This is a genomic window from Paraburkholderia fungorum (assembly GCF_902833645.1).
In the GTDB taxonomy this organism is placed as follows: domain Bacteria; phylum Pseudomonadota; class Gammaproteobacteria; order Burkholderiales; family Burkholderiaceae; genus Paraburkholderia; species Paraburkholderia fungorum.
In genome coordinates this window covers 230,024-287,694 of the sequence record NZ_CADFGE010000010.1, presented here as the reverse complement: position 1 = coordinate 287,694, position 57,671 = coordinate 230,024, and the positions used below count along the sequence as shown (strand labels likewise).

The window sequence follows — 57,671 nt, the reverse complement described above, 5'->3', positions numbered from 1 at the left end:
CGAAAGCCTGACCGAGGACTACGACGTCGGCGCGCGCCTGGGCAAGATGGGGATGCAGTCGATTTTCGCGCGCTTTCCGGTGCAGTTCGCCACGCGCCGCAAGGCATGGTTCGGCCTCGGCAAGGAGCGCGACATCACCGTGACGATGCCGCTGTGCGTGCGCGAATTCTTCCCCGATACCTTCCGCACCGCCTACCGGCAGCGTGCGCGCTGGACGCTCGGTATCGGCTTGCAAGGCTGGAAGCAGACCGGCTGGACCGGCTCGCTCGCCAATCGCTATCTGCTGTTTCGCGACCGCAAGGGGATCGTGACCGCGTTCGTCGGCATCATCGCGTATGGGCTGGTGATCCAGTTTCTGCTCTTCGCCGGCGCCGAACTGCTCGGCTGGATGCCGGACCTGATCGCTTCGCCGTTCTCCGATTCGCTGTGGCTGCAAGCGCTGCTATGGGCCAACGGCTGCGCGTTGCTGTTGCGCGTCGCGCAGCGGATCTATTTCGTGACGCGCCTGTATGGCTGGGAGCACGGCGTGCTGTCCGTGCCGCGCATGGTGGTCGGTAACTTCATCAACTTCATGGCTGTTTCGCGTGCGTGGAAAATGTTCCTCACGCACCTCGTGACGGGCAAGCGTCTGGCATGGGACAAGACCATGCACGACTTTCCTTCCGCCGACGGCTTCAACAACCGCCGCCAGCGTCTGGGCGAATTGCTGCTGTCGTGGCAGGCCATTGATCCGGACAAGCTCGAACAGGCGCTCGGCGAAAGCCATGCGCGTGAGGCGCCGCTGGGCCGCGTGCTGATGGCCAAGGGCTGGCTCGACGAGGAGACTCTCGCGGAAGCGATTGCCTTCCAGGCGGATTTGCCGCGTGGACGTGTGATGCTTGAACGCATCAAGGAAGACGCGGAGCGCCTGCCGCTCGACGCGATCGTGCGCCATCGCGTATTGCCGCAGATCGACGCCGCGAATGGCCGCACGATCTTGCTGACCGCGAGCCCGCTTGCCGATACGGCGGTGGCGGAACTGAACGGGCTGATCGAAGGACCCGTTGCCCAGCAGATCGTCCGTGAGGGCGAAATCGCGGCGGGCCTGCGCGTGCTGCGCGGGGTCGAAACCATGGTGTCGGTGGGTGAGGTCGAGTCAGGGGGCACGGTTGGGAGCGCGCCGGCAGGTGTATTGCCGGACGACGCGAGCGGGTCTGTGCCGGCACGCAGCGTGCCGTTGATCGGCGATCTGCTGATCGAGCATGGCCACGTGCGCCGTGAAGCCTTCGAGGCAGCCATGCAGGACTACCGCCCGGATCGACACGGCCGGATCGGCGACTACATGGTGGCGCGCGGCGTGATCTCGCGTTCCGCACTCGAGAACGTAATTCAGCAACAGCGCCGCCTGCAGGGCGCTCTGGCGGCATCCGAATGAGCGATTCATTTTTCTTCAGCTTGCGTGCCGTTGCCGCTGCAACGGTGACGGGCGCACTGTGCCTGAGCGGCGCGACGGCCTATGGGCAGAGCACGGCGGCCGCACCTCAGCCGGCCGCATCCGGACAGAACACGCTGCCGTTGAGCGGCGCCGCCTACCGCGTGGCGCAGACCGCGTACGCCGCCTACGAGCGCGGCGACTACGCCGGTGCGGTCGAGCGGGCACGCGAGGCAATCCGCCAGCGCCCCGACGTCGTGTCGCTGCGGGTACTGCTAGCCAACTCGCTCGCCGCGCTGCGCCGCTATAGCGAAGCAAGCCGCTCGCTCGGCGACGCGATTGCGCAGATCGGCCGCGATCCGGCGCTGGTCTCGCGTCGCAAGCAGATCGACGCGCTGAACGTGGCGACCCGCGCAGTGGCACGCGCGGGCCGCCAGCAGCCGGCCGATCCGGACGTGCTGACAGGCGCCGCGTTGACGGCCGCGCAGCAGGCCTACAAAGCGTACGCGGCGAAGGATTTTGCGGGCACCGTCAAGTACGCGAACGAGGCGATCTCGCTGCGTCCCGACCTGCTGCGCCTGCGGCTGTTGCTGATCGACGCGGCGAGCGCGGCCGGTCAGGATACCGAAGCATGGAACGCCGATCTCGACGCAAGCGGGCGCTTCGGCGACACCGAGGAACTGCGCTTGAGGCGCAGCTTCATTGGCAACCGGCTGGCGCCGAAGTCGTCCGCTGCGTCGTATGAGGCTTTCAGGAAGGGCGACTACGCGCAGGCTGCCACGCTCGCGCGTGAGACGGTCGCCTATGCGCCGGATCAGGTCGGCTACCGCATCCAGTTGATGGACGTGCTGTTCGCCGCGAACGATCTGCCTGGCGTGCAAGCCGCGGCGAGCGATGCGATTGCCGCCGACGATACGGAAATCATGCCGCTCACGCTGCGTGGCTACGTGCTGGCCGCGCAGGGCAAGACGGCGGACGCTGAGGCGGATTTCGCCAGAGCGTTGCAGGCCAACGACGCGACGCAGCGCAACAAGCGCGTGGCGCGCGTGATCATCGCCGACGTATGGATCGCCGAAGGACAGCCGCAGCGTGCGCTCGATCTGCTCGCGCCGCTCAAGATGAATGGCGACGACACCGATCCGCCGATCGCGCTGCGACGTGCGCAGGCGCGGCGGTTGCTCGCGCATGCGCCGGCCGTCGCGGCGAACGCGTCGAGCACCGCAACCGCTTCAACCGCTTCAACCGCGTCGACCGATTCGCTTGCTCCAGCCACGCAAATCGACCCGGCGCACCGTCCCGTGATCGACTGCGTGGTCGATCAGTTTGGCGCAAGCTGCGACGTGTACGCCGCCGATCGCGGTTTCGCCGCGGCACGCGCCGCGGCCACCGCAGCCGCTGCAAACGACAAGGCCGGCGCGGTCGGCTACGCACGCGAAGCGGTCAAAGCCGCGCCGGACGATCCGCAGCACCGGGTCGATCTGATCAACGCGCTCAGCACGGCCGGCAACGACTCCGCCGCGTCGCGCGAAGCGCAAAAGATGATCGACGCCGGCATGCTCGACGCGATGCCGGACCTGAGCGCCGCGTACATCGCACAACGGGCCGGCGACAACAAGGTCGCGTTCCAGCGTTTCAGCATGGCCGACAAGGCCGGCACGATGCCGGCCAGCGCCTACGCCGACGCCGGCTATGCGGCCGTGAACGCGTACCGCAACCGCGAAGCCGCGCAGTTCTTCGAACGCGCGATCGACGCGAGCGCCAAACCGGGCGACGACACGCCGCCCGCCACTCCCGCGCAACTGAACGAGATGCGCAGCGCGCACGCCGAAGCCACCCGCAACTGGGGCTTCGACGCGTCGCTGAATTATCGCGGCGCGGGCATGCAGCCGGGCTATGCGTCGTCGCCGACACCGGGCACGTCGAACAACTGGCAGGCGGGCGTGGAAGCCTACTGGCGTCCGTTCGGCAGTCTCGGCGACCGGATGTTCGAACTCTACGCACGCGGCTACGAGAGTTTCGGCGTGAAGAACGGCGGCGCGAGCGGCGTGGATACCTTGCAGGCCACGATTGGCGCGCGCGCCAAGCCGTTCTCGCAGATCGACGCGATCGTCGCCTTCGAACGGATCATTCCGATCGGCTCGCAGGTCAATCCCGATTGGCTCGCACGGCTCGCGTATTCGGGCGGTTACGGCATCGAGCGGCGGGTCGACGTGCCTTCATGGTGGACCGCGCAGATCTATGCCGAGACCGGCACCTATCTGAACGCGGGGTCGGTCTATGCGACCACCAATCTCGAAGTGGGGCGCACCTATCGCATGGATCGCTACAGCCCGAAGTGGACCGTTTTCCCGTACGCGGTGATCGGCGCGGACTACGACTCGAGCGTCGACCACAGCATTCCGCTCGGCGCGGGGGTAGGGATTTCGACGCGTTACTGGTTCCGCGACAGCAAATACGACGCGCCGCGCTCGTATGTCGATCTGTCGGTGCAGTACCGCTGGAAGATCAGCGGCGACGATCGCGCGCGCGGGGTGTTCTTCGGCGCGATTTACTCGTATTGAATCCGGACGGATCGAATGAAAAAAAATAGCTTGGGGTATTCGAGGACGGCAGTTTTTCTGACGGCGCTGCTGTCGGCCGGCGTGGCGCACGCGGCGGCGGACGACGTCGCGAGCCTGTATGGACCGCAACCGCCCGCCAACGCGTCGTATCTGCGCGTGTTGAACGCCTCGTCGCAGGCGGTGCGCGTCGCGCTCGCCGGCAGCGAAGCGCCGCAGACGCTGGCACCGGGCGCGGTCACGCGCTTCAGCGTGCTGACGCCGGGCACGCCGGCGCGTGTGACGGCCGACGGCAAGGCCCTCGCCGAGGCCACGGCTAATGCAGCAGCCGCCGCTGGCGACGCCGTCACCGTCGCGCTGCGTCATGACGCGAAGGGCTGGCATGCGACGCGGATCGTCGGCCGCTATGAGCGCGTCGACGGTTTGAAGGCAACCTTGCGGGCGTTTAATTTCACGTCCGGTTGCAGCGCGAAGATCGGTGTGGACGGCAACGGCCCGACGGTGTTCGCGCAGGTGGCCGCGGGCGCGCAGGACGCGCGCGCCATCAATCCGGTCAGCGCGAAACTGGTGGGGCAATGCGGCGCGGCGGCCAGCGCGGCGCTGCCGCTGCCGGCGCTCGCAGCCGGCGACAGCTATAGCCTGTTCGTCACCGGCGATGCGGCCAAACCGGTCTTGAGCGGCGCGCGCGATGCGCTGGCGTGGCCGCCCGCCGCGAATTGATCGTCGCAAGATCGCCGCGAGATCGCGGGAGGTTCGTGGCGCGCTGTTTGCCTCCCGCTTTGCTTGGCGTTGCACCTGCATCACACGCTCCACATAAATCACGGGGACCCAACACAATGACCGACTCCAGCCGTTCGTTCATCCAGGCATCTGCCCAACCGGAACCGCTCAACGGCACGCGCCGCCGTTTGCTGCTCGCACTGGCCGCGGCGCCGCTTGGCGGCGCGCTGTCGCTGCTGCCGCGCCGTGCATCCGCCGCGGCATCGACCAGTGTGATCGAAGGCCGCAATCTGTGGCTCTATCCCGGTTGGGAGAGTCTCACCGACGACGCGACGCCCGCCTGTCTGAAAGCCGTCGATCTGATTCGTCAGGCGACGGACAAACTCTCGGCGCGCGGCATTCGCACCGTGATCGTGATCGCACCGCTGAAGGCCCGTTCGTGCCCGGAGAATCTGCCGGACGGCGCCGCATTGTCCGCGGGTGTCGCGGGACGCTACGCCGCGATTCGCACGCATGCCCAATCGCTCGGCCTGCAGATCGTCGATGGTGACGCAGCCATTGCCGCGGTCGACCCGGCACAGGAAAAGTACATTCGCGCCGACTACCACTGGAGCGGCCATTCCGCCGAAGCGGTCGCGGCGCGTGTCGCCGAACGCCTGGTCTCGGCCGGTCCGCTGAAGGGCGCGGCGGGTGCAGGGAGCAGGCTCGGCGCGTGGAACGAGGAAGTCCGCTATGGCGATCTTGCGGCCTTGTTGCCGCCGGAGCGCAAGAAGGCGGTCGGCAAGGATCACTTCATCGTGCGCACGGTGGTGGCGTCTGCGGGTCTTGTCGACAGCGGGCCGCCGGTCGTGCAGGTGGTCGGCAACAGCATGGTGCAGCCGTACCTCGGTTTTCCGCAGAAGCTCTCGAACGCGATCGATCGCCAGGTCGGCTTGACGTGGACCTTCGGCGACACCGGCCCGTGGAAGACGTTGCTCAACTATCTGGAGTCGCCCGGGTTCAAGGCCAATCCGCCGCAAGCGATCGTCTGGCAATTCAACGAAGGGCAGATGATGAATCTGCCGAGCGCAGCGGGCCAATGGGACGCGGCGTCGGTGATGGCCGACGATGCGTTTCTCGCGCGCCTGAGCAAGGCTGTGGCCTGATGAGCGAGTCAGTCGGACGCCCGGCGGAACGCACGTCAAATCGCCCGGTGGCAGGCACGCCGGCGAGAGAGGGCGCCACCGCGCACGCTCAGGCGGGGACGGCGGCTCAACTCGCGCCGTCGCTCGCGCGCGCGCATCGGCGCATCGCGTGGCTGCTCGCGCTGCTGCTCGGTCTCGGTTGTGCTGGGGCAGTGACTTCGCTGGTCGTGCAGTCGCGCAACGGCGCGGCATTCGATCTGCATGGCTGGCGCGACGGCAGCCTCGGCCACAAACTCGATCGCGCAATCGACGTGCCGTACGCGCGCTCGCTGCACCGCTGGCAGGCGGCGGTGCGCTACCGCCTGTTCGGCGACCTCGGGCGGCAGGTGCGCGAGGGTTGCCCTGGCTGGCTGTTCTATGCGGACGGTTTGCGCGCGCCGGTGCAGGCGGGCCATGATCCCGTCGAACGCGCCGACGGTGGCGATGCATTGACCGATGCGCGCATTGCCACGCTGCATCGTCACGCGGATGCACTGCGCGGCGCTGGAATTCAACTGGTGGTCGTAACGGTGCCCGACAAGGCGCGCGCGGAAAGCGAGGCGCTGTGCGGGCTGCGTCAGGACGCGCGGATGACGCAGCGTCTGAACGTCTGGAACCGCGCGCTGACTGCGAGCCACGTCGCACACGTCGAATTGCTGCCGGCTTTGCAAGCCGCGCGTCCGGCGTTTTTCCGCACCGACGTGCACTGGAATGCGCAAGGCGCGCAAGCCGCCGCCCAGGTGGTCGGCGCGGCGGTGTTGCCCTTGCTCGGCACACCCGGAGAGACAAAATTCACGCATGCGACGGCGCAACCGGCGCCGCGGGTCGGCGATCTGCTGACGCTCGCCAACCTGAACGACGTGCCGGACGCCTGGCGGCCGGCGCCTGACGTCGTCGCGGAAGAGACCTTGCAGGCGCAACGCAGCGGCGGTCTGCTCGACGACGGTCCGGCAGCCGACGTGCTGCTTGCGGGCAGTTCGTTCTCGCGGCGCAGCGCGTTTGCCGAGCGCCTGGGCGAGCAACTTGGCCGCGAAGTCTGGAACGTGAGTCTCGACGACGGCCAGTTCGACCGTGCGTTGCAGGCGATCTGGCGCGAGCGCGCCGACTGGCCGAAGAGTGTGCGCGTGGTGATCTGGGAAATGTCGGAAGACGCGCTGTCGATGCCGCTCGAGGGCGTAGCGCCGACGCCTGCCGCAGCGTTGGCTGCCACAGCAACGCCTGCCGCAGCAACGGCCGCCAACGCCGCGATGCCGGTCAACCCCGTTGCCGCACCGGCGAAGCAGGACTGAGCGCGATGCTATTCAATTCCTTTATCTTCCTCACATTGTTCTTGCCGCCCGCACTGGCCGGCTACTACCTGCTTGGCCAACGCATGCCACGTGCCGCGGCGGCGTGGCTGTGCGGTGCGTCGATCGTGTTCTACGGGTGGTGGAATCCGGCGTTCGTCGGCTTGCTGGTGGCGTCGATCGTGTTCAACTATGCGATGAGTTGTGCGATCGTCGCGGCGCCCGCGCAGTCGGCACGGCGCCGCTGGCTGTTGGGTCTTGCGATTGCCGCCGATCTCGCACTGCTGGTGCGCTACAAATATCTGGCGACGCTGCTTACCGCGCTCGTGCACGCAAGCGGCGTGGCGCCCGCCGATTGGCTCGCGCACGGCATGCAGGACGTGATTCTGCCGCTCGGCGTGTCGTTCTTTACCTTCACTCAGATCGGCTATCTGCTCGACTGCAATGCGGGGATCGTCAAGGAGCGCGACCCGCTTGGCTACGTGCAATTCGTCACGTTCTTTCCGCATCTGATCGCGGGGCCGATCCTGCATCACAAGGAAATGATGACGCAGTTCGCGCAGCCGGCCACGTACAAGCTGCGCGCGGAGAATCTCTCGATTGGTGCGTTCGTGTTCACCATCGGTCTCGCGAAGAAGGTGCTGTTCGCCGACACCATCGCGCCGTTCGCCGACGCCGGATTTGCCGCGCCGCACGAATTGCAGTGGCTGGCGGCGTGGGGTACCTGCCTCGCCTATGCGCTGCAGCTTTACTTCGATTTCTCGGGCTACTCGGACATGGCCGTGGGCCTCGCGAAAATGTTCGGTGTGCGCTTTCCGTTGAACTTCAATTCGCCGTTCAAGGCGGCCAGCATCATCGATTTCTGGCAGCGCTGGCACATGACGCTCACGCGTTACCTCACGGCCTACCTGTATTACCCGATGGCGATGCGGATCAATCGCAGCCGTGCGCTGCGGGGCCTGCCGATCGGCCGTCTCGCGCAACGTTCGACGCGCGGCTTTCTGTCGACGGTCGCCGTGCCGACGTTCTACACGATGGCGCTGGCGGGCATCTGGCACGGCGCGGGCCTGCAGTATCTGATCTACGGCCTGCTGCATGCGTCGTATCTCACCGTGAATCACGCTTATCGCGCGTGGCGGGCAGCGGCTGCGCCGGCGGTCGGAGGCGCGGCAGCGGGGACGGCGGCGGGATCGGCACAGAAGACAGGATCGCCGGGAATCGCGGTGGCATTCGCAATGCGGTTCAAGACGCGCGTTCGCCATGCCGGCAACGTGTTGCTGACCTTCGTGGCCGCGCTGGTCGCGTTTGCGTTTTTCCGCGCTCATGGCGTTGGCGATGCGCTCGCCTTACTGCAAGGCATGGCGGGGCTGCACGGCATCGAAGCGCTCGACTGGCCCGCATGGGGCACCGCAAACATCGGCGTTGGCGAGTGGCTGCACCTGGTCGCGGGCCGCTCGACGCTTGCCTTGCAGATCGCCGCGTTACTGGCGATTGTCTGGTGCACGCCGAATTCACATCAATTGATGGGCCGTTTCTCGCCGGCGCTCGAACGCGCGGCCGAGGGGCTGCCCGCTGCGCTGACCTGGCGGCCGTCGCTGCGCTGGACGGTCGCGATGCTTGGGGTGCTCGTATTCTGCGTCGCGCAGTTGCATGGCGAAGTGCGTTTTCTCTATTTCCAGTTCTGATTGCCGTAACGACCTTTGCACAAGGACACCACCATGACTCAAAACGAAACACTGCACGCCGACGTAGCGGCGCTGGTCGAATCCGTCGTACTGCGCCTCGTGCGCGATGATGAGTTGCTGCTCGAAACGGGGCTGGTCGATTCGGTGCTGGCCGTCGAAATCGTGATGGGCGTCGAGATGCAATTCGGCGTGCGCATTCCGCCCACCGAGATCGCCGAGCATCTGGCATCCGTGAACGCGCTGAGCGCGTTCATTGCCGCCAATCGCTAGGCGCATCATGCGATTCGATCTGGGCACAAGCCGCTTTGTCGATACCGATGTGCCCGCCGACGCGTGGGCGGTGATCGGCGCCGATCGCGCGCTGCGCTGGCACGAGTTGGCGGAGCAGGCGCACGCATGGGCCGCGCAGGCACGCGCGCACGGTTTCGCCGCGGATGTGCCGGTGCTCGTGCGCGGCCACAAGGAAGCGGGATTCTTTGTGGCGATGACGGGGGCGTTGCTGCTCGGCGCGCCGTTCGTGCCGGTCGACACGATCTACCCGGATGAACGGATGCGGCGCATCGCGAGCACGCTCGGCGCGCGGACTTACTTCGACGCGCAGGCTGGCCGCTTCGTGAGTTTGAATGGGCAGGGCGCGGAACCGGTTGCTTCGGCATCGGCGGCACCATCGGCACTCGTCTTGCAGGAGAAAAATCTCGCCTACGTGCTGTTCACCTCCGGCACGACCGGCGAGCCGAAGGGCGTCCAGATCGGCCGCGAAAGCGTGGCCGCGCTGGCGGACTGGATGGCGGCCGACTTCGAGCTCGGCGTTGCGCCGGTGTTTCTGAACCAGGCGCCGTTCAGCTTCGATCTGTCGATGTACGAAGTGTTCGGCACGCTCGCGCTCGGCGGCACCGTGGTTCTCGCTTCGCGCGCACTGACCGCGCAGGGCGCGGCCTTGCTTGCCAGCCTCGCACGGCACGGCGTGACGACCTGGGTGTCGACACCGTCGTTCGCGCAGCAGCAGTTGCTCAATCCGCAGTTCTCTCAGGAGGGCTTGCCGGCACTCGCCACCTTCCTGTTCTGCGGCGAAGTGCTGCCGGTCGCGCTCGCGCGGCAGCTTCGCCAGCGGTTTCCGGCCGCACGGATCATCAATACCTACGGACCGACCGAAGCGACCGTGGCGACCACCTGGATCGTCGTCGACGATGCGGTGCTGGCCCATCACGCGCGCCTGCCGATTGGCCGCGCCAAGCGCGACGCCGAGGTGTTCGTCGATGACGGCGAGTTGTGCATTGCCGGCGCGCACGTGATGCGCGGCTATCTGAATCGCGCGGACCTGAACGCGGCGTGCATGTTCACCCGTCACGGCGAACGGGCGTTTCGCACCGGCGATCTCGGCGCGGTCGATGCGGACGGCCTGCTGTTTTGCCACGGGCGTATCGACGATCAGATCAAGATGGGCGGTTACCGGATCGAGTTGATGGAGATCGATGCGGGCCTGCGGGCGCTGCCTGGCGCCGCGAGTGCCGCCGCTGTGCCGCTGCGGCGCCCGGATGGCTCGGTCGCGCGGATCGTCGCGTTCGTGGCGACCGGCAGCGACGACGGCCGCCTGCCCGATGCGCTGCACGACTGGAAGGCGCTGCTGGCCGCGCGCCTGCCGTCGTATATGATCCCGTCAGAATTGCTCGCGTGCCGGAGCTTGCCGTTATCGGTCAACTTCAAGATCGACCGCGCGCAACTCGCTCAGGATTATCGTGACATTCATCTCAAGGCACAGCGGCAGCACAATGGGTAATTTGCATGACATTCCGAGTCAGGCCGGCGAGCCGGTCTCGCCGCGCCGCCGTGCACTGCTCGCCGTGGGCGCCAACGTGGCGCTCTCGGCGCTGCTGTACGGCTGCTCGGCGCCGGGTTCGGCCGACGCCGCCGCGTTGGCGCAAGGCGTGGTCTGGCAACTCGACGAAGATCATGTCAATCCGCATGGCGACTGGAATCGTCTCGGCGTGACGGATCTGCTGGTGCAATGGACCGCGGTGGACGATATCTCGTTTCTGCCCGGCACCACGATGCAAACGGCCCAGCGTCTGCCGGACTGGACGCGGATCGGCGGTGAGCCGTGGGCGCGCAATGTGATCGTCGGTCTTGCCGGACGCTTCGACGAAACCACGGCCCGCGCGCAAGCGGCGCAACTGGTCGAGCAATCGAAGCAGTTGGCCGCAGTGCGGCCGGCAGTCCACATCGACGGTTACTATTTTCCGGTTGAAGTCGATCCGACCTGGAAGGACGCCGTTACGCTCGCGCCTTTACTCGACAAGCTGCCGCGGCCGCTGTGGATCAGTGTCTACGACAATTCGAATATCGGCGGTCAGGCACTGGCGGCGTGGCTGGATGGCTGGTTGCCGAAGGATGTCGGCGTGTTTCTGCAGGACGGCTGCGGTGTTTATGCACGCGGCCCGGCGGCTGCGCGTGAGTATGCGGACGCGCTGGCCGCGCGGCTCGGCAAGGACCGTGTGCGGATCATCGCCGAGGCATTTCGTCCGGCACAAAACGGTGCGTTCCGCGCCGCGACGGCCGCGGAACTGTCGCCGCAATTGCTTGCGTATCGCGGTTACCGGACCTATCTGTTCGACGGGCCGCATTATGTGTCGGACCAGCTCGTGCAGGATCTGCTGGGCATGCAGCAGGCGCAGAAGTAGGGCGCTGGGCCGGCGCGCAGGAAGTCAAGCGCCTGCCCATCCGCTGTTAGCGCAACTGCGTCACCGCCAGCAGCAGCACCATGCTGCCGATCGCGCCATCCAGCACGCGCCACGCCGTAGCCCGCCGAAACAGCGGCGCGAGCGCACGCGCACCGTAACCCAGACCGATAAACCAGACCCCGCTCACCGCCATCGCGCCGAGAGCGAACGCGACCCGTGCGCCGTCCGGTTCGCGCGCGCCCGCCGTGCCGATCAGCAGGAAGGTGTCGAGATATACGTGCGGATTGAGCCACGTGAAGGCCAGCGTCATCAGAATGATCGGCATTGCGCGCCGGGTTGGCGCCGTTCCCGTCGTGCTGCCCGCGTTGGCGTCCAGCACCGCGTGGCCGGGCCGCACCGCGCGGCGCAGCGCGTTGATGCCGAACCATGCCAGATAGGCGAGCCCGACATACAGCATGGTGTGGACGAAGACCGGATAGCGTTCCACCAGCACCGATGCGCCGCCGACTCCGGCGCCGATCAGAATGAAGTCCGACAGCGCGCAAAGCGCGACGATCTTGCCGACATGCGAGCGCATGATGCCCTGACGCAGCACAAAGGCGTTCTGTGCGCCAATCGTCACGATCAGTGACGCGCATAGCGCGGCGCCGTGGGAAAAAGACAGCCAGTTCATAGTCAATCCAGTAGACGGGGGAAGCGAACGAAGCTAGTCTGCGGGTTTGCTGCTCGTAAGAGAAGCTAATTTAGTTAATGCCGATTAAGGAACGCTAATGCTCGACTATGCGTTGCTCGATGCGCTGGCCGCCGTGGTGCGGCACGGTTCGTTCGACCGCGCCGCCAGCGAACTGAATGTCACGCCTTCAGCAGTCTCGCAACGGGTCAAACTGCTGGAGGAGCGGGTGGGGAGCGTGCTGGTGAAGCGCGGCCAGCCGTGCGTTGCCACCACCTCGGGGGCACTGCTGTGTCGCCATACCGAACGCGTGCTGTTGCTGGAAGCGGAACTCGCCGGCCGGCTGCCGGCGCTGCCCGGCGCGTTGGTCGAACCGTGGCCGGCATTAAGGGTGGCAGTCAACGACGACAGTGTGGGCACCTGGTTTATCGACGCGGTGGCGCAATTTTGCGTCGAACGGGAGATGCTGCTCGATCTGGTGGTCGACGACCAGGACCACACCGCGCAGCGAATCCGCGATGGCAGTGTGCAAGGCGCGGTCACCACGCAGGCCGAACCGGTGCAGGGCTGCCGCTCGACCCGTCTCGGACGGATGCGCTATCTGGCGGTCTGCTCACCGGCGTTTCGCGCGCGCCATTTTGCCGATGGCGTCACGCGCGAGTCGCTGCGGCGCGCGCCGTGTGTCGATTTCAATCCGAAGGATCAGTTGCAGAAGCGCTTCATGCGCCGCATCACGCGGGCGGACCTGGACCCGCCCTTGCACTGGATTCCGCACGTGGCCGGTTTTCTGCGAGCTTGCGTGACGGGGCTCGGCTGGGGCATGTGCCCGGAACGGATGATCGCGCCGCATCTGGCGAGCGGCGAGCTGGTGGACATAGCGCCCGGCAAGCATATCGACGTCGATCTCTACTGGCAGAGCTGGCGCCTGTCGATCGGCTGGCTCGACGATTTCAGCGCGGTGCTGCGCAAGCGGGCGGCCGAGTTTCTCGATTGAGTTTGAGCGGCACGCGGGCGGCGTTTTCCGAAAGACGCCGCCCGCGCTGGCCGGGATGCGCCGGCCTTCAATGCAAGCGGATCACCGGATGCACGCGGCGGCGCAACCAGTGGCTTGCCGAATCGAGCGCCATGCGTGCGAAACCGGTCAAGGTCATCACGTGGCGGCGATAGATCAGCTTGTAGACGACCGTCGCCAGCCAACCGTCGACGAACACCGGTTGCGTCAGCAAGCTGTTGCTCAGGCTGCCGATCGTGCCTTCGCGGCCGAAACCGACCAGGGTGCCGGCGTCGCGATAGACGAACTCCGGCAAGGGCTCACCCGCGATCCTGCACTTCAGCGTGCGTGCCAGAAACAGCGCCTGCTGGTGCGCGACCTGAGCGCGCGGCGCCAGGAACGCATCCGCATTGCCTGAAGAAGGGCAGGCCGCACAGTCGCCGAGTCCGAAGATGTTGGCGTCGTTCGTGCATTGCAGCGTACGGTTCACCTGCACCTGGGCGTTCCGATTCACCGCGATGCCGTCCAGCGTGCGCAATACAGGCGGCCCTGCAATGCCGGCGGTCCAGATCGCGATGTCGCTGGCGAGCGGTGCGCCTTGATCCGTCAGCACGGCGTCGGCGCGCACTTCGGTGACGCGCGTTGAGCTCAACACGTCCACTCCAAGTGTGCCGAGCATTTTTTGCGCACGCGTTGAAATCGTTTCAGACAGCGCGGGTAACACGCGCTCGCTGCTTTCGATTAGACGAATACGGAAATCGCGCACCGGGTCGAGTGAAAACGGGCTATAGCGGTTCAACAGACGCACCGTATCGCGTACCGCGGCGGCGAGTTCAACGCCGGTTGCGCCGGCGCCGATGATGTTGATCGACACCGGCGTGTCCGCCTGAGCGGTCCGCGCGCGGCGCGCGTGGTTCGCCCGCAGGCAGGCGTCGAGCAGCTTGCGGCGAAACGCTTCCGCATGAGCGACCGATTCGAGCGGCAACGCGTGTTCAGCCGCGCCGGGCACGCCGAAATATTGCGTGACGCTGCCCATCGCCAGCACCAGCGTATCGAATGCCAACTGCCGTGACGGCAGGATTTCGCGGCCGTCGGCGTCGTGCAGCGCATTGAGCGTGATGTGCCGGTTGGCCCGATCGAGCGCGGCGAGTTCGCCCTGTTCGAATTCGAAGCCGTGCCGCTGCGCCTGCACAGCATATTGCAGTTGATGCGTAGCCGGATCGAGCTGGCCCGATGCGGCTTCATGCAGCAAGGGCTTCCAGAAATGCGTTGGCCAGCGATCCACCAGCACGACCTGAGTGAGACCGGCGCGCCCCAGGGTCTCCGACAACCGCGTGGCAAGCCCAAGACCGCCGACTCCGCCGCCGACGATCACGACGCGATGCGCCGCTGCCGGCGTTGCGTGCGGCGCTTCCTGCGCGTGCTGAATCGGTTGCTGAATGGGTTGCGTAATAGGTTGTCTAGTGGGCTGTGTACATTGCGCGTCAGAGGTTGTTCGCTGATCGATTCCGGCCATGATCCTGATCCTCCTGAAGTTGTCTATGCACAGCCGATGAGAGTGTTAGCGGGCTATACCCGGAATTCATCGGCCTGATCTGTCGGGGTCAGTATAGAATCGGCGGAAACCGCAGCACAATTTAATGTTTATAGAGAACATATAGGTTTTCAATTATGTTAAAAGCCGCCACGTTCCGTCAATTGAAAGCGTTGCATACGGTCGCGAAACTCGGCAGTGTGTCGCGTGCGGCCGAGGAACTGAAGCTCACGCAACCGGCGGTGTCGCTGCAGGTGCGTCTGCTCGAAGAGGCGGCCGGGGCGCCGCTATTGCAGCGGGTGGGCCGTGGCGTGCAGTTGACCGCGGCGGGCGAAATCCTCGCGCGCTATGCGCTGGAAATTCTCGACCTGTGGAACGGCGCGGCGGACGATCTTGCCGCATTGCACGGCGAGCAGGGCGGCACGCTGCGCATCGGCGCGATCACCACCGCCGAATATCTGATCCCGCCGTTTCTGGTGCGCTTCACTGAATTGCGCCCGCAAGTGAAGGTGCAGTTCAAGGTGGGCAATCGCGCCGATATCATCCGCATGCTCGCCACCCACGAGATCGATCTTGCGGTGATGGGCAGCGCGCCGCGCGAATTGCGCACGGTGGCGACGGCTTTCGCGAAGCATCCCATGGCGTTTGTCGCCTCGCCCGGCCATGCGCTGATGAAGAAAAAACGCCTGTCGCTGGACGATCTGCAAACCGCGAATCTGTTTGTGCGCGAACGCGGTTCGGGCACGCGCTCGACCGTCGAGAATCTGTTTCGGCTCGCCGGGCACAAGCTGCATATCGGCTCCGAGCTCTCGAGCAACGAGGCGATCAAGCAACTGGTCGAAGCGGGTCTCGGCATTGCGTTTCTGTCGCTGCACGCGTGTTCGCTGGAATTTCAGGCCGGTTTGCTGGCCTTGCTGCCTTTGCCTGCCAATCCGATCGAACGTGACTGGTATGTGATGCATGTGTCGGATAAACGCCTGCCGCACGTCGCCGGACTGTTCCGCGATTTTCTGCTCGAGCACGGCATGTCCGGCGCGGTACCGGTGCCGCTGCCCACCGTCGCCGCAGCGAAGCGGCGCCGTCAGGGTCGGGAAGCGGGGCGCGCGGCAGATCCGGTTTGAGGCGCGGATTCTCACGATTCGCTTCGACGTTTGCGCGCTATCAGGCCCGAAGCACGTCCTCACGCGGCCCTTCGTTAGCGCGCAGCGCCTTATTTGACAGGGATTTGGGGTTACATCGCCCGGGATCGAAGTAAAGGTTGGGCGGCCGATATTTTTGCCCACGCCGATTGTCTTTACAGTGACGTCCAGACATCTGAAAAAAGTGGACGCCACCTCCCCGTGGCGAGCCATCGTGATTGAGACCTGGCCGTTACAGGAGTTGGAGACAATGAGCAGCAACAGCATTACCCAAGTCGAAACATTCGGTTTTGAGCGCATTCCCGACCGCTCGCGCTATGCGCGGCCGATCGATCTGTTCCGCTTGCTGTTCGGCGGGTGCAATACTTTTTCCACGTCGGTGCTCGGCAGCTTTCCGGTGCTGCTTGGTTTGTCGTTCAAGGCGGGCGTTTATTCGATCGTGCTCGGCGTGCTGATCGGTTCATGCATACTCGCGCCGATGGGTCTGTTCGGTCCGCGCAACGGCACGAGCGATCCGGTTTCTTCCGGCGCGCATTTCGGTATTCATGGCCGGATCGTCGGCTCCTTTCTGGCGGTGCTGACCGCGGTCGCTTTCTTCTCGCTGGCCGTATGGAGTTCGGGCGACGCGCTGGTGGGCGGCGCGAATCATCTGCTCGGCCTGCCGGTCAACTGGATGACGCTGAGCTTCGCGTACGGTCTGTTCGCGGTGCTGGTGCTGACCGTCTGCGTGTACGGCTTCCGCTTCATGCTGTGGGTCAACAAGATCGCCGTATGGGCGGCGAGCCTGCTGTTCGTGGTCGGCATCGTGGCATTTGCCGGGCCGTTCGATAGCGCGTACGCCGGCAAGGTCGCGCTCGGTTCGGTGGGTTTCTGGCCGGCCTTCGTGAGCGCCGTGCTGGTGGCGATGAGCAATCCGGTCTCGTTCGCCTGCACGCTCGGCGACTGGGCTCGCTATATTCCTGAAAACACGCCGAAGAAGCGCACGCTTCTCGCGGTGTTGCTCGCGCAACTGGCCACCTTCGTCCCGTTCTTTTTCGGGCTCGCCACGGCGACGATCATCGCCGGCAATGCGCCGGAATTCATCGCATCGAATAATTATGTGGGCGGCTTGCTGGCCATCTCGCCCAACTGGTTCTTTCTGCCGGTGTGCCTGATTGCGATCATTGGCGGGATGTCGACGGGCACTACGGCGCTGTATGGCACCGGGCTCGATATGTCGAGCATGTTCCCGAAGTTTCTGAACCGCGTGCGCGCCACGCTGCTGATCGGCAGCCTCGCCATCGGCTTTATTTTCCTTGGCCGCTTCGCGTTCAATCTGGTCGAAAGCGTGTCGACGTTCTCGGTGCTGATCAATGTCTGCAGTTGCCCGTGGATGGTGATCATGATCATCGGCTTCGTGACGCGGCGCGGCTTCTATCTGTCCGACGATCTGCAGGTGTTCAATCGCGGTGGCCGTGGCGGTCACTACTGGTTCACGCATGGCTGGAACTGGCGCGCGATGGGTGCGTGGATTCCGAGCGCCGTGATCGGCCTGTGTTTCGTCAATCTGCCGGATCAGTTCGTGGGTCCGCTCGGACAACTCGCCGATGGTCTCGACATCAGCATGCCGGTTTCGCTGACGCTTGCCTGCGCGCTGTATATCGCCTTGCTGCAGTGCTTTCCTGAACCGGATGGCGTGTACGGGCCACTGGGCCGCCGCTGGTTGCGTAGCGGTTCGCAGCGCAATGTGACCGTGCATCCGGTGGTGCCGGCGACTAAGCTCAAGGCGGGTGGGGCGCGAATCACGCCGCAAATGAAGGATCAAGCGGAGCCGCGCACCGCGCGGCGCGAACGCGAGGAAGCACTGGACATGCAGGACGCGGGTTGAATCGTCCGCACCGAAACGACAGTTACGCGGTAAATGCAATGGTAATCAAGTTGAGTAGGCAAACAAGATGAGCGAGTCAGTAAAGCGCGCGTTTGAAGGGGTAAAGCTGTTTCCGTTCTGGTTGGACAATCCGCGCGCGCCGGCTGTCGAACGGGAACTGATCGGTCCGACGTCCGCGGATCTGGTGGTGGTCGGCGGGGGTTTTACCGGGTTATGGGCGGCGATTCAGGCGAAAGAAGCGGACCCGTCGCTCGACGTCGTGCTGGTCGAAGCGGGTAAAGTGGCCTACGGCGCATCGGGCCGTCCGGGCGGGATCATTTCCACGTCCGTGATGCATGGTCTGCCGAATGCGACCCGGGTGTTTCCGCAAGACCTCGACGTGCTGGAAAAGCTGGGTCAGGAGAATCTCGATGGCTTCAAGGAATCGTTGACGCGTTACGGCATTGAAGCGGACGTCGAATGGAATGGCGAGATGACGGTAGCGGTCGACCCGGGCCACCTCGATCATCTGAAGGGCGACTACGAGTTGCACCTGTCCCACGGGCACGACGTGGTGCTGCTCGACAGCAAAGGCGCCAGAGAACAACTCGATTCGCCGCTGTTCGCGGGCGCAATGTGGTCGCGTAATCGCAGCGGCACGATTCATCCGGCCAAGCTCGCTTGGGGTTTGAAAGCGGCTGCGTTGAAGCTCGGTGTGCGTTTGCACGAGCACTCGCCGATCACACGCCTGGAAGATCTCGGCGCAACGATGATCGTGCATACGCAGGCGGGGCGCATCGAAACCCCGCGTGTGCTGCTCGGCACCGGCACGGCGGACGTGGGCGTGACCGACATCAAGCGCCGCGTGATGCAGGTGCGCGATCACATCATCGCGACCGCGCCGCTGAGCGACGAGCAGATGGCACGGATTGGCTGGAACAATCGCCAGGGCATTTACGACACGCGTACGCAGCTCAATTATTTCCGTCTCACCAAAGACAACCGGATCATCTTCGGCGGCCGCGTGAGCTATCATTTCGGCGGCGATCCGAATCCGGCCGCGGATCGTGACGAAAGCACCTACTACAAGCTCGCCGAGGCGTTCTATCGCACCTTCCCGCAACTGCACGACGTACGCTTTACCCACGCGTGGGGCGGCCCGATCGACTACTGCTCGCGGGGCGCCGTGTTCGCGCGCCGCTATCACGGCGGCAAGAGCGTGTTCGTCGCGGGCTACACGGGCTTCGGCGTGGCGGGCAGCCGATTCGGTGCGAAGATGGGCCTCGATATGCTGTGGAATCGCGATACCGTGATCACGTCGCTGGATATTTCGCGCAAAGGGCCGTCGTATATTCCGCCTGAACCGCTGCGCTGGATCGCCGCGAAGATCACCTTCAACGCCTTCGACGGCGCCGACGATCGCGGCGGCTGGCGGCGTCTGTGGATCAATTCGATCAAGGCACTGGGTTTTCCGATGTAGCGGCGGCGTTTTTTATTCGTTGCCGCCGGAATAAAAAAACCGCACCTTAACGGGTGCGGTTCCTGTTGCAGCAACGGTGTGAAGCAGTATGAATCAACCGCAGTACACGATGCTGTACTTCTTGGTCGCCACCGGCATATGCCACGTGCCCGAGAAGCCCTTGTGCAGGATGAAGGCGTCGCCGGCGGCATAGCGGTCGCTGCGGCCGTCGTCGCTGGTGATCACGACTTCGCCTTCGATCAGCACGCAGACTTCGTGGATCGGCAGGTCGGCCAGCTTCAGCGTGCCCGCATCGCATTGCCATACGCCGGCGGACAGCATGTTGGTCGCGTCGGAGAAGGCGTTGAGGGCGTGCGGCGCCTTGGCGCCTTCCAGAATGACGTCGGCGGGATCGTGCAGGGCCGGGTTCAGTCCGGAAGCGCCGGGGCCTTTAGCGTCGATGCGGGTGAAAGTGATGGTGCTCATTGTCTCTCCTGGTTGATCGGATTCGAGGGGGATTCGATGAAGAAATCGAAGCAGACCGGAGTCTGAGCCAAAGCTGCGTAGCGATGAATTTCGATTTGAAGACATTCAGATTGAGCGGCGTCGATGTAAACCTTCGATACCGCTACGGGCGCGATCCGCGGCCCATGATCTGACCTGACACAATCCATGTAAAGGACTAAGCCATGCAAGCGCAATTCCAACATGCCCGGCAGTTTTATATCGACGGCCAATGGGTCGACCCGTTAAACACGCCCGGCGCGGCCACGCTCGACGTGATCGATCCGTCCACGGCCACGCCGTTCGCGCAGATTTCGCTCGGCAGCGCGGCCGATGTCGAGCGTGCGGTAGCCGCTGCGAAGCGTGCTTTTCCGGCTTATAGCGAGACGACGATCGCGCAGCGAATCGATCTGCTGCAGGCGATCCTCGACGTCTACCGCAAGCGCTACGACGACATGGTGCATGCGATCAGCCGCGAGATGGGCGCACCGCTGCAATACGCGAACGACGCGCAGGCGTGGACCGGCGTCGCGCATCTGGAGACAATGATCCGCACGCTCGACACGTTCGAATTCGAATACGTGAAGAGCAGCATTCTGATCCGCAAGGAAGCGGTCGGCGTGTGCGGGCTGATTACGCCGTGGAACTGGCCGGCGCTGCAGATCGCCACCAAGGTGGTGCCCGCACTCGCGGCCGGCTGCGCGATGGTGCTCAAGCCTTCGGAACTGGCGCCGCTGTCCGGCATGATCTTCGCCGAGATTCTCGACGAAGCGGGCGTGCCGGCCGGCGTGTTCAACCTGGTGAACGGCGAGGGCGCGACGGTGGGCGAGGCGATGTCGCGTCATCCGGATATCGACATGATGTCGTTTACCGGTTCAACGCGGGCGGGCGTGCTGGTCGCGAAGGCCGCGGCGGATACGGTCAAGCGCGTGCATCAGGAGCTGGGCGGCAAATCGGCCAACCTGATTCTTGAAGATGCCGATCTGAAACACGCGGTGATGCGCGGCGTCCGTGCGTGTTTTGACAACAGCGGCCAGTCGTGCGACGCGCCTACCCGCATGTTCGTGCCGCGCGCTCGCCTTGCCGAGGCGCTCACCTACGCGAAGGAAGCGGCTGACGCGCTGGTCGTCGGCCCTGCGGATGCGAAGGGTGTGGATCTTGGACCTGTCATCAGCGAGCAGCAGTTCGACAAGATCCAGCGGCTGATCGGCGTGGGCATCGAAGAGGGCGCAACATTGGTGGCCGGTGGCCTCGGGCGCCCTGAAGGCCTGAAAGACGGCTACTTCGTGCGCCCGACGGTGTTCGGCAATGTCACGCCGAACATGACGATCGCGCGCGAGGAGATTTTCGGGCCGGTGCTGTGGATCCTCGGCTACGACTCCGAAGACGAAGCGGTCGCGATGGCCAACGACAGTCTCTACGGTCTCGCGGGCTATGTGCAATCCGCGTCGATCGAGCGTGCGTATGCGGTGGCGAAACGCCTGCGTACCGGCACGATCTATCTGAACTACGCGGACTACAGTCCCGATGCGCCGTTCGGCGGCTTCAAGCAGTCGGGCAACGGCCGCGAGTATGGCGAGTTCGGTCTCGAGGACTTCCTGGAGATCAAGGGCGTGGTCGGCTACGCGAGTTGAGGCCGCTTGCCGATGGCGGTTCCGAACCTGTAGGCGCCACTTGAGGGCGTCTATAATCCTCACCGGAATTCGCCATCGGATCTTCAACTCGTGAAAACAACTATCGCTATTGCGCTTGCCGCGCTCGCCCTGAGTGGCTGTATGTCCGCCGAGAAAGAGCAGGCGCAGGAGCGCGACTTCACCCGCTCCGAGAACCTGCTCGATGCCGCGCAGCGTAACGCTGCCATTGCGTGCGCGGATCAGGCGCAGTGCGACAAGGCCTGGTCGCTCACGAAGGACTACGTGGCGAAGCACTCTTATACCTCGATCGTCCGCGCGGACGCGGTGGCGATCGAGACCGACGTGCCGGGCCGCTCGGGCAAGGCCGTCTATTCGGCTACGCGAGTGGCCAAGGGCAGCGGAGCGACTATCACACTGTATGCGCAGTGCCGTGACATGTATGGTCCGGATCGCGCGATGGGCTCTGATTACGACGACTGCGTGAAGCAGATCGGTCCGACGCAGAACGGCTTCGTGCCGTATCTGCGCCAGCATCTGTCGAGTCAGTAACGGACCTATCTTCAGACCGGTATGCGGCGCGTCATCATTCGTTCGAACGCGTCGACGATGCGTTGCACGTAGGGATTCTTGTGTGCGAGCACGCCGCTCTCGCGCTCGAAGTGCGCCAGCATGGTCGCGTTCGCTTCGAAGACTAGCACCTGACCGCCCGGCAGCAAGGTGAAGTCGATCCCGCCGTAGTCGAGATCGAGCTGCCTGCCGATTGCCGCGATGGCATGCATCGCACGCTCGCCGAGCGCGGCATGCGGATTGTCCAAGAACCGCCGCTCTTCCTCCAGCTTCCACGCGTGCTGTTCCATGTCGGCGGAGTAGTAGTGGACCATCCAGTGCGGTGAAATCGCCAGATGGTAGGGAAACGGCTCCCGATCGACAAAAATGATCCTGTATTTGCGGTAGAAGCCGTCGGTGCTGCGATAGTCGCGAAACGCCGTCAGATAGGAAACCCCGGCTTGTGTCGAGCACCATGCTTCGAGCGCTGCGGGGTTCTCGCATAGCACCAGTCCGTCGCCACCATGCGTAGCGGCGGGGCGCGCCAGAACCGGATAGTCGAGGCCACCCGCCGCGAGCAGCGCGCCAAGCGCGGCGCTTGAGGCCGGGGCGGCATCGCTCTGCACGCACGGCGCCACCTGTACGTCCGGCAGCCCGTTGAGCAGGCTCGCGCTCAGGTGCCGTCGAGTTCGAGCGACAAGCGCGGGCGGATTAAGCATGGGCCGCGCACAGCGCGAGACGAAGCGCGCGAGCCGGCCGGAGAGCGGGGCGGCGATATCCGCATCGCCAATCGCGTTGAACACGAGATCGTAGGGCGGCAAAAGATCGTCTTCTTCGTCGGCGGCGTAGTCGATCGCGTACTTGATACGGCACCAGTCCGTGCCAGACAGCAAGGCATCGACTGGCACATTGCCGGCGGTGCGCGCCGCGCAGAGGAGCAGCACGCGACGCTGTTCCGTACCGCTTCCTTCGACAAAGACGCGCTGGATCCGGTAGGCACGTTCCCGGTATCCGGCGGCTTCATCCACCCGTCCCGCGTTTGCAAGGACGGCAGCCAGATTCTGGCAGGCAGTGGCGACTTGCGGATCGAGCGTCAGAACGAGGCGGTACCAGTATTCCGCGATCGCGTGATCGCCTTTCATGAAGTATCCGGTTGCCACGTCGCAGAGATTCGCGGCGCTGGCGTCGGGTGCCGAACTGGCGTAGCCGTCCAGCGTGTGGGCGGCGATCAGATGCGCAAGCGCGCCCAGTTCGTCGCCGTCGCCGCGCCGGATTTCGGCGAGGGCTCGGTGGCGGGCTGGATCGAGCGGGGCGCTTTCGCCGACGTGCCCGGCTGACGCGCCCGGAGACGATGCTTTGCTGACAGTTTCGTGGTGGGCGTTCTGGGTCACGGTCGGTCGGAATAGCAGCAGGCGACGGGCCGCCGCGCCTTCGAAGCATAGCGGGCGTGCCTGCGATTCGGCTTACAGCGCCGCGTGCCTGCAACGCCGCCAGGGGGCCCATGCCACGCCACGCTATCCCTCGCTATTCCAGGTCGTTTGCCTAAGCCATCCGCTCGCGCCCCTACAGCAGCAACTCGATCGAATGAAACAGCCGGCGCATCTCGGGGTCTTGCGAGCGGGCACCTTCGTCGATGACTTCGCGCAGACAGTCGAGAAAACAGGCAGCCGCCGGACTGGTCGGTGCCCCGCGCCGCGACGTGATGCTGACGATGGTTTCATCCACGGTTTCGCGCAAGGGCAGCGCCCACAGGTTTTCCTTCGCGATGAGCACCTCGACGAGCGGCCACGGGAAGATGCTGACCATGTCCGTTTGCGCGAGCAGGCCAAGCACGACTGAGAGCGAATGCGCGAGGTGGATCGTGTGCGGCACCTTCATGCCGCGCTTGCGAAACAGGTTGTCCGAGATCGATTCGCGGCTTGCCGGGTCCCAGTTCAGCACCCATTCGGCGTCTTCGAGTTCGAGCAGCGTGCGGCAACCCGCCTTTGGATGATCGCGCCGCGCGCACACCGCCGAATGCGTTGAGAACAGCGGGACGTTGTGAAACTCCGATTGCGGCGATGCGGGCGGCGGACGACCGATCGAGAAGTCGAGGCTGCCGTCGCGCAGACGCGGTTGCACGACGCCCAGCAGCCCCTCGAAAAATTCCAGTTGAACTTCCGGCATGTGCTGCCGGAACCGCTGCACCGCATGCGGCAGAAACGTCAACGCCACCCACGGCGTGACGCCGATCGACAGTTTGCCGGCCGCCGCGCCGCGCAGCGCTTCAATTTCCGCTTCCGCGCGTTGCAACTGACCGAGCACCAGCCGCGCATGCACGACCAGCGCGCGGCCGAATTCCGTAAACGCGACGCCGCTCGCTCCGCGCAGCAAAAGGGGCGCTTGCAGGTCGGCCTCCAGTTCGCGCATGGCCTTGGTCACGGCGGCGGGCGACAGATCGAGTGAACGCGCAGCGGCCCGGATACTGCCGGTATCCGCGATGGCCGCCAAGGTGCTGAGCTGATGGAGTTTCATCTGGAAAACCCGTAGGAGGGTGGCAACTACTGGTTGCCGCCGCAACGATTTTACGCCTGCCGCCGGTAAATCGGCGTCGTTATGCTTGGTGCACGCTTTCATAGACGGAGACGACATCGTGAACACCATGGCCATGCCGGCGGGCATCGCCGAACTCGAAGACGAAATGATCGCGCTGCGCCGCCGCATCCACGCGCAGCCCGAACTGGCTTACGAAGAGTTCGCCACCGGCGATCTGGTCGCCGAGCGCTTGCAGGAATGGGGTTACACCGTGCATCGCGGGTTGGGTCAAACCGGCGTTGTCGGGCAACTGAAAGTTGGCAGCGGTAGCCGCAGACTCGGCCTGCGCGCTGACATGGACGCGTTGCCGATCCACGAAACCACCGGCCTGCCTTATGCGAGCACGGTGCCCGGCAAGATGCACGCGTGCGGCCACGACGGCCACACGGCGATCCTGCTGGCGGCTGCCAAGCATCTCGCGCAGGAAAAGAATTTCGACGGCACGTTGAACCTGATTTTCCAGCCTGCTGAAGAAGGTCAGGCCGGCGCTAAGAAAATGCTCGAAGACGGCCTGTTCGACAAGTTTCCGTGCGACGCGGTGTTCGCGATGCACAACATGCCGGGCTTTCCGACGGGCAAGTTCGGTTTCCTGCCGGGCTCGTTCATGGCCTCGTCGGACACGGTGATCATTACGGTGACCGGCCGCGGCGGTCATGGCGCGGTACCGCATAAGGCTGTCGATCCTGTCGTGGTGTGCGCGCAGATCGTGCTGGCGTTGCAGTCGATCGTGTCGCGCAACGTTGCGCCGCTCGACATGGCGATCATCACGGTCGGGGCGATTCATGCTGGCGAAGCGCCGAACGTGATTCCTGAAACCGCCGAGATGCGCCTGTCCGTGCGCGCGCTTCGCCCCGAGGTCCGCGACCTGTTGCAGGAGCGCATTACGGCAGTCGCCTGTGGGCAGGCGGCGGTGTTCGGCGCGCGGGCGCACGTGGACTATCAGCGCCGTTATCCGGTGCTCGTCAACGATGCACAGATGACCGGCCTCGCACGGCAGGTCGCGCTCGACTGGCTCGGCGAAGACGGGTTGATCACCGAGATGCAACCGCTGACCGGCAGTGAGGATTTCGCGTTCCTGCTGGAGCGTTGCCCCGGCAGCTACCTGATCATCGGCAATGGCGACGGCGAGGGTGGCTGCATGGTGCACAACCCGGGCTATGACTTCAACGACGCTTGCCTCGCTACCGGCGCGGCTTACTGGGTGCGGCTTGCGCAGACCTTCCTCGTCTGAGGCGGGTTGGATATTTGCCAAAGCGGCCGTAGAGCCGTGCATCGGCAGGTGCTACATGGAGACACAGATGGACTATTCCGCTACACCGCAGCCCGCAGGTACTGAAGCGTTGAATCTCGCTGGCGCGCCGGCCGCGCAGCCTGTTGAACGCGCGAGCCAGGCCAAAGCGATTGCCGCGATTACGCTTGGCAACGGCCTCGAATTTTTCGATTTCACGATCTACAGCTTCTTCGCGACGATCATCGGCAAGCTGTATTTCCCGGTGGAGGGGCAGCTTGCCCAATTGATGCTGGCGGTCGGCACTTTCGGCGTCGGCTTCATCATGCGGCCGGTGGGCGGCATCGTGCTCGGCGGGTATGCCGACCGCGCCGGACGCAAGGCCGCGATGAGTCTCACGCTTTGGCTGATGACGCTCGGCTCGGCGATCATCGCGTTTGCGCCGACATACGCGATGATCGGCGTTGCCGCGCCGTTATTGGTGATCCTGGCGCGCCTGATTCAGGGGTTCGCGTTGGGCGGCGAAGTCGGTGCGTCGACCTCATTGCTGCTTGAATATGGCAGCGACAAGACGCGCGGATTCTACGGAAGCTGGCAATTCGTGAGTCAGGGGTTGAATACCGTATGCGGTTCGCTGCTGGGCGTGGCGCTGGCGGCGGCGCTGTCCAAGGCCGCGCTGGAGAGCTGGGGCTGGCGGGTGCCGTTCGTGATCGGCATGGCGATGGGGCCGATTGGTATTTATATCCGACGGCATCTGAACGAAACGTTGCCGGGTGTGGAAGACGGCACCGGTTCGGTGGCCGAGGCGCCTGACGCGCAACCGGTTCGCAAGCTGTTTCGCGAGCATTCGCGCGTGATTACGACGGGTGTGTTGACGACGATCGGTGGCACGGCGGCGAACTACATCGTGCTGTTTTATCTGTCTACCTATGCGATTCAGATTTTGAAATTGCCGATGTCGTCGGCGCTGTGGGCTGCGTGGACTGCGGCGATCGTCACGGTGATCTGTTCGCCGTTTGCGGGGGCGTTGTCGGATCGGGTTGGGCGTAAGCGTGTTTTGTGGATTTCGCGGGTGTTGTTGATTGTGGCTGTGTATCCGGCTTTTTTGATTATTAATGCTTCGCCGACGGTGCCGGTTTTGTTGTCTGTTGTTGCGGTGCTGGCGGTGTTTGTGGCTTTTACTGCGGTGCCTAATATCGTCATGTTGCCCGAGTTGTTTCCGCGCGCGATTCGCGCTACTGGCATGTCGATTGTTTATTGTTTAGGGGTGTCGATTTTTGGTGGGTTTGCGCAGTTTTTTGCTACCTGGCTGATTCAGATGACGGGGAGCCATCTGGCTCCGGCGTGGTATTTGATCGGGTGTGGGGTGGTGTCGTTGTTGCCGTTGCCGTTTATGCGGGAGACTGCTGGGAAGGTTATAGATTAAAGATGAGGCTGCGCGGGCTGAGGGTTTTGGGGTTGGGTTTTTGCCTGCCCGGCAGGGGGCCTTCTCGGCGCTTTTTTTGTTGGTCTGGCTCTTTGGCCTTTGCTTGCTTTGTTAGTGGTCCGTTCTGTTGTTGGTCTTTTGGCCTTTCCTTGTTGTGTTAGTGGTCTATTAGCGTTGCCCCTGTGCGGGGCGGCACCTACTTTTCTTTGCCGGCCGCAAAGAAAAGTAGGCAAAAGAAAGCGGCTCAAACCGCTAGTTCTTAAGCGGGTCCCCCGCACAGTTACGGTAGTGGTGCATCTGGAATCTGTGTCCTCGCACATTCGGCGCTGGTGACAAGGGCGTCATACCTCCGGCGGCGCTGCGCGCGCCGATACCCGGTTCATAAAACCGCTCCCAGGTTTTTGCTCCCCCGATTTACCCAGTTCCTGACTCGTCGCTGCCTCACGGCTGCAAGCGCCACCGCGGCAGCGATCGCAAAGCAAGAGCAAAAGCGACGCACACCATTTCATTGAAGTGGGGTTGGCCAATCAGAGCGGGGGCATCTCGCCGAGGCGAAGCCGATGGATCCCGCTGCGCGAATTAACCCCACTGGTTTCCCTGGCGGACCCGTCCGCGACGCACGCAGTGCGGAGTGGGAGCTGATGAGCGCCTTGTCGCTAACGCGGAGTGTGCGGAGGCACGGATTCCAGATGCACCACTACCGTGGCTGCGCGGGGGACCCGCTTAAAAATTAGCGGTTTGAGCCGCTTTCTTTTGCCTACTTTTCTTTGCGGCAGGCAAAGAAAAGTAGGTGCCCCCCCGCACAGGGGGAACGCTAATAGACCGATAAGAAAACAAGGAAAGGCCAAAAGACCAACACCAGGCCAGACCACAAGAACACAGCAAGACAACGCCAAAGCCCAGATCAACAAAAAAGCGCCGCGAAGGCCCCCTGCCGGGCAGGCAACCCAACTTCATCGAACAGCCGACTTCCCATCCCCCACAGGCGCGGCGCCTTCAGCCGCCGCAACCTCCCGCGTTTCAGGCATCGCCGCCCACACCAGCAAAACAGCCAACGCGCCCGCCGCGGCAAGCCCAAAGAAACTCACAGCATTACCAAAATGATCCGCTACAAACCCGGCAGCCGTCGTACTCAACGTCGCCCCAATCCCGGCAGCCAATCCAAACAGCCCAATACACAGGTTATACCGCCCCTTCCCGCCAGCAACATCGGCGGCAATCAACGGCAGCATCACACCGAACACGGCCGCGCTCAAGCCGTCCAGCATCTGCACCGGCACCAGCAAATAAGGGCTGCTGATCCCGGCAAACAACAAAGCCCGTATCGGCAACGCCGAAAAACCCAGCAGCAGAATCGGCCTGCGTCCCCATCGCTCGGCGGAACGCCCAACCCATGGCGACATCATCGCCACAATCGCCTGCGGCACGATAATGCAAGCAGCAATCACGAGCTGCACGTTGTCGCCCATGCCGGCCGTCACCTCGCCCGCGGCGAGATTCAACATCGCTGCATTCGACAAGTGGAACAGCACGATACAAGCCGCGAACAGCAGCATCCGCTTGTCACGCAACAACTCGCGCAAACTCTCGCGCCGCTCGATCTGCTCCGGCGTCGGCCCGGCCCTGGGCAATTCAATCGTGTCGGTGCGCTGAATCATCGTCAGCGCAAACAACGCCGGCACGGCAAGCGCCGCAGTCAACCAGAACACCGCGCGGGGCGAATAGTATTCGCCGAAGATGCCCATCAGCCCGGCCGCCACAGCGCTGCCGATCGACGCCCAGCGCGCGTTGCGTCCCAGCCGGTCGCCCAGATTCGCACGCCCCACCAGAGCGAACGAGATCGCGGCCAATGCCGGCGTCAGCATGCAACTGGCAAAGCCGTGGAATACCTCGGCGGCAATTACCGGCAAAACCGTCGGGCTCGCGGCCAGCAGCACCGCGCTGAGAATGATCGCGGCAATCGCCCACGCGGCCGCGCCTTTCTTGTTGCGCAACGCGTCGACTGCGGCGCCCCCCGGCACCTGGCTCACCATCGCACTAATCGTGCCGACGGACAGCGCCATGCCGATCTCGCCCTGGGTCCACTTATGCGACGCGAGGTACGACGCGATAAACGGCCCAAAGCCCGTCTGCACGTTCGCGACGAAGAAATTCAGCCAATCGAGTGCGCGCAGGCTGCGCGTGGTTACCAAAGTGCGACCAATCATCGGGCCGCCCTTGCGTTGGAACTCGCAGTGACATTGGCCGGCGCAGCAGAAGCCGCAGCAGGGGCCGGCGCCGGAGGCGGCGCGGGCGACACCGCGCGAACCGGTTTGCCGCTGGCGTACGGCGGCGTCGCATTGATCTGCGCGTCGCTCAAATCGATCAGCGGATGCAGCTCCTTGTCTTTCGTGACAAAGCGCAGCGCGGACCAGTTGGCGGCAATCGTGCGCCGCTCGGTACTGACCATGCCGTTGACGTCGAGCACGACCGCCTGGGGTTGCGCGTTGGCGTCGATCAGCACGTCGATCACGCGGCCGACCTTGGCGCCGTTCGAACGCTCGACATCGGCGTCGATCAGCGGCAATTGCAACACAGCGGATTTCGCCGCGGGAGCCGGCACGGCCGCCGCGTTGAGCGTGATCGGCGCGGCTTTCGCTGTCGGCGTGAAGCGGAACGCGCTCCATGGGAAATTGACCTTGCGGTCGCCAACGCCGAGGAATCCCTGCAGATTGACCACCATTTCGCGCGGTTTGCCGCTCGCATCCGCGATCATGTCGACCGCGCGGCCTACCACCTTGCCGTCGGGTTTCTGCACCTCGCTATCGAGCAAAGTGCGCGCGTCGCTTCGCTCGATCGTGCGCAGCACGATCAAGGGCGCGGGCGCGGGGGGCGGCGGCGCGGGCGCGGCGACCGGCGGCGGGGGTTCGACCTTGCGCGGTTTGACAACCGGCTTCTTCGGCTTCTTCGGCTGTTCGGGCTCGGCCGCCTCAGTCTCGACAGGTTCCGGCGCGGAAGCCGCCACAGGGGCGCTCGCGGGCTCGACGGGCATGACCGTGGCGTCGACAATCGGCGCCTGCTGCGGGCCCCACAGCAAGCTGCAACCGGACAGCGCGAACAGCGCGAACACAGCAAGAATCGGAAGACGCCAGGCAGGACGCGAAAAACCGCCGCTCATCAAGAAAGACTCCATGGGCCAATGCGCACGGGCGCTGTGGGGCGCCGCTTTATGTCACGCAATTAAGTCGGGTAAGGGCCAGAGTGTAACCCGTGGCGTCGGGGAGGCCCGGATTTGCAGGCTTTTTGACAGGTGCCGACGAGCGCCGTTCATGCCGTTTTGTGCGTTTATCGAGCGTTCATCAAGCGTTATGACCCCCCGGTTTATCGCCGGTTTTCCGCAATCCGCACCCCGAAACCCTTCCACAACTTCATGACAAACCGTAGGTGTAAACGCGCGGAGCGTCCTCGCGGTTTGCCGTCCCTTAAACGATATAAGCATCGCGACATGTCGGGCATGCCATTCATGCGATGGGAGACATATTTGTGTTGCCCTACATTTCGGGACAGCAAAAGAAGAACGGAGCATGCGGGTTGTCTGCACGCATCGCAAGCCGACGTTCAAACCTTGCCACACCACATTAGATCAACGCAACGAGACGAACCTGATGGCGGCCGGAAAACGGGCCGTTTCAGCACGCTGATAAAGGAGGCACTCATCATGATGGAACCCCACGCCCAACCGATTTCTGAAGTCGGCGCCGAATCATTCGACGGAAAGGGCTTTCTCGACCGCTACTTCGAAATCTCGTCTCGCGGCAGTTCGCAACGTACGGAAATCGTCGCGGGCATCACAACCTTCCTCGCGATGGTTTACTCCGTGTTCGTCGTGCCGGGCATGTTCGGCAAAGCGGGTTTCGATACCAGTGCGGTGTTCGTCGCCGTGTGCCTGACCACCGCCTTCGGCTCGCTGCTGATGGGCGTGTGGGCACGTTTGCCGATCGCAATCGGCTGCGCGATTTCGCTGACTGCGTTCACTGCGTTCGGTCTCGTGCTCGGCAAAGGCCTGCATCCGACCGTCGCGCTCGGCGCGGTGTTCCTGATGGGCGTCGTCTTCACCGCGATCTCGGTGACGGGCGTGCGTTCGTGGATTCTGCGCAATCTGCCCACCGGCATCGCGCACGGCACGGGGATCGGCATCGGCCTGTTCCTGCTGCTGATCGCCGCAAACGACGTGGGTCTGGTCGTCAAGAATCCGGGCGCCGGCCTGCCGGTGGCGCTCGGCAACATCACGGCCTTGCCGGCGATCATGTCGGTGGCGGGTCTGGCTGCGATCTTCGGTCTGGTGCGCCGTCGCGTGCCGGGTTCGATCCTGATCGTGATCGTCGCGATCTCGGCGATCGCGCTCATGATCGATCCGACGGTGGTGTTCCACGGCGTGTTCGCACTGCCGTCGCTGAGCGCGCCGGGCCACGCTTCGCTGATTGGCGCGATGGACATCAAGGGCGCACTGTCGATGGCCGTCTTGCCTAGCGTGCTGGCGCTGGTGATGACCGCCGTGTTCGACGCAACCGGCACGATTCGCGCCGTTGCCGGACAAGCCGGTCAGCTCGACGAAAACGGCCGCATCATCAACGGCGGCCGGGCGCTGACGGCGGATTCGCTGAGCTCGATTTTCTCGGGCCTGCTCGGCGGTGCACCGGCGGCTGCATACATCGAATCGACGGTCGGCGTCGCGGCCGGCGCGAAGACCGGGATGGCTGCGGCAGTGGTCGGTCTGCTGTTCCTCGTCGTGATGTTCTTCTCGCCGCTCGCCAGTCTCGTGCCTTCGTATGCCACGGCTCCCGCGCTGATGTACGTGGGCCTGCTGATGCTCTCGAACGTGAGCAAGCTGCACATGGACGACATGGTCGATGCCATGTCGGGCCTGATGTGCGCCGTGTTCATCGTGCTGACCGCCAACATCGTGACGGGCATCATGCTCGGCTTCGCGACGCTGGTGATCGGCCGCGTGGTGAGCGGCGAGTATCGCAAGCTGAACGTGGGCACGGTTGCCATTGCTGCCGTGCTGGTCGGTTTCTATCTCGGCGGCTGGGCGATCTGATTCTGCCGCACTGCGCTTTACGCGGTTTTGCTGTAGCGCGAGAGCAGGGCAGGTTTTCCGTGCCGCTTTGCTCGAACGTGTAGTCGGTTGTTCTCCACCTTGACGCGGCGTATTGCAGGGTTTTATCTGCGATGCGCCGCGTATCTTTTTTGCGGCGTCCGCTTCATCGCTTCGTTCCCCCCTTTTTTCTTTTCCGCGCGTTCCGGGAAACCTACGCACGCATCCTTGACATCGCGCCTCATGTTTCTATACTTAACCTCATGGTTAAGTTTAACGAAGCGTTACTCGATCGCACTTTCGCCGCGCTGTCCGATCCGACGCGGCGCGCGTTGCTCGCGCGTCTGTCCGGGGTGAACGATCTGTCGGTCAGCGAACTCGCCGAGCCCTTTGCGATGTCGTTGCCCGCGGTGATGAAACACCTCGACGTATTGTCCGAGGCCGGTCTCATCACGCGCAGCAAAACCGGCCGCAAGGTAGCGTGCCGTTTGTCCGCCGGACCTATGGAGGAAGCCATGGAATGGCTCACTCGCTATCAGCGTTTCTGGTCGGCATCGCTCGATCGTCTGGCTGCTTTCGTCGAAGAGGAGACCGCCTGTCCACCAAGCCGGGCGTCACCCTCCGGCGGCGCCTCGACGGCACGCCGGCGCAAGCCTTCCGCGCCCGGACGGAAGCGGCGCGATTCATGACGTGGAGGCATCCCATCCGTGGGCCGCATCGATTCGGCAGGCGCTATGGCCTCGATGCGCTGGAACGCTATTTCGCCTGATTTTGCTCTATTGAACCTGTACGACGCAGACAAGGAGATGCAAATGAACCCGCAAATAGACTCGCAACACCGGATCGGCACCAGAGAAGAATGGCTGGCCGCCAGCAAGGCGCTACTAGTCGAAGAGAAAGCGTATATGCGCGCCGGCGATGAGCTCGCCCGCAAACGCCGTGCATTGCCGTGGGTGAAAGTCGACAAGCCCTACGTATTCGACACGCCGCAAGGCCGCAAGACACTCGCCGATCTGTTCGGCGGCCGCAGTCAGTTGATCGTCTATCACTTCATGTTCGGCCCGGAATGGGAGGAGGGCTGCTTCGGCTGCTCGTTCGTGTCGGATCACATGGACGGTATCCTGACGCATCTCGAACATCACGACGTATCGTACGTGGCGGTTTCGCGAGCGCCGCTCGCCAAAATAGAAGCCTTCAGGCAGCGTATGGGCTGGAAGTTTCCTTGGGTCTCGTCGAATGACAGCGATTTCAATTTCGACTATCACGTGTCGTTTACGCCGGAGGAAGTCGCCAGCAGGAAGGCGTTCTACAACTTCACCGAACAGGATGTCGGCATCGACGAGCTACCCGGTCACAGTGTGTTCTACAAAGACGAGGCGGGCGACGTCTATCACACGTATTCCACCTACGGACGAGGCGGCGAGCAGTTCCTCAGCGCGTACGCGCATTTCGACGTCACCCCGAAGGGCCGCAACGAGAAGAAGAATATGGGCGAATGGCTCAAGCATCATGACCGCTACGAAGAGAAAGCGAGCGGTTGCGCCGCATGCGGTTCGTGATGCGGATGAGCGGCGCCGGCATCGAATCAGCCGGACGTCATGCGCCTTTGCGTCCCGCTTCATAAAACAGCGCAAATAACTCCGACTGCGAGTTGACATTGAGCTTGGTATAAATGTGCTTCTTGTGCGCGCGCACCGTCTCGAACGAGATCGTCAGTTTCTCCGCGATGGCGCGTGTTGAAAATCCGCTCAAGCTCAGCATGGCCACTTCGACCTCGCGCGCCGTGAGCGGTGAACGGCCGCTCGCCGATGACACCTGCTCGAAGCGCGCGGCATAGGCGGGCGCCTCCGTTTCTGTCTGCGTCACGGCTTCTGCCGGTGTTTGCGTCGCCGCCTCGCCCGCACGCGGCGGCGCGCCGAATACCTCATACGGCAGGCGCTGTCGCAGCAACGCGATCACCCAGGGCGCGCACAGCGCGAGTACCGCGAGGTCGCGCTCGCCATAGCGATGCGTTGCGCCCAGCGAGAACGCCAGCGTATGCCGCGCGTCGATCATGTAGTTGAAATGCACCTCGTCGCCGACGATGTTTTTCCTGAAGTACCGCTGGTAGTAATCGGTCATCGAGAAGTTGTCGGGCGCGACGTCCGCAAGCGTGACGAAGCCCGAGGCCGGCCTCCCGGTCGCGGCGATGTAGAACGGGTCGAGCTGATAAAGCGCGGCGAGATAGTCCTGGAACATCGCATCCACCGTGCCGTCCGGCGTGGGCGATTCGGCGCAGACGAGCGGCGCTGCGCCAGGTGTGAAGCGCAGGGCGACCCAGTTATCGAACGCGACATAGCGTTCCAGCGCGCGCGTGAGACGAGTCCAGAATTGCGCGCTGTCGAGCGCTTCGATAACCGCGCCGATCTCGCGATGAAAGGCCAGATCGCGCCATTCGAGTTCCATGCGTGCTCCGTTGAGGGTAACCCAGCCGGGTGATTACGAACAAAAATATGTCTGGTAATAATAGGCCCAACCTGAAAACGCGGGCGGCCTGACAATAACCGCTATTCAACGCGAAGCAAACCGGCAAGTACAGGAGACAGAATGCTGCAACTCGAACTGGCCCAGATTCCGATCGTGGATGGCGCGATGGGCGTCGGCGGGGCAAACGTGCAACGCGTGCTGCAAACCATCGGCCAACGCGCGGCCGGAACCGATCTGATCGTGTTTCCGGAGACCACGCTGTCGGGCTTTCCGACGCGCGACACCGTCGGCGAGGTGGCCGAAACGATCGACGGGCCTTCGCTAAGCGCGGTCCGCGATGCGGCGCGCGAAGCAGGTGTTGCGGTGGCGGTGGGTCTCGCCGAGCGCGACGGCAAGCGCTTTTTCAACACTACGGTGCTGGTCGACGAACGCGGCGAGATCGCGCTGCGTTATCGCAAGACGCATCTGTGGGCGTCGGACGTCGGCGTATTTGAACCGGGCGACCGCTACGAAGTATGCAATTTCAAAGGCCTGACGGTCGGCCTGCTGATCTGCTACGACATCGAGTTTCCCGAAACGGCGCGCGCGGTCGCCTCGCTCGGCGCCGATCTGCTGATCGTGACGAACGGCAATATGGAGCCGTTCGGGCCGGTGCATCGCCGGGCAATCGTGGCCCGCGCGATGGAGAACCAGATGTTCGCGGCGCTCGTGAACCGCATTGGTTCCGGCGACGACAACCTCACGTTTCCCGGCGAATCGGCGCTGATCGATCCGTTCGGCGAGGTGGTGTGCGATGCCGGGCATGAAGAAACGGTCCTGCGCGCCACGCTCGATCCGGCGCACCTCGAAGGCGCGCGTGAACATTATCGTTATCTGCACGACGCCCGTATTGCACTCGATCTCGCGACGCTGAACGACGAGTACGGGCAACCCGCGCGTGTGATTCGCGCGCGGTAAGGCGCGCCACACGCGCTTCCAGCATATCTGATCGACCAGGCTCGACCGGGGCGCGTTCCACGCCGCCTCCGGCGACGCTCGCCCATTCGCATGAGGAGACACCGCATGACCCCGACATCGCCCACCGAGCGCGCCGGCGCATCCGCCGCGCCTGAGGCCACGCATCTGAAACGCACCCTCGGGCTGCCTTCAGTCCTGTTGTTCGGCCTTGCCTATATGGCGCCGCTGATCGTCTACGGCACCTATGGTGTGCTGGCGAGCGCCAGCAACGATACCGCCGCGCTCGCGTATCTGATCGCGCTGATCGCGATCGTGTTCACGGCGCTCAGTTACGGCAAACTCGCGCGGCTTTTCCCGGTGGCGGGTTCGGCTTATACCTACACGCGCAAAACCTTTAATCCGCATCTGGGTTTCATGATCGGCTGGGCCACCTTGCTCGATTATTTTTTTCTGCCAATGGTGATCTGGCTGATCGGCGCCGCGTATCTCAGTGCCGCGTTTCCACACATTCCGAACTGGATCTGGATCGTGGCGTTCATTGTGCTGACGAGCGCGCTGAACATTCTCGGCATTGAACTCGCGAACCGTTTCAACATCGTGCTGATGGTCGTGCAACTAGCGATTGTCGCGTTGTTCGTCGTGCTGTGCTGTCACTATGTGACCGCTGCGGCGGGACCTGGCGGCCTGATTTCGGCTGAGCCCTTCTTCAAGCCGCATGTGCCGTTCTCGGCGACGATGGCAGGCGCTGCGATTGCCGCGTATTCGTATCTCGGCTTCGACGCGGTATCGACTTTGACCGAAGAAACCATCGCTCCGGAAAAGACCATGCCGCGCGCGATCGTGCTGATCGCGCTGATCGGCGGTGCGATCTTCGTGATTGCCGCGTACACGGTGCAACTCGCGCACCCGGGGGCGGTGTTCAAGGATCCGGATTCGGCCGCCTTCGAAGTCGCGCGAAAAGTGGGCGGCGATATCTTCGTCACGGTGTTTCTGGCCGGCCTGATTCTCGCGCAATTCGCTTCGGGTATCTCGGCGCAGGCAAGCGTGGGGCGTTTGTTGTATGCGATGGGACGCGACGAAGTCTTGCCCCGGCGCATCTTCGGCTTCGTGCATCCGAAGTTCAAGACGCCGGCGCTGAATATCGCAATCGCAGGCGCAATCGGTCTGGTCGCGTTGAAACTCGATGTCGCGACGTCGACCTCGTTCATCAACTTTGGCGCGTTTCTCGCATTCACCGCGGTCAATCTGTGTGTGATCCGTCAGTTCTTCAGCGCGAAGGGCGGTGCGAATGCAATGGGTGTGATCGGCGGTCTGCTGTTTCCGCTGGCCGGCGCGGTGGCGGATATCTGGCTGCTGGTGAGTCTTGAGAAAACCGCGCTGGTGCTCGGTGCGGTGTGGTTCGTGCTGGGCTTGTGCTACCTCGGCTGGATCACACGCTGTTTCCGCCGGGCGCCGCCGGAAGTCGCGGTTTGAGGCAGCCGTTTGTGCCCGGTTTGTGCCCGGTTTGTGCCCGGTTTGTGCCCGTCCTCGTGCTGTAATCGTGATTGTCCGCCAGCGTGCCGGTGCCGCTCAGTTGCGAAGCGAGGTGCGGGTTGAGGCGGGCGGCGCTGCGTGGCGCAGTGTCGAACTCACAAGGCCATGTCGAACGCGGGCCTGAGGAACACCTCGATCGCCATCACGACAAGACTCATCGCGGCGGCTGCCAGCGTGAGCGTGCCGTATTCATCGTAGTGCGCGTCGTACACGCACGCCACGACGAACAGGATCGCCAGCAGGTTGGTCAGCCAGTAGAAATTCAGCGCCAAGGTCATCGATCAAATCCGGACTCACGCGCGACTCGTAGCGTCGAATCGCACTATTACGTGAGCCGGATTCTAGCGAGGTGAGCTTACGGATTCGCAACACCCCGGCTTACACTGCTTACGTTCTCCAGGACGCCCCGGAGGGCGTCTCCTCGCGAAACATCAAATCATCTCGCGCTCGATCCAGTCGATCACCGAGTTACGTTTCGGCTGCCAGCCGAGCAGCTTGCGCGCGCGTTCACCGCGTACCCGGCTGTTCGATCCGAGCCCGTACGAAGCCATTTCGTAACCCCATTCCTTTTGCGCCGCTTCGAGCGGCCAGTCTTGCGGCTCACCGAGTTTCATCACGTGAGCGATGGCCGTACTCATGTCGCGGAACGACGCTTCGCCGCTCTCGACGAAATAGAAGGTGCCAGCCGGCGTCTTTTCCAATGCGAGGCGATAGAGTTCGGCGACGTCGTCGATATGCACGTTCGACCAGATGTTGCCGCCGCTGCCCACATGCCGCACCACGCCGCTCTTTTGCGCCTGACGCACGAGCCGAGGCAACTGCACGCTAGCACTGCCAGGCACCGCCCCATGGCCGTAAATCAGCGTGTTGCACAGCACCGCCGAGCGAATGTTTTGCTGTGCGGCCGCGAGCACGAGTTGATCGATGGCGACGCGTGCCGCTTTATCCGCCGTCGGCTGGGGCAGGGCGTCCTCGTGATAGATGCGCGCCTCACCGGCCTCTCCACCCGACGCATCGCCCACGATGCTCGAGCCGCTCGTATGCAGAAACGGTTTGCCGGAACCGGCGAGGCCCTCGATCAGCGCTTTCACCGCGCCCTCGTGGTCGCTGCTCGCGGCGTTGATGACCGCGTCGGCGGCTTGTGCTTCGGCGATCAGCAATTCGCGGTCGTCGAGCGTGCCGATCACGGGTTCGATGCCGAGGCGTTGTAGTTCGGCGCTGTGTTCGGGCTTGCGGATCAAACCGCGTACTTGATGGCCTGCACGCACGAGGTGCGCCGCGATCGAACCGCCGATAAAGCCGCTTGCGCCAGTAACGAAAATCTTCAAGACGTTCTCCTTAATGGAAATACCGGAAACACTGGAAACACGATGCAATGCACGCAGTATCCGCCGTCTTGATTCTCGCAAAAAGCGTATTAGTCTCAAATCAATCTTGATTTTAAATCAACAATAAAGGCTTCCGGTGTGGGTGCGCGGGCTTTCTTGCGCCGGCAACGGGCTCTCCTATAACTCAGTGACGCGCGCGTGGGCAGGCCCGGCTGCGCCGGCCGCCGGGGCGAATCTTTTTTGGTCGCTTGCCGCTGTCTATTTTGAATGTGTATATACAAGTTATCCCGCAAGGTGAGCGGGTCCGGCGCGCCATACCCAGCGCTCGAAACGCTGACGGATGTGGCATGCGTGGCGCCAGCATTCAGTTCTAATGGAAACCCCTAGGTCGGAAGCTGCAAAAACAGGTTGTATATACAGGATGGCGACGCTAGACTTCTCTCAAATTGTATAGACAAGACAGGACACACCATGATGATTCTGAAACCCGGCTATCTGACCCTCCCGCAACTGCGCCAGATCGCACGCGAACACGTCGCGCTGCAACTCGATCCCGCCAGCCACGCCGCCATCGACGCCTGCGCCAAAGCCGTCGCCGATATCGCCGCGAAGGGCGAGCCGGCATACGGCATCAATACGGGTTTCGGGCGCCTCGCCAGCACGCACATTCCGCACGACCAGCTCGAACTGCTGCAACGCAATCTGGTGTTGTCGCACGCGGTGGGCGTGGGTGAGCCGATGTCGCGTCCGGTGGTGCGCCTGCTGATCGCGCTGAAGCTCTCGAGCCTGGGCCGCGGCCACTCCGGTATCCGCCGCGAAGTGATGGAAGCACTGATTACGCTGTACAACGCCGACGTGCTGCCGGTGATTCCGGTCAAGGGTTCGGTTGGCGCTTCGGGCGACCTCGCGCCGCTCGCGCATATGTCGGCCACCCTGCTCGGCGTCGGCGAAGTGTTCGCGAAGGGCGAACGCATGCCGGCCACCGAAGGCCTCGCGCTGGTCGGCCTCAAGCCGCTCACGCTGCAGGCGAAGGAAGGTCTGGCGCTGCTGAACGGCACGCAGGCCTCCACCGCGCTCGCGCTCTACAACATGTTCGCCATCGAAGACCTGTACCGCACCGCGCTGGTGGCGGGCGCGTTGTCGGTGGACGCGGCGGCGGGTTCGGTCAAGCCGTTCGACGCGCGCATTCACGAACTGCGCGGCCATCAAGGCCAGATCGACGCAGCAGCGGCTTACCGTTCGCTGCTGCAAGGCTCGGCGATCAATGTTTCGCACGCCGACTGCGACAAGGTGCAGGACCCGTACAGCCTGCGCTGCCAGCCGCAGGTGATGGGCGCGTGCCTGGACCAGATGCGTCACGCAGCCGAGGTGCTGCTGCTCGAAGCGAACGCCGTGTCCGACAACCCGCTGATTTTCCCGGATACGGGCGAAGTGCTGTCGGGCGGCAATTTCCACGCGGAGCCGGTTGCATTCGCGGCCGACAACCTCGCGCTGGCCGTCGCCGAAATCGGCGCGCTGGCCGAACGCCGCATCGCGCTGCTGATCGACGCGACGCTGTCGGGCCTGCCGCCGTTCCTCGTACGCGACGGTGGTGTGAATTCGGGCTTCATGATCGCTCACGTGACGGCGGCCGCGCTCGCGTCTGAAAACAAGACGCTCGCGCACCCGGCGTCGGTCGATTCGCTGCCTACCTCCGCGAACCAGGAAGACCACGTGTCGATGGCCACGTTCGCTGCGCGCAAGCTCGGCGATATCGCCGAAAACGTCGCGAACATCCTGTCGATCGAGTTGCTTGCTGCCGCGCAGGGCGTCGATCTGCGCGCGCCGCACAAGACCAGCCCGAGCCTGCAGAAAGTGATGGACGCGGTGCGCAAGGACGTCGCGCACTACGAACTCGATCACTACTTCGCACCGGATATCGCGGCCGTCACGCGGCTCGTGCAGAACGGCACGATTGCGAAGCTGAGCCCGTTCTCGTTTGCCTCCGAACAATAAACACTCAGCCAGGCAGAACCAGCCAATGAACGCACCGGCCTATCAGGGCATCAAGGACTTCATCCTCGGCCGCATCCATGCGGGCGAATGGGCTGAAGGCGATCAGGTGCCCTCCGAAAACGAACTTGCGCGTGAATTCAACGTCGCGCGCATGACGGTCAACCGCGCGTTGCGCGAGTTGACCTCGGAGCAGGTTCTCACGCGGGTGCAGGGCTCGGGCACCTTCGTAGCCCGGCCCAAGTACGAATCGACGCTGGTGGCGATCCGCAGCATCTCCGACGAAATCGTTGCGCGCGGCCATCGCTATCTGGCGAAGGTGCTGCACATCGGCGCGAGCATCGCCGACGAGGCGCTCGCCGAGGAAATGCAGGTGAGCGCGGGCAGTCCGGTGTTTCATTCGCGCGTGCTGCATTTTGAAAACGACGAACCGGTGCAACTCGAAGAGCGCTGGGTCAATCCGGTGGTTGCGCCTGAGTACGCGTTGCAGGACTTCACGAACACCACACCGAATCAGTATCTGGTGCGCGTCGCGCCGCTGCAGCGCGTCGAGTACCGCATTGAAGCCCTGGCGGCGGACGCGGATACGCGCGAGTTGCTGACCATGGACGAACTCGAACCTTGCCTCGTGTTGCATCGGCGCACGTGGTCGCAAAGCCAGGTCGCCTCGATTGCCAATCTCTGGCATCCCGGCAGCCGCTATCGCTTCACCGGTCATTTCTGATTTCGCCGTATTTATCGACTCGTTATCGAGCCGTTTTCGACTTAATTTCCCGAATTCTTCCCGAACTTTTTCACGCATTCCGAGGGCCACCATGAACAACCCGAAACACATCGACCCGCGTCTGGACCCGACCCGCACGATCCGCGCACCGCGCGGTGCGGAAAAGACTTGCAAGACCTGGATTGCGGAAGCCGCGTACCGGATGATCCAGAACAATCTGGACCCGGAAGTCGCCGAGCATCCGCACGCGCTGGTCGTCTACGGCGGTATTGGCCGTGCCGCGCGTAACTGGGATTGCTTCGATCAGATCCTCGCGTCGTTGAAGGATCTGAACGAGGACGAGACGCTGCTGATTCAATCGGGCAAGCCGGTCGGCGTGTTTCGCACGCATGCGGACGCGCCGCGCGTGCTGCTGGCGAATTCGAACCTGGTGCCGCATTGGGCGACGTGGGAACACTTCCACGAACTCGATCGCAAGGGTCTCATGATGTACGGCCAGATGACGGCGGGCAGCTGGATCTACATCGGCAGCCAGGGCATCGTGCAGGGCACCTACGAAACGTTTTTCTCGGTGGCGAACCAGCATTTCAACGGCGATCCGTCGGGTCGCTGGATTCTGACGGGTGGTTTGGGCGGAATGGGCGGCGCGCAACCGCTGGCCGCGACCATGGCCGGCTTCTCGATGATCGCGGTGGAATGCGATGAGACGCGCATCGACTTCCGTCTGAAGACCCGTTACGTCGACAAGAAGGCGAAGACGCTCGACGAAGCGCTCGCCATGCTCGATGAAGCGAAGAAGTCCGGCAAGCCGGTTTCGATCGGACTCCTCGGCAATGCCGCCGATGTGTTCGCCGAGTGCGTGACGCGCGGCATTACGCCGGATTGCGTGACCGATCAGACCAGCGCGCACGATCCGATTCACGGCTATCTGCCGCAAGGCTGGAGCGTCGAAGACTGGCGCGAGCGTCAGAAGACCGCGCCGGACAGCATCGTGACGCCGGCCAAGCAGTCGATGGCCAAGCAGGTTCAGGCGATGCTGGCGTTGCAGGCGCGCGGCGCGGCCACGCTCGACTACGGCAACAACATCCGCCAGATGGCGTTGGAAATGGGCGTCGAAAACGCCTTCGATTTCCCGGGCTTCGTGCCGGCGTACATCCGTCCGTTGTTCTGCGAAGGCAAGGGGCCGTTCCGCTGGGTCGCGCTGTCGGGCGATCCCGAAGATATCTACAAGACCGATGCGAAGGTCAAGGAACTGATCCCCGACGACCCGCATCTGCACAACTGGCTCGACATGGCGCGCGAACGCATTGCGTTCCAGGGGCTGCCGGCGCGGATTTGCTGGGTCGGCGTGAAGGATCGCTATCGTCTGGGCCAGGCGTTCAACGAAATGGTGAGGAACGGCGAACTGAAGGCGCCGATCGTGATCGGCCGCGATCACCTCGACACGGGTTCGGTTGCGAGCCCGAATCGCGAAACCGAATCGATGAAAGACGGCTCGGACGCAGTCAGCGACTGGCCGCTGCTCAACGCATTGCTGAACACGGCAGGCGGCGCGTCGTGGGTCTCGCTGCATCATGGCGGCGGCGTCGGCATGGGCTTCAGCCAGCACTCGGGTGTGGTGATCGTCGCTGACGGTACGGATGCCGCGAAGGAGCGCCTCGGCCGTGTGCTGTTCAACGATCCGGCAACCGGCGTGATGCGTCATGCGGATGCGGGCTATGAACTCGCGCAGGAAACAGCACGCGAGGCAGGTCTGAATCTGCCGATGCTGGGCCGTTGATCGTGGCGCTTCACAGCACGCCTCACAGCATGCCTCACAGCACGCTTGCCGCCGGTGCGGCAAGCACCACGCTGATTCGCGGCGCCGATCTCGCGGCGACGCCGTGGAAAAACGGCGGCGGCGTCACGCGTGAAGTCGCGGCGTTTCCCGCCGGCGCGGGGCTCGACGCGTTCACGTGGCGGGTGAGCATCGCCGACGTGGCGCAAGCCGGACCGTTCTCGCGTTTTGCGGGTATCGATCGCACCCTGGCGCTGTTGTCGGGTGCGGGCATGCTGCTGGATGAAACCGATGCCACCGCCGCTGGCGCGCACGCCGTGAAGACGTACGCGTTGACCCAGCCGCTCGATATCGCCCGGTTCGCGGGCGAAGCGCAAATCGATGCACGTCTCGTCGACGGCGCCACGCGCGACTTCAACCTGATGGTCCGCCGTGGCGCGGCGGTAGGTGAGAGCGAAGTGTGGCGCGGTGCGACGCAACGCGTATTGTCCGCCGACGTGGTGTTGCTGTTCTGCGCGAGCGGTTCGGTCTCGCTCGCGCTCGGCGACGAAGGCGAGGCGCATGTGCTTGAGGCAGACGACACACTGCGTATCGATACGCCGAATGCGTTGTCATGCACAGCGAAGGGCACCGGCACGGTGCTCGCGATCAGCATCCGCTATACGTGATAGCCACAATGATGACGACGATTCGCGTGCACACTTAACTCCCGGCACAGGCCCGGCAAAGCGCGCCGCGAATCACCACAGACACGCAACGAGCTGCAAAGAGCACGCGATGAAGCAAACCGTCTGGCATCACCTGAAACTTTGCCCTCAGGGCGATCCCCAACACACGCTGCCCGATGCCGCGATTGCCGTTGAAGACGGCAAGATCGCATGGCTTGGCGCAGCGTCCGAGTTACCGGCTCACTACGCCGCATGGCCGCGCGAAGATTTGCACGACGCGTGGGTGACGCCGGGTCTCGTCGATTGCCATACGCATCTGGTGTACGGCGGCCAGCGCGCGGATGAATTCGCGCAGCGCCTTGCCGGTGTCAGCTATGAAGAAATCGCGCGGCAGGGCGGCGGCATCGTCTCGACTGTGCGCGCCACGCGTGCCGCCGACGAAGACGCGCTGTTCCGCCAGGCGGCCGCGCGTCTCGAACCGCTGCTCGCCGAAGGCGTCACGGCGGTCGAAATCAAATCCGGCTACGGCCTCGATCTCGCCAGCGAGCGCAAGATGTTGCGCGTCGCGCGTCGGTTAGGCGAGCGCTATCCGGTATCGGTCTATACGACGTTTCTCGGTGCCCATGCATTGCCGCCGGAGTTCGCGGGTCGGGCCGACGCGTATATCGACGAAGTCTGCAATACGATGCTGCCCGCGCTCGCCGATGAAGGCCTGGTCGACGCCGTCGACGTGTTTTGCGAGCGCATCGGCTTTTCGCTGGAACAAAGCGAGCGCGTGTTTCAGGCCGCCGGGCGCCACAATCTGCCGGTGAAAATGCACGCCGAGCAGTTGTCGAACAGCGGCGGCACGGCATTGGCCGCGCGACACCATGCGCTGTCCACGGATCACCTCGAATTTCTCGACGAAGCCGGCGTTGCCGCGATGCAGGCGTCCGGCACCGTCGCCGTGCTGCTGCCGGGCGCGTACTACTTCATCCGCGAGACGCAATTGCCGCCTTTGGACCTGCTGCGGCGCTATCAGGTGCCGATTGCGATTTCCACCGACAGCAATCCCGGCACGTCGCCCACTACGTCGCTGCTGCTGATGATGAACATGGCGACCACCTTGTTCCGCATGACGGTGCCCGAAGTGCTGCAAGGCGTGACCGTGCACGCGGCGCGCGCGCTCGGCAAGGCGGACCGGCATGGCTCGCTCGAAGTTGGGCGCGCGGCGGATTTCGCGGTGTGGTCAGTAGAAACGCTTGCCGAGCTGGCTTACTGGATTGGGCGTCCGTTGTGCGCGCAGGTCGTGCGCGCGGGCGAGACGGTTTATACGCGGCGTGATTTGAGCTAGGGCCTGAGAGATGATGCAATCAAAACAATCACTATTCGCCGATCACGCCTATCTGCCCGACGGCTGGCGCCGCAATGTGCTGCTGGAATGGGACGCAGACGGCACGCTGACATCGGTTACGCCTGATACGGCGGTTGTTCCGGACGGCGTGCAAAAAGCCGCGGGTCCCGTATTGCCAGGCATGCCGAATCTTCATTCGCATGCATTCCAGCGCGCGATGGCCGGACTCACCGAGTATCGGGCGAACGCAACCGATAACTTCTGGAGCTGGCGCGATCTGATGTACCGTTTCGCCGCGCGGATCACGCCGGAAGGACTCGCTGCGGTCGCGCAGTGGCTCTTCATCGAGATGCTGAAGGCGGGCTATACGTCGGTCTGCGAATTCCATTACGTGCACCACACGCCGGATGGCAGCCGCTATGCGAATCAGGCGGAGCTGGCACAGCGCGTGGTGGACGCAGCTTCGGCAAGCGGCATTGGCATGACGATGCTGCCCGTGCTGTATCAGTACAGCGGTTTCGGGTCGCGCGCACCGCGTGAAGATCAGCAGCGCTTCATCAATACGCCGGAGAGTCTGCTCGATCTGCTCGGTACGTTGCGCGCGGCACGTGCCGAGAGCGCCGTGTTGCGCTACGGCGTGGCGCCCCATTCGTTGCGCGCGGTGTCGGCCGATTCGCTGCGTACCTTGTTGAACGGTATCGATAGCAGCGCGCCGGTTCACATCCATATCGCCGAGCAGACCGCCGAAGTCGACGCCTGCCTCGAAACCGAAGGCGCCCGGCCGGTGCAATGGCTGCTGGATCGCTTCGACGTCGATAGCCGCTGGTGCCTCGTGCACGCCACGCATGTCGACGCGAACGAAACGCTGGCGCTTGCGAAAAGCGGCGCGGTTGCCGGTTTGTGTCTGACCACCGAAGCCAATCTCGGTGACGGAATTTTTCCGGCACACGAGTATCTTGACGCGCAAGGGCGCATCGGTATCGGCTCGGATAGCCATATCGGCGTCGACTGGCGGGCGGAATTGCGTTTGCTCGAATATGGTCAGCGCCTCACGCGCCGGCAACGCAATGTGCTCGCCTCGCCGCAGGCGACGCACGTGGCCGACCGCTTGTTCGACGCCGCGCTCGAGGGTGGCGCGCACGCCACGGGGCGCGCTGTCGGCGCATTGCAGGCAGGCCGCCGCGCCGACTGGCTGGTGCTCGATGCGGATCATTCGAGCATTGCCGAGCACGCGCCCAACGCGTGGCTCTCGGGCGTTGTATTCTGCGAACATGGCGAGTCGCCGATTCGCGATGTCTACACGGGGGGCGACAAGATTGTCGAGAACCGCCGTCATCGTGACGAGGAGGGCGCTTTTACGCGCTATCGTGGGGCGCTCGCCGACTTGCTCCGCTAGGGTAATGCCGAGTGTCGCTGCTGCCGGTGCTGCCGGCAGCGGCGACATGCTCGCGTGAATGACTGAACAAGCCGAGTAAGCTGAGCCTTCGACTTTTATCGATTCCGGACTGATATGACCGCTTCGTCTACCGCAACCACTCCGCCGGTTTTCTCGCTGCAGCGGGGAAGCCTGCCGTTGCTGATTTCGATCCCGCATCTGGGCACGCAAATTCCCGCCGACATCGCTGCAACGATGACGCCGATCGCGCAGCGCACCGACGACTGCGACTGGCATCTCGACCGACTCTACGCCTTTGCGAAGCGCATGGGCGCGTCGATCCTGGCGCCCACGTACGCGCGTTACGTAATCGATCTGAACCGCCCGCCCGACGGCGCGAATCTGTATCCGGGGCAGGACACCACCGGCTTGCTGCCGGTCGATACCTTCGACAAGGAGCCGCTGTACCTGGAAGGCCATCTGCCGACCGACGCCGAAGTCGCGCGCCGGCGCGATGCTTACTGGAAGCCTTATCACGATGCGCTGGCGGGCGAGCTCGCCGCGCTGAAGGCGAAGCACGGCAAGGTGTTGCTGTGGGAAGCCCATTCGATTCGCTCGCACGTGCCGCGATTTTTCGAAGGACGTTTGCCGGATTTCAACTTCGGCACATCCAACGGTGCCAGCGCGGTGGCCGGCGTAGCTGAAGAACTGGCCGCGATAGTCGAGCGGCACGGCGCTTATTCCGCTGTCGCCAACGGCCGCTTCAAGGGCGGCTATATCACGCGCGAGTACGGGCAGCCGGCGCAGGGCGTGCACGCGATACAGCTCGAGTTGTCGCAGATTACGTATATGGAGGAGCAGATGCCGTATGCGTATGACGAAAGGCTGGCGGTGAAGGTCGAGCCTTTGCTGGAAGAACTGGTGGCGACGGCATTGCAGCGCGTACGCGCAGCCTGACGGCGGCTGCCTGAAATGGCTGCCTGAAATGGCTACCTGAAGCGGCTACCTGAAGCCGTCGCCGTCACGACTATTCCTCCCTTCTTCTCCACGCGGCTCAGCGCGCTTCGCGTTATGCGAGGCCGCAGCCGCGTCGGCTCGCACCGCAAAGGTGTAACAGCATGTGTCCGTGATTGCATGCTGCGGCGTTCGCGCCGAACGTATAGAGCGTCGAACAGGGTCTCGTTGCCGCGTTGAGGCGGGCGGCCATGCGCTAGGGATTGCATCGCGTCGAAGCGGCGTGGCCACAAAAAAGCCCCGCTTGTGGCGAGGCTCTCCGATACGCGCCGCGTGGCGGCGCTGCACAACAATTAGTGGCAGTGGCGTTCCCAGTGGTGATGAACGCGCACTTTGTGGCATACGGGGTGATGCTCATACGCCTGGGCGGGAGCGATCGCGCTCAGGGCGACAACGGTTGCTGCGATGGCGAGAACGATTTTCTTCATTACAGAATCCTTAAATCATGGTGATGGTGCTGATGCTGCAGCACGCGGCGTGCCGCAACGGGTCAAGAGGATGCCACATATCGCGCGTGCCGCGTGGGAACGCTGACCGAATGCAAGGGTCAACTCAAAACGCCGGGCTTCGTGGCGATTTATCCCGGGACAGTGTGCGCTAGCGTGCCATTTCAACACGTCGACCGGTACGTAATACGCGTGCGGGCATTGCGCGCCACACACTGAAGCGGCTACCCTTTCAGAACGATGACGTGTACATATAGCGTCATCCATACATCGGGCAAAAAGATGGAAGACCCAGCGATGGAAGATTCCGACGAATTGCTGCTCCCGGTCTGGCGAGCGAACCTGGTGCTGCTGACCCGCGAGGTCGGCGCGGCGACCCGTCTGGCGCGCATGATGACCTTTTCCGCCAGCTACCTGAAATTGATGTTGTCCGGCCAGCGCGAATTCAGCGAGGAGTTCGTGCGTGGAATCGAGGCGGTCACGGGTTTGCCGAATGGCTGGATGAACGTGTCGCATACCGGGCAGGACATCCCGGCCAATGCACGTGAGGCGATCGACAACGAACAGCCGCTCGCGCGTTTTCGCGGCACCGCGCATCCGGTGCGCAAGAAGACGGTGCTGCGGCCGCCCGAGCCGATTTTCGGTCAGGCGAACCCGGCGAAGCGCGTGGAAGAGGAGACGCTCGATGCCGAAGCGCATCGGCGGCAGGCCCACTTCCGCAAAGTTCGCGATCTGGCGATGCAGGATGTGCGGCGCTTCGAGCGGCATTTGAGTCATGCGCCCGTGGACCTTGCAACGATGCGATCGAAAGTGGAGGACGTGATCGCGGCCGCCGATCTCGACGACCCCATTCAGGCCGACCTCGCCGGGCGGCTCGAGCAGATCGAAAAGCATCGGCATTTGCTGCTCAGGCATGTTGAGCGGCTACAGGCCTTGCTCGGGCAAATCGGCGGAGCGGATTGAGCGCTGCGCCCGAAAGCTGATGACCTAACGCCTGCGCCGCGCGTGGAATTCGCCTTCGAGTGTCCACGTTACGCCATTTTGCGCCAGCGCCACGCCGGTCCAGCGGAACGAATCCCGGGTAATCTCAGTGAAATTCCAGCGAATCGGCGTGCCGTCGGCATGGGTGCCGATCTGCACCAGATCGTCTCCGACGCGCCGGCCGGTCAATTCATCGCGCTGACCGGTCAGCGGATTCAGATAAGTCACGCGCCACGCCCGCAGCGCCGGGTCCCACACCCGCAGCGTGGTGCCGTACATGCTGTCGGCGGGCGAGAGCGCGGCGTGACGCTCGCCGCGTGGCGGCATGATCCACACGTCTTGCACGGCACGGCCCTCGAGAACCCAGCCGAAATGAATCTCGCCGCGGCGTGGGGCCTGGCGGAGGTCGACGCGGTAATGCAGTACGTCCATGTCCCAACTGCCGGTCAGCCAGCCGTACAGGTCGTCGGCAGCGTCGATTCCGGCGGCTCGCGCCGGGGCGCTCAAGGCGGCGTGAAAACCACGGTCGATAGTGTCGTCCAGCAGGTCCATCGGATGTGCTCCTTCGGTTGTCGAGTGAAAGCACGGGCGCCGTAACGTGCAAAACCGCGCCGGCCGCCGATGTGCTAAAACCACGATACGGACTTGGCCGAGGTGCGTCTTGGGGAAAATTGCCGTCACTTTGCAGCAGGCGCTGGCGCAACGCGCACGGGAAGGCACGCGCGGCGGCACCAGCGCGCGCCCATTGGCCCAAGGTGCGAGTTGGGCTGTTGCGGACATCCTCTGCACCTTCGGCCCCCGCGATCAGCCGTTCGAGGAACGGCACGCGGGCGTGTGCATTGCAATGGTGGTGGCCGGCTCGTTCGGCTACCGGAGCGCCACGGGACGCGCGTTGCTCACCCCCGGCGCGCTGCTGCTCGGCAATCCGGGCGACTGTTTCGAATGCGGTCACCGGCATGCGCCTGGCGATCGTTGCATCGCCTTTCATTACGCGCCGGCGTACTTCGAGCGGCTTGCCGCGGATGCGGGCATCGCGGGCGGCGATCTGAACTTCAGGCGCGCGCGGATTCCATCGCTGCCCGCCTTGTCGCCGCTGATCGCGCGCGCCTGTGCCGGCGCGCTGGAGGCAGGCGGCGCGGGTTGGGACGAACTCGCCATTGAACTGGCCGTCTCGACGCTCAAGGAGGCGGGCGCATTGACGCGTGCGGAACCCGCCGCGAGCGCCGCAACCTGGTCGCGCGTGGCGCAAACGGTGCGCCTGATCGACGACGCACCTGGTGCCGCGCACACGCTGACGAGCCTCGCTGCCGCCGCAGGCCTGAGCGAGTTCTACTTTCTGCGCACGTTCCAGCGCGTGACCGGCGTGACGCCGCATCAGTATCTATTGCGGGCGCGTTTGCGAGCGGCGGCGCTGCGGCTTCGCGACGATAGCGCGAAGGTCGTCGATATCGCGCTCGATTGCGGCTTCAACGATCTGTCGAATTTCAACCATGCATTTCGCGCGGAGTTCGCGTCGAGTCCGCTTGCGTGGCGAGCGCGAGGCAGGGCGCGTCGCACATGACCCGGTGCGCGCCGTTTGCGACGGTGGCCGCCGCGTTGACGCTGCTTGCGTGTGTGGCCGCTGCGCAGGCTGAGAGCCGTGATGTGAGCGGACCGGGCGCATTGAGCATCGCCGGCACCCCCAACGACGACCTTTCCCCTTCGACGATCGAGCGTGACGTCCACCTCTTCGTGATCCAGAAAGACGGCTCTGTTGAAGAACATGACGATACGGTTTTGCGCGCCAACACGACGAGCGGCGTCGACGATATCGCGCAACGTTACGTGTGGTTCAACAAGGACATCGAGCAGGTGCAATTGCTCGCCGCTGAAACGATCGATCCGGATGGCGTCGCGCATCCGGTCGGCCCCGAAGCGATTCGCGACGTGCAGGAACCGCGCTCGGCCGGCGCGCCGAGTTTCGAAGACGGGGTGTTGCGCACGGTGATCTTTCCGGGCGTCGAACCCGGCGCACGGGTGCATCTGGCGTTTCGCAAGACCCGCGCGAAAGCGCTACAGGCGGGCACGTTCGCGTACCTGGTCGAACCGACTCGCGACCCCGTCGAGTTGCAGCGCCTGATCTTCGATCTGCCCGCCGACGTTCCCCTCTATGCCGATGCGCGCGGCTACGTCGCGCTGCCGCCCGTCACGGCGAACGGCCGCACCCGCTACGAGTTCGATTACCGGCACGGTCCTTACGCGCCGCTCGAAGCGGGCGCGGTAGGCTATGCGAACTGGGGCGACCGGCTGATGGTGTCGACGGTGCCGGACTTCGCGAACTTCGCCGCGCGTTATCGCGGCCCCGCTGCGGATCCGACGATGAGCGACCCGGCGATAATCCGGCTCGCGCAAGGCCTGACCGCGCAGGCGAGCGACGCGCGCGCGAAAGCACGGATCCTGTACGACTGGATGCGTTTGAATATTCGCTACGTGGCGCTGTTTCTCGGCGAGACGGCGGCGATCCCGCACAAGGCGGTCGACATCCTGCGCAATCGCTATGGCGACTGCAAGGATCACGTCGCCTTGTACAGCGCGCTGTTGGCCGCGGTTGGCATCCGCAGCGAGGCTGTGCTGCTCAATCTCGGGCCGTACTACAGTTTGCCGTCCGTGCCGGGATATGGAAGCAGCGCGATCAATCACGCAATCATCTGGATTCCTGATCTATCGTTATTTGCCGACACTACGGCGGGCGGCGTGAGTTTTGGCTACCTGCCGCCGAGCGTGATGGACCGGCCGGTTTTGCTGGTCGACGAGGGTGTGCTGGCGCGCACGCCGGCCACCCAGTTGCGCGAACGCACGGCGCGCCTGCAGATCGACGTCGACGAGCAGGGAGCGGCAAGTTACGCTTATCGCGTGGAGGATAGCGGCTATACGGCGGAGCTCGAACGTAATCTGTTTCGACGGGCAACGCGGCAGGGCACCCAGCAGATTGCCGCGAATCGTCTGTTGCAGACCGGCTTGCACGGCACAGCGCATTTGCAGACCAGCGACGTGGCCGCTACGGACGGCCCTTTTTCCACTTCGATGCAGGGACGCGTGGAGCATTTTGTCTGGACCGATGGGACGACCGCTGTGCCGGCCCTGACGAGCTTGTCCGGCGGCATGGCCGGGCAGGTGCAGGCGTGGCTGGCGCAACCATCGAGAACGCAGCCTTGGGCGTGTCTGGGAGGAACGTTCGACGAAACACTGGAGCTGACGCTGCCGAGCTTCGTCCATGTGACGGATGTGCCGCCGGATGCCGCGGTGAAGGATCGTTTCTTCGAGTTTTCTTCCCGCTACGTGTTCGATCCTGTTGCGCGGGTCTTGCAGGTGAGGCGCCATCTTCAGGCCGCATTCGGGCACCAGATGTGCTCAGCCGATGAGTTCGCCGGTGTGACGGATGATCTTGTGCGGATCGAGCGGGATCTCGACGCCGAGGTGGTGGTGAAGGTGGTCAGATAGGCGCGTGCGGTGTCGGCAGAGGTATCCGCGGAGGCAGCGGCACCGATATGGCCCGAGGCGGTGAAACAGCACCGCCTCGGTCCATACCAAACTACTCTGTCAAGAGCAAACGAAGACCCTTAACTTCCGCTCTTGGTCACGATCGGAACCCACGCCCCGTTCTTGACCTGGTACAGCGTGGAAGCGCCGCTCTTCAGCGCCCCGGTGCTGTCGAAAGAAATCTTGCCTGTCACGCCGTCGTAGTCGATCGCTTTGAGAACCGGCCGATAAACCGCCGGCGACGTGGATTTCGCCTGTTGCATCGCCTTGATCGCAGCCCACGCGCCGTCATAGCCAAACGGCGCGTACGACAGGATGTCCACCCCGAAGCGTTTCTTGAACTTCGCGGAAAAGTCCTTGCCGCCCGGCAACTGGGCCAAGGGCCTGCCGTATTCCCACGCCATCGCGCCTTCGGACGGCTCGCCGGCGAGCTTGATGAAGTCCTCGTCCATCACGCCGCCGCCGCCCACCAGTTGTGCGTTCAGGCCCAATTGCTTCATCCGCTTCGCGAAGCCCGCCGCCTGGGTATCCAGCCCGCCGAAGAAAACCAGATCCGCATTGGCCGCCTTGATTCTGGTGATCTGCGTGCTGAAGTCCACCGCGTGATTGTCGGTGTATTCGCGCGTCACGATGTTGCCGCCATGCGCTTTCACCGCTTTCTCGAACTCGTCGGCTTCGCCCTGGCCGAACGCCGTGCGGTCGTCGATGATCGCGATGCGTTTGGCCTTCGTCACCTCCACGGCGTAGACGCCCGCGTTGCCGGCGTTCTGCGCATCGGTGGAAATCACCATGAAGGTGTTAGCGAAACCGCGCCCCGTAATGACCGGATTGGTCGCGGCCGGATCGATCACCGGAATGCCGGCCTGCTCATACACCTGCGAGGCGGGAATCGTCGTGCCCGAATTGAAGTGGCCGACGACCGCCGATACGCCCGCGTCCACCAGCTTCTGCGCGGCCTGCACGCCGATACGCGGGTCGGCCTGGTCGTCCTCGGAGACGAGCTGGAATTGTGCGACCTTGCCGCCGATCTTGAGCTTCTGGGCGTTGGCTTCTTCGATCGCAAGCCGGACACCGTTCTCCAGATCTTTCCCATAGCCGGCGTTGGCGCCTGTGAGCGGCGCGGCGAAGCCGATCTTCACCGGCAGGTCGTCGGCGAAACTGGCTAGCGGCGCGATTGCGAGGGCAGCGCCAACAAATAGAGCAAGCGGTTTCAGCGTGTTGTGAAGACTCATGTCTCTCTCCTTCGACAGTTTCAGGTTTGCAGGCAGCAAGCGGTAACGCTGGATCGACGTGCCGTGGCGTTCACATGCCGGTCAATCTGGCGCGAATATAGAAAGCCAATTTATGAGCGTCTTGGCAGTTCGCGGCGCTTTGAATGAGCATTTCGGCATAGGCCGCGCAGCGCTTAGGCTGGCGGCCTGTCAGCGGCGGCGCGCGGGTGCGGATTGCGGCATATGCTTAAGAAATGGGGCGGCCTGTATTTGCCGAAGAAGCGAAGGGCGGCCCGCAGAAGCCGCCCGGGAAACCGGCGCGAGCGCGCCGGCTTTACTGCTGCGGTGCAGTTGCGCAAACGGGCGTTCGCATAGCACCGGTGAAAAATCTGAGGCCCGGCCGAATCGCCCGATGCGACCGGCCGCAAGCTAAAACGATGCGCTCAATGCTCGCCTTGCTGGCGCAGCAATTCTTCACGCAGACGCAGCAGGGGCGCCTTGGTCTCTTCGTCCGCCCAGGTGTCGAGATCGTCGATCGCGCGCTGGCAGCCGTCGAGCACCAGGTCGAGATCCACCGGCACGCCGTTGTTCAACGCGAATTCGATGGTCTCGGCGAACTGCTGGCACTCGTCCTCGCCGTAGGAAATGTCGAGGTTGTCGGCGATGACTTCGGCGATGTTGCTACGCGCCTTGTCGTCGGGCGTCACCATATCGACGATGCCGCGCGCCACGGCCGGCGAATAGTAAAGCGCGATGTCGAGCCACTGTGCGGGGTCGAAGTCGGCCTGGTCGAACTGGCTCTCGAAGAACTCGATTGCTTCCTGCTCGTGCGCTTCGTCCGCGTCGACACTCATGCACAACTGCTCAAAAAATTCTTCCCGCTCGCTGCGGATATAACCGTCCATCAATGCCTCGTCTGCTGAATGCCGGATGCCCGGATGCCCGGATGATTGACGCCCGGACGCCAAAAAAATGCGGCGTAGGCGGCCGGCGGCCTGAGCCTACGCGGCACGCATTATAGGACGCTCAGTTGACAAATGCGGGTTGGGCGCCGCGTGCCGGTTCGAACCACAGCAGACACGCGAGGCTGCCGGGTGCGTGTCGAGTCGCGCGAGTGCAGGGCGGTTATCCCGTCTCAGGCCGTTTCCGCGACCCAGGCGTCGAACCATTCACGCGGTTGCGCGATTTCGCTCTGCGCCGCGACCAGTTCCAGCTCGTAGCGCCCGGCTTGCCACGTTGCCTTGACGACAGCGTTCACGGCGGCCAGCGTGTGCTCGAAGGCCGCGCGAATCGAATCGCCCAGCAGCGTGCGCGCGACGAACACTGCGCTCGTCAGATCGCCGACGCCCACCGGCTGCCGCGCGAACGGGTAGAGCGGGCGCTGACCCATCCAGGCCTCGCGCTCGGTGACGACCAGCATGTTGAAGCGGTCGGCAGGGCTGTTGCGATCGAGCAGATGTTTGACCAGCACGAGCTTCGGTCCACGGGCAATGACCTCGCGGGACGCGGTCACGGCTTCTTCGAGCGTCTCGATCTCCCGGCCCACGAGGCGCTGCAACTCGGTATGGTTCGGCGCCATCGCGTCGGCCACTGCCGGCATGGTGCGGACGAGAAACTCCTGGATACCCGGTTCGACCTTGCAGCCGCTCGTGGCGCCCATGACCGGATCGCAGAAGTACCACGCGCGCGGGTTGGCGGCCTTCACGGCCTTGACGATTTCCACTACCGATTGCGCCTGCTCGGGCGTGCCCAGATAGCCCGACAGCACGGCATCGCAGCGCGGCAGCACGCCGATTGCGCCGATACCGTCGACCAGATCTTCCATCTCCGATGCCTGAATCGCACCGCCGGTCCAATGACCGTATTGCGTGTGGTTCGAGAACTGCACGGTATTGAGCGGCCAGACATTCACGCCGAGCCGGCGCATCGGAAACACGGCCGCGCTGTTACCGGCGTGCCCGAAGACGACATGTGACTGAATGCTCAGAACGTTTTTCGTCATGGTGTGGCCCGCGCAAGCAGGAATGCGCGATTAATGGGAACGGACGGACGGCCGCGGCGGCGAACCGGCCGTGGCCGGCCGCCCGAAGCGGCGTGACTCTTTCAATGGTTTAACTCTTTTAGATAGTGCAAGAAAAATGCGCGATCTGCACAGAGAGAAAACAATACATGAGTTTGTCACAGGCGAGTTGATCCGTCCCCGTGTTGTTGCGTCGAACCATCACAAGAAGGATCAGGCGAGTTCCCGATACAGCGCGAGATAGCGCTCGGCCGAGGCGCCCCAGCCGAAATCCTGGCGCATCGCCCTCCGTTGGGTGGCTTTCCACTCGGTGCGGCGGCCATGGAGCGCAAACGCGCGGCGGATCGCCGCTGAGAGGCCTTTCGGCTCGAAGCGCTCGAACACGAAGCCGGTGGCGAGATCGTCGGCGAGATTTTCGAGCGACGCGTCGACCACCGTATCCGCCAGCCCGCCGACACAATGCACGAGCGGCAGCGACCCATAAGCCAGCGCGTACAGTTGCGTCAGCCCGCAAGGTTCGAAGCGCGACGGCACCGCGATCACGTCGCTGCCCGCGACGATCGTATGCGCCAGGGTTTCGTCGAAACCCAGTTCGACCGCCACCGATTCCGGATGAGAGTGCGCGACCCGTTTCAAACCGTTTTCGAGCGCCGGGTCGCCGGTGCCGAACACCACCAGCTGGCCGCCGCGTTTGACAATCTCGGGGACCGTTTCGAGCAGCAGGTCGAGGCCTTTCTGTTCGGTGAGCCGGCTCACCACGCCGAATAACAGCGCATCGCTTTTCTGCGCGAGACCGAAGCGCTTCTGCAAGGCCTCCTTGCAGGCCGCTTTGCCGGCCAGACGGGTGGCCGTGTAGTGATCTTCGAGCAGCGCGTCGGTGGCGGGATTCCACACCGAGTAGTCGACGCCGTTCAGGATGCCGCTCAGATCGTGCGAGCGATGGCGTAGCAAGGCATCGAGGCCGCCGCCCTGGGCGAGGGTCTGGATTTCGCGGGCGTAGGTCGGGCTCACGGTGGTGATGCGGTCGCTGTAGTAGAGGCCGGCCTTGAGGAACGACAACTGCCCATAGAATTCGACTCCGTGCATGCTGAAGAAGTCGTCCGGCAAGCCTAACTGGCCGAACTGGTGCGCCGGAAAGACCCCTTGGTACGCGAGGTTGTGCACCGTGAAGATGCTGCGCGCGAACCGGCGCCCATGCTCCCGTTCGGCCGCCTTCAGATAGGCGGGCGCGAGTCCGGCGTGCCAGTCGTGCGCGTGGACGATCTGCGGTGCCCACTGCGGATCGAGGTGCTGCGCCAGTTGGGCGGCAACCCAGCCGAGCAGGGCGAAGCGTTGCGCATTGTCGCCGTACGGGACGTGTTCGTCGTTCAGATAGGGGTTGCCGGGACGGTCGTACAGGGTGCCGGCGCGGATCACATAGACGCTCAGGCCGTTCGACGGCAGCGTGCCTAGTTCGAGGGTGACGTCTGGCGCGTCGAAACGGCGGCCCATCTGCGCCACCGGCCGCAAGTCGGTCAAGCCGGCGACCACGGCGGGAAAACCGGGCAGCAGCACCCGCACATCGGCGCCGCGCTCGATCAGCGCAGGCGGCAACGCGCCCGCGACGTCGGCGAGACCGCCCGTTTTGAGGAGGGGATACAGCTCGCTTGCGACGTGCAGGGCGCGAATCGTCATAGGCTCGGTCTCGTTCCTGTTAGAGCGGGTTTGCCGTCAGGTCGGTGTAAACGGCGCAAACCGGGTAAGCGGTGGGCGCTGTGCAACGGGTGCAACGGTAGCGGCAACGCTCGCCGGTTCGTCATGCCGTTCCGGCGAGCGTCACGTTCTCCGTCACTTTCCCTTCTTCTGCAGCGCCTCGGGCGTCACCAGCACCACGCCGTCGTCGGTGCGATAAAAGCGTTCGGCGTCGGCTACCGGGTCTTCGCCGATGATGGTGCCGTCCGGAATGGTGCAGCCGCGGTCTATCACCACTTTTTGCAACCGGCAGCTCGCGCCGACGGTGACCTGCGGCAATAAGACTGCCTCATTGATGTTACAGAACGAACTCACTTTCACATTCGACGACAGCACCGAGCGCGAAATCTGCGAACCCGAAATCACGCAGCCGCCGCATACGATCAGGTTGTTGCCGGTGCCTTGCAGGCCTTTCATGTCGCGGACGAACTTGGCGGGCGGCAACTGCTCCTGGTACGTCCAGATCG

The 57,671-nt window shown here is 63.8% G+C and carries 49 protein-coding genes (2 of these 49 running past the window's edge); 32 read left to right on the top strand and 17 right to left on the bottom strand.

Annotated features, from left to right (window positions below; all coding sequences use genetic code 11):
- From HWX91_RS28275 to HWX91_RS28235, 9 genes are all read left to right on the top strand, one after another.
- On the top strand, positions 1-1,414 hold the 3' portion of the coding sequence (locus tag HWX91_RS28275; RefSeq protein ID WP_102857357.1) for a glycosyl transferase family protein. Its footprint begins 800 nt before the window's first position; only the last 1,414 of its 2,214 coding nucleotides appear in the window; the start codon falls outside the window, past its left edge; the stop codon is at positions 1,412-1,414.
- Positions 1,411-3,972, top strand: coding sequence for a bacteriophage N4 adsorption protein A (locus HWX91_RS28270; RefSeq protein ID WP_102857358.1), 2,562 nt, complete (start codon positions 1,411-1,413; stop codon positions 3,970-3,972). Before HWX91_RS28275 ends, HWX91_RS28270 begins: the two co-directional genes overlap by 4 nt.
- A 15-nt stretch (positions 3,973-3,987) precedes the next feature.
- Positions 3,988-4,689, top strand: coding sequence for an alginate O-acetyltransferase AlgF (locus HWX91_RS28265; RefSeq protein ID WP_102857359.1), 702 nt, complete (start codon positions 3,988-3,990; stop codon positions 4,687-4,689).
- A gap of 116 nt (positions 4,690-4,805) precedes the next feature.
- On the top strand, positions 4,806-5,834 hold the full coding sequence (locus tag HWX91_RS28260; protein WP_102857360.1) for an alginate O-acetyltransferase AlgX-related protein: 1,029 nt from the start codon (positions 4,806-4,808) through the stop codon (positions 5,832-5,834).
- Positions 5,834-7,141, top strand: a complete 1,308-nt coding sequence (locus HWX91_RS28255) for an alginate O-acetyltransferase AlgX-related protein (RefSeq protein WP_102857361.1) — start codon at positions 5,834-5,836, stop codon at positions 7,139-7,141. Before HWX91_RS28260 ends, HWX91_RS28255 begins: the two co-directional genes overlap by 1 nt.
- Positions 7,142-7,146: 5 nt before the next feature.
- Entirely contained in the window at positions 7,147-8,823 is a 1,677-nt protein-coding gene (locus HWX91_RS28250) for an MBOAT family O-acyltransferase (RefSeq protein WP_102857362.1), read from the top strand.
- Positions 8,824-8,856: 33 nt separating this feature from the next.
- On the top strand, positions 8,857-9,093 hold the full coding sequence (locus HWX91_RS28245; protein WP_030103466.1) for an acyl carrier protein: 237 nt from the start codon (positions 8,857-8,859) through the stop codon (positions 9,091-9,093).
- Positions 9,094-9,100: 7 nt separating this feature from the next.
- A complete protein-coding gene (locus HWX91_RS28240; protein ID WP_102857363.1) occupies positions 9,101-10,600 on the top strand; it encodes an AMP-binding protein in 1,500 nt (499 codons plus the stop codon).
- Positions 10,593-11,501 carry an alpha-amylase family protein gene (locus HWX91_RS28235; protein WP_102857364.1) on the top strand — a complete coding sequence of 303 codons (909 nt, stop codon included), beginning with the start codon at positions 10,593-10,595 and terminating at the stop codon, positions 11,499-11,501. Before HWX91_RS28240 ends, HWX91_RS28235 begins: the two co-directional genes overlap by 8 nt.
- A 46-nt stretch (positions 11,502-11,547) precedes the next feature.
- Here HWX91_RS28235 and HWX91_RS28230 read toward each other — a convergent pair whose 3' ends face one another.
- Positions 11,548-12,174, bottom strand: a complete 627-nt coding sequence (locus HWX91_RS28230; protein WP_102857365.1) for a LysE/ArgO family amino acid transporter — start codon at positions 12,172-12,174, stop codon at positions 11,548-11,550.
- A 97-nt stretch (positions 12,175-12,271) separates the two neighbouring features.
- Here HWX91_RS28230 and HWX91_RS28225 point away from each other — a divergent pair, with 97 nt between their 5' ends.
- A complete protein-coding gene (locus tag HWX91_RS28225) occupies positions 12,272-13,165 on the top strand; it encodes a LysR family transcriptional regulator ArgP (protein WP_030103470.1) in 894 nt (297 codons plus the stop codon).
- Positions 13,166-13,232: 67 nt separating this feature from the next.
- Here HWX91_RS28225 and HWX91_RS28220 read toward each other — a convergent pair whose 3' ends face one another.
- Positions 13,233-14,678, bottom strand: a complete 1,446-nt coding sequence (locus HWX91_RS28220) for an NAD(P)/FAD-dependent oxidoreductase (protein WP_244144155.1) — start codon at positions 14,676-14,678, stop codon at positions 13,233-13,235.
- A gap of 155 nt (positions 14,679-14,833) precedes the next feature.
- On the opposite strand from HWX91_RS28220, the gene HWX91_RS28215 reads away from it, so the two are divergent.
- The 3 genes from HWX91_RS28215 (at position 14,834) to HWX91_RS28205 (ending at position 19,161) form a co-directional block, all read left to right on the top strand.
- Positions 14,834-15,817: a LysR family transcriptional regulator gene (locus HWX91_RS28215; protein WP_035520682.1), complete on the top strand. Its 984-nt coding sequence runs from the start codon at positions 14,834-14,836 to the stop codon at positions 15,815-15,817.
- A gap of 268 nt (positions 15,818-16,085) precedes the next feature.
- Positions 16,086-17,702: a purine-cytosine permease family protein gene (locus tag HWX91_RS28210; RefSeq protein WP_102857366.1), complete on the top strand. Its 1,617-nt coding sequence runs from the start codon at positions 16,086-16,088 to the stop codon at positions 17,700-17,702.
- Between the two features lie 67 nt (positions 17,703-17,769).
- On the top strand, positions 17,770-19,161 hold the full coding sequence (locus HWX91_RS28205) for an NAD(P)/FAD-dependent oxidoreductase (protein ID WP_102857367.1): 1,392 nt from the start codon (positions 17,770-17,772) through the stop codon (positions 19,159-19,161).
- Positions 19,162-19,254: 93 nt separating this feature from the next.
- On the opposite strand, the gene HWX91_RS28200 is transcribed toward HWX91_RS28205, so the two are convergent.
- Complete coding sequence (locus HWX91_RS28200; RefSeq protein WP_030103475.1) at positions 19,255-19,626, bottom strand: cupin domain-containing protein; 372 nt, start codon at positions 19,624-19,626, stop codon at positions 19,255-19,257.
- A gap of 203 nt (positions 19,627-19,829) precedes the next feature.
- Between HWX91_RS28200 and HWX91_RS28195 the strand changes: the two genes are divergently transcribed.
- Together HWX91_RS28195 and HWX91_RS28190 are read left to right on the top strand one after the other, a co-directional pair.
- Positions 19,830-21,278, top strand: a complete 1,449-nt coding sequence (locus HWX91_RS28195) for an aldehyde dehydrogenase family protein (protein ID WP_102857368.1) — start codon at positions 19,830-19,832, stop codon at positions 21,276-21,278.
- Positions 21,279-21,368: 90 nt separating this feature from the next.
- Positions 21,369-21,827 (top strand): hypothetical protein, encoded by a 459-nt coding sequence (locus tag HWX91_RS28190; protein ID WP_046565894.1) that lies wholly within the window; start codon positions 21,369-21,371, stop codon positions 21,825-21,827.
- Positions 21,828-21,838: 11 nt separating this feature from the next.
- On the opposite strand, the gene HWX91_RS28185 is transcribed toward HWX91_RS28190, so the two are convergent.
- Together HWX91_RS28185 and HWX91_RS28180 are read right to left on the bottom strand one after the other, a co-directional pair.
- A complete protein-coding gene (locus tag HWX91_RS28185) occupies positions 21,839-23,215 on the bottom strand; it encodes an ATP-binding protein (protein ID WP_176035688.1) in 1,377 nt (458 codons plus the stop codon).
- A 172-nt stretch (positions 23,216-23,387) separates the two neighbouring features.
- Positions 23,388-24,338, bottom strand: a complete 951-nt coding sequence (locus tag HWX91_RS28180) for a LysR family transcriptional regulator (protein WP_030103479.1) — start codon at positions 24,336-24,338, stop codon at positions 23,388-23,390.
- A gap of 118 nt (positions 24,339-24,456) precedes the next feature.
- Between HWX91_RS28180 and HWX91_RS28175 the strand changes: the two genes are divergently transcribed.
- Positions 24,457-25,629: a M20 aminoacylase family protein gene (locus HWX91_RS28175; protein WP_102857370.1), complete on the top strand. Its 1,173-nt coding sequence runs from the start codon at positions 24,457-24,459 to the stop codon at positions 25,627-25,629.
- A gap of 67 nt (positions 25,630-25,696) precedes the next feature.
- Positions 25,697-27,052 (top strand): MFS transporter, encoded by a 1,356-nt coding sequence (locus HWX91_RS28170; protein WP_102857371.1) that lies wholly within the window; start codon positions 25,697-25,699, stop codon positions 27,050-27,052.
- Positions 27,053-28,005: 953 nt separating this feature from the next.
- Here the strand turns inward: HWX91_RS28170 and HWX91_RS28165 are convergent.
- Positions 28,006-29,259 carry an MFS transporter gene (locus HWX91_RS28165; protein WP_046565889.1) on the bottom strand — a complete coding sequence of 418 codons (1,254 nt, stop codon included), beginning with the start codon at positions 29,257-29,259 and terminating at the stop codon, positions 28,006-28,008.
- Positions 29,256-30,209, bottom strand: a complete 954-nt coding sequence (locus tag HWX91_RS28160; RefSeq protein ID WP_046569823.1) for a PRC-barrel domain-containing protein — start codon at positions 30,207-30,209, stop codon at positions 29,256-29,258. The genes HWX91_RS28165 and HWX91_RS28160 overlap by 4 nt, the downstream gene beginning before the upstream one ends.
- Before the next feature lie 540 nt (positions 30,210-30,749).
- On the opposite strand from HWX91_RS28160, the gene HWX91_RS28155 reads away from it, so the two are divergent.
- From HWX91_RS28155 to HWX91_RS28145, 3 genes are all read left to right on the top strand, one after another.
- Positions 30,750-32,132, top strand: coding sequence for an NCS2 family permease (locus tag HWX91_RS28155; RefSeq protein ID WP_030103484.1), 1,383 nt, complete (start codon positions 30,750-30,752; stop codon positions 32,130-32,132).
- A 260-nt stretch (positions 32,133-32,392) separates the two neighbouring features.
- Positions 32,393-32,818, top strand: a complete 426-nt coding sequence (locus tag HWX91_RS28150) for an ArsR/SmtB family transcription factor (RefSeq protein WP_102857372.1) — start codon at positions 32,393-32,395, stop codon at positions 32,816-32,818.
- 123 nt (positions 32,819-32,941) lie between these two features.
- Positions 32,942-33,688, top strand: coding sequence for a DUF899 domain-containing protein (locus tag HWX91_RS28145; protein WP_176035687.1), 747 nt, complete (start codon positions 32,942-32,944; stop codon positions 33,686-33,688).
- A 37-nt stretch (positions 33,689-33,725) separates the two neighbouring features.
- On the opposite strand, the gene HWX91_RS28140 is transcribed toward HWX91_RS28145, so the two are convergent.
- The gene (locus tag HWX91_RS28140) at positions 33,726-34,574 is read right to left on the bottom strand and encodes a helix-turn-helix transcriptional regulator (protein WP_030103803.1); all 849 of its coding nucleotides are present in this window, start codon (positions 34,572-34,574) and stop codon (positions 33,726-33,728) included.
- Positions 34,575-34,718: 144 nt separating this feature from the next.
- On the opposite strand from HWX91_RS28140, the gene HWX91_RS28135 reads away from it, so the two are divergent.
- Positions 34,719-35,552 (top strand): carbon-nitrogen hydrolase family protein, encoded by an 834-nt coding sequence (locus tag HWX91_RS28135; RefSeq protein WP_102857482.1) that lies wholly within the window; start codon positions 34,719-34,721, stop codon positions 35,550-35,552.
- 105 nt (positions 35,553-35,657) lie between these two features.
- Entirely contained in the window at positions 35,658-37,025 is a 1,368-nt protein-coding gene (locus tag HWX91_RS28130; protein WP_046565883.1) for an APC family permease, read from the top strand.
- 155 nt (positions 37,026-37,180) lie between these two features.
- Here HWX91_RS28130 and HWX91_RS28125 read toward each other — a convergent pair whose 3' ends face one another.
- A complete protein-coding gene (locus HWX91_RS28125; RefSeq protein ID WP_030103586.1) occupies positions 37,181-37,363 on the bottom strand; it encodes a hypothetical protein in 183 nt (60 codons plus the stop codon).
- 153 nt (positions 37,364-37,516) lie between these two features.
- Positions 37,517-38,413, bottom strand: coding sequence for an NAD-dependent epimerase/dehydratase family protein (locus HWX91_RS28120; protein WP_046565881.1), 897 nt, complete (start codon positions 38,411-38,413; stop codon positions 37,517-37,519).
- Positions 38,414-38,884: 471 nt separating this feature from the next.
- Here HWX91_RS28120 and hutH point away from each other — a divergent pair, with 471 nt between their 5' ends.
- From hutH to hutG, 7 genes are all read left to right on the top strand, one after another.
- Positions 38,885-40,408: a histidine ammonia-lyase gene (gene hutH / locus HWX91_RS28115; RefSeq protein WP_102857373.1), complete on the top strand. Its 1,524-nt coding sequence runs from the start codon at positions 38,885-38,887 to the stop codon at positions 40,406-40,408.
- 25 nt (positions 40,409-40,433) lie between these two features.
- Entirely contained in the window at positions 40,434-41,129 is a 696-nt protein-coding gene (hutC, locus tag HWX91_RS28110) for a histidine utilization repressor (RefSeq protein WP_102857374.1), read from the top strand.
- A 91-nt stretch (positions 41,130-41,220) separates the two neighbouring features.
- The gene (gene hutU / locus HWX91_RS28105) at positions 41,221-42,909 is read left to right on the top strand and encodes a urocanate hydratase (RefSeq protein ID WP_102857375.1); all 1,689 of its coding nucleotides are present in this window, start codon (positions 41,221-41,223) and stop codon (positions 42,907-42,909) included.
- A 29-nt stretch (positions 42,910-42,938) separates the two neighbouring features.
- Positions 42,939-43,574, top strand: coding sequence for a HutD/Ves family protein (locus HWX91_RS28100; RefSeq protein WP_102857483.1), 636 nt, complete (start codon positions 42,939-42,941; stop codon positions 43,572-43,574).
- A gap of 109 nt (positions 43,575-43,683) precedes the next feature.
- Positions 43,684-44,907 carry an imidazolonepropionase gene (hutI, locus tag HWX91_RS28095; RefSeq protein ID WP_102857376.1) on the top strand — a complete coding sequence of 408 codons (1,224 nt, stop codon included), beginning with the start codon at positions 43,684-43,686 and terminating at the stop codon, positions 44,905-44,907.
- A 10-nt stretch (positions 44,908-44,917) separates the two neighbouring features.
- Entirely contained in the window at positions 44,918-46,303 is a 1,386-nt protein-coding gene (locus tag HWX91_RS28090) for a formimidoylglutamate deiminase (RefSeq protein ID WP_102857377.1), read from the top strand.
- Between the two features lie 114 nt (positions 46,304-46,417).
- Positions 46,418-47,239, top strand: a complete 822-nt coding sequence (hutG, locus tag HWX91_RS28085; protein WP_102857378.1) for an N-formylglutamate deformylase — start codon at positions 46,418-46,420, stop codon at positions 47,237-47,239.
- A 350-nt stretch (positions 47,240-47,589) separates the two neighbouring features.
- On the opposite strand, the gene HWX91_RS41155 is transcribed toward hutG, so the two are convergent.
- Entirely contained in the window at positions 47,590-47,724 is a 135-nt protein-coding gene (locus HWX91_RS41155) for a hypothetical protein (protein WP_260324179.1), read from the bottom strand.
- 315 nt (positions 47,725-48,039) lie between these two features.
- Between HWX91_RS41155 and HWX91_RS28080 the strand changes: the two genes are divergently transcribed.
- The gene (locus HWX91_RS28080; RefSeq protein WP_102857379.1) at positions 48,040-48,705 is read left to right on the top strand and encodes a hypothetical protein; all 666 of its coding nucleotides are present in this window, start codon (positions 48,040-48,042) and stop codon (positions 48,703-48,705) included.
- A 24-nt stretch (positions 48,706-48,729) separates the two neighbouring features.
- On the opposite strand, the gene HWX91_RS28075 is transcribed toward HWX91_RS28080, so the two are convergent.
- Positions 48,730-49,275 (bottom strand): hypothetical protein, encoded by a 546-nt coding sequence (locus HWX91_RS28075; RefSeq protein WP_102857380.1) that lies wholly within the window; start codon positions 49,273-49,275, stop codon positions 48,730-48,732.
- Between the two features lie 109 nt (positions 49,276-49,384).
- Between HWX91_RS28075 and HWX91_RS28070 the strand changes: the two genes are divergently transcribed.
- Together HWX91_RS28070 and HWX91_RS28065 are read left to right on the top strand one after the other, a co-directional pair.
- Positions 49,385-50,284 (top strand): helix-turn-helix transcriptional regulator, encoded by a 900-nt coding sequence (locus tag HWX91_RS28070; RefSeq protein ID WP_102857381.1) that lies wholly within the window; start codon positions 49,385-49,387, stop codon positions 50,282-50,284.
- On the top strand, positions 50,281-52,203 hold the full coding sequence (locus tag HWX91_RS28065; RefSeq protein WP_102857484.1) for a DUF3857 domain-containing transglutaminase family protein: 1,923 nt from the start codon (positions 50,281-50,283) through the stop codon (positions 52,201-52,203). Before HWX91_RS28070 ends, HWX91_RS28065 begins: the two co-directional genes overlap by 4 nt.
- A gap of 119 nt (positions 52,204-52,322) precedes the next feature.
- Here HWX91_RS28065 and HWX91_RS28060 read toward each other — a convergent pair whose 3' ends face one another.
- From HWX91_RS28060 to glgC, 5 genes are all read right to left on the bottom strand, one after another.
- Entirely contained in the window at positions 52,323-53,474 is a 1,152-nt protein-coding gene (locus tag HWX91_RS28060; RefSeq protein ID WP_030103575.1) for a branched-chain amino acid ABC transporter substrate-binding protein, read from the bottom strand.
- A 422-nt stretch (positions 53,475-53,896) separates the two neighbouring features.
- A complete protein-coding gene (locus tag HWX91_RS28055) occupies positions 53,897-54,358 on the bottom strand; it encodes a hypothetical protein (protein WP_030103574.1) in 462 nt (153 codons plus the stop codon).
- Between the two features lie 230 nt (positions 54,359-54,588).
- Entirely contained in the window at positions 54,589-55,455 is an 867-nt protein-coding gene (gene pdxY, locus HWX91_RS28050; RefSeq protein ID WP_102857382.1) for a pyridoxal kinase PdxY, read from the bottom strand.
- Between the two features lie 231 nt (positions 55,456-55,686).
- Positions 55,687-57,147, bottom strand: coding sequence for a glycogen synthase GlgA (gene glgA / locus HWX91_RS28045; protein WP_030103572.1), 1,461 nt, complete (start codon positions 57,145-57,147; stop codon positions 55,687-55,689).
- 153 nt (positions 57,148-57,300) lie between these two features.
- Positions 57,301-57,671 carry the 3' end of a glucose-1-phosphate adenylyltransferase gene (gene glgC / locus HWX91_RS28040; protein WP_030103571.1) on the bottom strand. It continues 895 nt past the right edge of the window, so only the last 371 of its 1,266 coding nucleotides appear in the window; the start codon falls outside the window, past its right edge; the stop codon is at positions 57,301-57,303.

Excerpts from the sequence above, each read along its gene's own strand:
- HWX91_RS28270 (WP_102857358.1), top strand. The coding sequence starts at position 1,411 with ATGAGCGATTCATTTTTCTTCAGCTTGCGTGCCGTTGCCGCTGCAACG.
- HWX91_RS28265 (WP_102857359.1), top strand. The coding sequence starts at position 3,988 with ATGAAAAAAAATAGCTTGGGGTATTCGAGGACGGCAGTTTTTCTGACG.
- HWX91_RS28260 (WP_102857360.1), top strand. The coding sequence starts at position 4,806 with ATGACCGACTCCAGCCGTTCGTTCATCCAGGCATCTGCCCAACCGGAA.
- HWX91_RS28255 (WP_102857361.1), top strand. The coding sequence starts at position 5,834 with ATGAGCGAGTCAGTCGGACGCCCGGCGGAACGCACGTCAAATCGCCCG.
- HWX91_RS28250 (WP_102857362.1), top strand. The coding sequence starts at position 7,147 with ATGCTATTCAATTCCTTTATCTTCCTCACATTGTTCTTGCCGCCCGCA.
- HWX91_RS28245 (WP_030103466.1), top strand. The coding sequence starts at position 8,857 with ATGACTCAAAACGAAACACTGCACGCCGACGTAGCGGCGCTGGTCGAA.
- HWX91_RS28240 (WP_102857363.1), top strand. The coding sequence starts at position 9,101 with ATGCGATTCGATCTGGGCACAAGCCGCTTTGTCGATACCGATGTGCCC.
- HWX91_RS28235 (WP_102857364.1), top strand. The coding sequence starts at position 10,593 with ATGGGTAATTTGCATGACATTCCGAGTCAGGCCGGCGAGCCGGTCTCG.
- HWX91_RS28230 (WP_102857365.1), bottom strand. The coding sequence starts at position 12,174 with ATGAACTGGCTGTCTTTTTCCCACGGCGCCGCGCTATGCGCGTCACTG.
- HWX91_RS28225 (WP_030103470.1), top strand. The coding sequence starts at position 12,272 with ATGCTCGACTATGCGTTGCTCGATGCGCTGGCCGCCGTGGTGCGGCAC.
- HWX91_RS28220 (WP_244144155.1), bottom strand. The coding sequence starts at position 14,678 with ATGGCCGGAATCGATCAGCGAACAACCTCTGACGCGCAATGTACACAG.
- HWX91_RS28215 (WP_035520682.1), top strand. The coding sequence starts at position 14,834 with ATGTTAAAAGCCGCCACGTTCCGTCAATTGAAAGCGTTGCATACGGTC.
- HWX91_RS28210 (WP_102857366.1), top strand. The coding sequence starts at position 16,086 with ATGAGCAGCAACAGCATTACCCAAGTCGAAACATTCGGTTTTGAGCGC.
- HWX91_RS28205 (WP_102857367.1), top strand. The coding sequence starts at position 17,770 with ATGAGCGAGTCAGTAAAGCGCGCGTTTGAAGGGGTAAAGCTGTTTCCG.
- HWX91_RS28200 (WP_030103475.1), bottom strand. The coding sequence starts at position 19,626 with ATGAGCACCATCACTTTCACCCGCATCGACGCTAAAGGCCCCGGCGCT.
- HWX91_RS28195 (WP_102857368.1), top strand. The coding sequence starts at position 19,830 with ATGCAAGCGCAATTCCAACATGCCCGGCAGTTTTATATCGACGGCCAA.
- HWX91_RS28180 (WP_030103479.1), bottom strand. The coding sequence starts at position 24,338 with ATGAAACTCCATCAGCTCAGCACCTTGGCGGCCATCGCGGATACCGGC.
- HWX91_RS28170 (WP_102857371.1), top strand. The coding sequence starts at position 25,697 with ATGGACTATTCCGCTACACCGCAGCCCGCAGGTACTGAAGCGTTGAAT.
- HWX91_RS28165 (WP_046565889.1), bottom strand. The coding sequence starts at position 29,259 with ATGATTGGTCGCACTTTGGTAACCACGCGCAGCCTGCGCGCACTCGAT.
- HWX91_RS28160 (WP_046569823.1), bottom strand. The coding sequence starts at position 30,209 with ATGAGCGGCGGTTTTTCGCGTCCTGCCTGGCGTCTTCCGATTCTTGCT.
- HWX91_RS28155 (WP_030103484.1), top strand. The coding sequence starts at position 30,750 with ATGATGGAACCCCACGCCCAACCGATTTCTGAAGTCGGCGCCGAATCA.
- HWX91_RS28150 (WP_102857372.1), top strand. The coding sequence starts at position 32,393 with ATGGTTAAGTTTAACGAAGCGTTACTCGATCGCACTTTCGCCGCGCTG.
- HWX91_RS28145 (WP_176035687.1), top strand. The coding sequence starts at position 32,942 with ATGAACCCGCAAATAGACTCGCAACACCGGATCGGCACCAGAGAAGAA.
- HWX91_RS28140 (WP_030103803.1), bottom strand. The coding sequence starts at position 34,574 with ATGGAACTCGAATGGCGCGATCTGGCCTTTCATCGCGAGATCGGCGCG.
- HWX91_RS28130 (WP_046565883.1), top strand. The coding sequence starts at position 35,658 with ATGACCCCGACATCGCCCACCGAGCGCGCCGGCGCATCCGCCGCGCCT.
- HWX91_RS28125 (WP_030103586.1), bottom strand. The coding sequence starts at position 37,363 with ATGACCTTGGCGCTGAATTTCTACTGGCTGACCAACCTGCTGGCGATC.
- hutH (WP_102857373.1), top strand. The coding sequence starts at position 38,885 with ATGATGATTCTGAAACCCGGCTATCTGACCCTCCCGCAACTGCGCCAG.
- hutC (WP_102857374.1), top strand. The coding sequence starts at position 40,434 with ATGAACGCACCGGCCTATCAGGGCATCAAGGACTTCATCCTCGGCCGC.
- hutU (WP_102857375.1), top strand. The coding sequence starts at position 41,221 with ATGAACAACCCGAAACACATCGACCCGCGTCTGGACCCGACCCGCACG.
- HWX91_RS28100 (WP_102857483.1), top strand. The coding sequence starts at position 42,939 with ATGCCTCACAGCACGCTTGCCGCCGGTGCGGCAAGCACCACGCTGATT.
- hutI (WP_102857376.1), top strand. The coding sequence starts at position 43,684 with ATGAAGCAAACCGTCTGGCATCACCTGAAACTTTGCCCTCAGGGCGAT.
- HWX91_RS28090 (WP_102857377.1), top strand. The coding sequence starts at position 44,918 with ATGATGCAATCAAAACAATCACTATTCGCCGATCACGCCTATCTGCCC.
- hutG (WP_102857378.1), top strand. The coding sequence starts at position 46,418 with ATGACCGCTTCGTCTACCGCAACCACTCCGCCGGTTTTCTCGCTGCAG.
- HWX91_RS41155 (WP_260324179.1), bottom strand. The coding sequence starts at position 47,724 with ATGAAGAAAATCGTTCTCGCCATCGCAGCAACCGTTGTCGCCCTGAGC.
- HWX91_RS28080 (WP_102857379.1), top strand. The coding sequence starts at position 48,040 with ATGGAAGATTCCGACGAATTGCTGCTCCCGGTCTGGCGAGCGAACCTG.
- HWX91_RS28075 (WP_102857380.1), bottom strand. The coding sequence starts at position 49,275 with ATGGACCTGCTGGACGACACTATCGACCGTGGTTTTCACGCCGCCTTG.
- HWX91_RS28065 (WP_102857484.1), top strand. The coding sequence starts at position 50,281 with ATGACCCGGTGCGCGCCGTTTGCGACGGTGGCCGCCGCGTTGACGCTG.
- HWX91_RS28060 (WP_030103575.1), bottom strand. The coding sequence starts at position 53,474 with ATGAGTCTTCACAACACGCTGAAACCGCTTGCTCTATTTGTTGGCGCT.
- HWX91_RS28055 (WP_030103574.1), bottom strand. The coding sequence starts at position 54,358 with ATGGACGGTTATATCCGCAGCGAGCGGGAAGAATTTTTTGAGCAGTTG.
- pdxY (WP_102857382.1), bottom strand. The coding sequence starts at position 55,455 with ATGACGAAAAACGTTCTGAGCATTCAGTCACATGTCGTCTTCGGGCAC.
- glgA (WP_030103572.1), bottom strand. The coding sequence starts at position 57,147 with ATGACGATTCGCGCCCTGCACGTCGCAAGCGAGCTGTATCCCCTCCTC.